This is a genomic window from Xanthomonas hortorum (assembly GCF_040279205.1).
Taxonomy (GTDB): Bacteria; Pseudomonadota; Gammaproteobacteria; order Xanthomonadales; family Xanthomonadaceae; genus Xanthomonas; species Xanthomonas hortorum_F.
This window is the reverse complement of the sequence record NZ_JBEOLS010000021.1, coordinates 1-56,926: the sequence shown is the minus strand read 5'-3', so window position 1 is coordinate 56,926 and position 56,926 is coordinate 1. Positions and strand designations below refer to the sequence as shown.

Annotated in this window: 51 protein-coding genes, 1 other RNA gene and 2 pseudogenes (1 of these 54 cut by a window edge); 35 read left to right on the top strand and 19 right to left on the bottom strand. The window is 62.9% G+C overall.

Annotated features, from left to right (window positions below):
• The 3 genes from ABS769_RS10630 to ABS769_RS10620 form a co-directional block, all read right to left on the bottom strand.
• Positions 1–121, bottom strand: the start of a protein-coding gene (locus ABS769_RS10630) for a UDP-glucose dehydrogenase family protein (protein ID WP_317061632.1). The gene continues 1,229 nt to the left of window position 1, outside the view; only the first 121 of its 1,350 coding nucleotides appear in the window; it begins with the start codon at positions 119–121; its stop codon lies off the left edge, out of view.
• Between the two features lie 24 nt (positions 122–145).
• Positions 146–1,117, bottom strand: a complete 972-nt coding sequence (locus ABS769_RS10625) for an FKBP-type peptidyl-prolyl cis-trans isomerase (RefSeq protein WP_168958518.1) — start codon at positions 1,115–1,117, stop codon at positions 146–148.
• Positions 1,118–1,207: 90 nt separating this feature from the next.
• A complete protein-coding gene (locus ABS769_RS10620; RefSeq protein ID WP_317061633.1) occupies positions 1,208–1,765 on the bottom strand; it encodes a glutathione peroxidase in 558 nt (185 codons plus the stop codon).
• Between the two features lie 134 nt (positions 1,766–1,899).
• Between ABS769_RS10620 and ABS769_RS10615 the strand changes: the two genes are divergently transcribed.
• The 7 genes from ABS769_RS10615 to ABS769_RS10585 all read left to right on the top strand — a co-directional run bounded on the left by ABS769_RS10615 (position 1,900) and on the right by ABS769_RS10585 (position 6,406).
• The gene (locus tag ABS769_RS10615; protein ID WP_043889124.1) at positions 1,900–2,148 is read left to right on the top strand and encodes a hypothetical protein; all 249 of its coding nucleotides are present in this window, start codon (positions 1,900–1,902) and stop codon (positions 2,146–2,148) included.
• Positions 2,149–2,150: 2 nt separating this feature from the next.
• Entirely contained in the window at positions 2,151–2,513 is a 363-nt protein-coding gene (locus tag ABS769_RS10610) for a GntR family transcriptional regulator (RefSeq protein ID WP_003483692.1), read from the top strand.
• Positions 2,510–3,385, top strand: a complete 876-nt coding sequence (locus tag ABS769_RS10605) for an ABC transporter ATP-binding protein (protein WP_317061637.1) — start codon at positions 2,510–2,512, stop codon at positions 3,383–3,385. Before ABS769_RS10610 ends, ABS769_RS10605 begins: the two co-directional genes overlap by 4 nt.
• Positions 3,382–4,368 carry an ABC transporter permease gene (locus tag ABS769_RS10600; protein ID WP_317061638.1) on the top strand — a complete coding sequence of 329 codons (987 nt, stop codon included), beginning with the start codon at positions 3,382–3,384 and terminating at the stop codon, positions 4,366–4,368. Before ABS769_RS10605 ends, ABS769_RS10600 begins: the two co-directional genes overlap by 4 nt.
• Positions 4,369–4,382: 14 nt before the next feature.
• A complete protein-coding gene (locus tag ABS769_RS10595) occupies positions 4,383–5,213 on the top strand; it encodes a GIN domain-containing protein (protein WP_350498152.1) in 831 nt (276 codons plus the stop codon).
• 32 nt (positions 5,214–5,245) lie between these two features.
• Positions 5,246–5,776, top strand: coding sequence for a DUF2884 family protein (locus ABS769_RS10590; RefSeq protein WP_317061642.1), 531 nt, complete (start codon positions 5,246–5,248; stop codon positions 5,774–5,776).
• 207 nt (positions 5,777–5,983) lie between these two features.
• The gene (locus tag ABS769_RS10585; RefSeq protein WP_317061643.1) at positions 5,984–6,406 is read left to right on the top strand and encodes a hypothetical protein; all 423 of its coding nucleotides are present in this window, start codon (positions 5,984–5,986) and stop codon (positions 6,404–6,406) included.
• A gap of 127 nt (positions 6,407–6,533) precedes the next feature.
• Here the strand turns inward: ABS769_RS10585 and ABS769_RS10580 are convergent, their stop codons facing one another.
• Positions 6,534–7,940, bottom strand: a complete 1,407-nt coding sequence (locus ABS769_RS10580) for a class II fumarate hydratase (RefSeq protein WP_317061644.1) — start codon at positions 7,938–7,940, stop codon at positions 6,534–6,536.
• Positions 7,941–8,206: 266 nt separating this feature from the next.
• Here ABS769_RS10580 and ABS769_RS10575 point away from each other — a divergent pair, with 266 nt between their 5' ends.
• The 16 genes from ABS769_RS10575 (at position 8,207) to ABS769_RS10500 (ending at position 29,023) form a co-directional block, all read left to right on the top strand.
• Entirely contained in the window at positions 8,207–9,553 is a 1,347-nt protein-coding gene (locus ABS769_RS10575) for a hemolysin family protein (RefSeq protein ID WP_317061645.1), read from the top strand.
• A gap of 36 nt (positions 9,554–9,589) precedes the next feature.
• On the top strand, positions 9,590–10,957 hold the full coding sequence (gene purB, locus ABS769_RS10570; RefSeq protein WP_317061646.1) for an adenylosuccinate lyase: 1,368 nt from the start codon (positions 9,590–9,592) through the stop codon (positions 10,955–10,957).
• A 78-nt stretch (positions 10,958–11,035) separates the two neighbouring features.
• Positions 11,036–11,641 (top strand): DUF3060 domain-containing protein, encoded by a 606-nt coding sequence (locus ABS769_RS10565; protein WP_317061647.1) that lies wholly within the window; start codon positions 11,036–11,038, stop codon positions 11,639–11,641.
• 172 nt (positions 11,642–11,813) lie between these two features.
• Complete coding sequence (locus ABS769_RS10560; RefSeq protein ID WP_317061648.1) at positions 11,814–13,325, top strand: cupin domain-containing protein; 1,512 nt, start codon at positions 11,814–11,816, stop codon at positions 13,323–13,325.
• Positions 13,322–14,254, top strand: coding sequence for a GNAT family N-acetyltransferase (locus ABS769_RS10555; protein ID WP_317061649.1), 933 nt, complete (start codon positions 13,322–13,324; stop codon positions 14,252–14,254). Before ABS769_RS10560 ends, ABS769_RS10555 begins: the two co-directional genes overlap by 4 nt.
• Before the next feature lie 181 nt (positions 14,255–14,435).
• On the top strand, positions 14,436–17,264 hold the full coding sequence (locus tag ABS769_RS10550; RefSeq protein ID WP_317061650.1) for a 2-oxoglutarate dehydrogenase E1 component: 2,829 nt from the start codon (positions 14,436–14,438) through the stop codon (positions 17,262–17,264).
• Positions 17,265–17,306: 42 nt separating this feature from the next.
• Positions 17,307–18,509 (top strand): dihydrolipoyllysine-residue succinyltransferase, encoded by a 1,203-nt coding sequence (sucB, locus tag ABS769_RS10545; protein ID WP_317061652.1) that lies wholly within the window; start codon positions 17,307–17,309, stop codon positions 18,507–18,509.
• Between the two features lie 150 nt (positions 18,510–18,659).
• Entirely contained in the window at positions 18,660–20,096 is a 1,437-nt protein-coding gene (gene lpdA / locus ABS769_RS10540; RefSeq protein ID WP_317061653.1) for a dihydrolipoyl dehydrogenase, read from the top strand.
• A gap of 215 nt (positions 20,097–20,311) precedes the next feature.
• Positions 20,312–20,905, top strand: a complete 594-nt coding sequence (locus ABS769_RS10535) for a TIGR00730 family Rossman fold protein (protein WP_006449471.1) — start codon at positions 20,312–20,314, stop codon at positions 20,903–20,905.
• A 131-nt stretch (positions 20,906–21,036) separates the two neighbouring features.
• Complete coding sequence (locus tag ABS769_RS10530) at positions 21,037–21,639, top strand: IMPACT family protein (RefSeq protein WP_317061654.1); 603 nt, start codon at positions 21,037–21,039, stop codon at positions 21,637–21,639.
• Positions 21,636–23,405 carry an ABC transporter transmembrane domain-containing protein gene (locus ABS769_RS10525; RefSeq protein ID WP_006449469.1) on the top strand — a complete coding sequence of 590 codons (1,770 nt, stop codon included), beginning with the start codon at positions 21,636–21,638 and terminating at the stop codon, positions 23,403–23,405. The genes ABS769_RS10530 and ABS769_RS10525 overlap by 4 nt, the downstream gene beginning before the upstream one ends.
• A 116-nt stretch (positions 23,406–23,521) precedes the next feature.
• On the top strand, positions 23,522–24,421 hold the full coding sequence (locus ABS769_RS10520; RefSeq protein WP_317061655.1) for a hydrogen peroxide-inducible genes activator: 900 nt from the start codon (positions 23,522–23,524) through the stop codon (positions 24,419–24,421).
• Positions 24,422–24,509: 88 nt separating this feature from the next.
• Entirely contained in the window at positions 24,510–26,198 is a 1,689-nt protein-coding gene (locus ABS769_RS10515) for an ABC transporter ATP-binding protein (RefSeq protein WP_006449467.1), read from the top strand.
• Entirely contained in the window at positions 26,182–27,267 is a 1,086-nt protein-coding gene (locus ABS769_RS10510) for an efflux RND transporter periplasmic adaptor subunit (RefSeq protein ID WP_115036654.1), read from the top strand. The genes ABS769_RS10515 and ABS769_RS10510 overlap by 17 nt, the downstream gene beginning before the upstream one ends.
• Positions 27,264–28,667, top strand: coding sequence for a TolC family protein (locus ABS769_RS10505; RefSeq protein ID WP_317061656.1), 1,404 nt, complete (start codon positions 27,264–27,266; stop codon positions 28,665–28,667). Before ABS769_RS10510 ends, ABS769_RS10505 begins: the two co-directional genes overlap by 4 nt.
• A 143-nt stretch (positions 28,668–28,810) precedes the next feature.
• A complete protein-coding gene (locus tag ABS769_RS10500; RefSeq protein WP_317061657.1) occupies positions 28,811–29,023 on the top strand; it encodes a hypothetical protein in 213 nt (70 codons plus the stop codon).
• A gap of 282 nt (positions 29,024–29,305) precedes the next feature.
• Here the strand turns inward: ABS769_RS10500 and ABS769_RS10495 are convergent, their stop codons facing one another.
• From ABS769_RS10495 to hrcA, 6 genes are all read right to left on the bottom strand, one after another.
• Positions 29,306–30,433, bottom strand: a complete 1,128-nt coding sequence (locus tag ABS769_RS10495; protein WP_317061658.1) for a prephenate dehydrogenase — start codon at positions 30,431–30,433, stop codon at positions 29,306–29,308.
• On the bottom strand, positions 30,430–31,338 hold the full coding sequence (gene pdxY, locus ABS769_RS10490) for a pyridoxal kinase (RefSeq protein WP_317061659.1): 909 nt from the start codon (positions 31,336–31,338) through the stop codon (positions 30,430–30,432). The genes ABS769_RS10495 and pdxY overlap by 4 nt, the downstream gene beginning before the upstream one ends.
• A 334-nt stretch (positions 31,339–31,672) precedes the next feature.
• The gene (gene dnaJ / locus ABS769_RS10485) at positions 31,673–32,803 is read right to left on the bottom strand and encodes a molecular chaperone DnaJ (RefSeq protein ID WP_317061660.1); all 1,131 of its coding nucleotides are present in this window, start codon (positions 32,801–32,803) and stop codon (positions 31,673–31,675) included.
• 160 nt (positions 32,804–32,963) lie between these two features.
• The gene (gene dnaK / locus ABS769_RS10480; RefSeq protein WP_205391882.1) at positions 32,964–34,889 is read right to left on the bottom strand and encodes a molecular chaperone DnaK; all 1,926 of its coding nucleotides are present in this window, start codon (positions 34,887–34,889) and stop codon (positions 32,964–32,966) included.
• Positions 34,890–35,031: 142 nt separating this feature from the next.
• Positions 35,032–35,550 (bottom strand): nucleotide exchange factor GrpE, encoded by a 519-nt coding sequence (gene grpE, locus ABS769_RS10475; RefSeq protein ID WP_010366360.1) that lies wholly within the window; start codon positions 35,548–35,550, stop codon positions 35,032–35,034.
• Between the two features lie 99 nt (positions 35,551–35,649).
• The gene (hrcA, locus tag ABS769_RS10470) at positions 35,650–36,702 is read right to left on the bottom strand and encodes a heat-inducible transcriptional repressor HrcA (protein WP_317061663.1); all 1,053 of its coding nucleotides are present in this window, start codon (positions 36,700–36,702) and stop codon (positions 35,650–35,652) included.
• 116 nt (positions 36,703–36,818) lie between these two features.
• Here hrcA and recN point away from each other — a divergent pair, with 116 nt between their 5' ends.
• The gene (gene recN / locus ABS769_RS10465; protein WP_317061665.1) at positions 36,819–38,483 is read left to right on the top strand and encodes a DNA repair protein RecN; all 1,665 of its coding nucleotides are present in this window, start codon (positions 36,819–36,821) and stop codon (positions 38,481–38,483) included.
• Positions 38,484–38,597: 114 nt separating this feature from the next.
• On the opposite strand, the gene fur is transcribed toward recN, so the two are convergent.
• Entirely contained in the window at positions 38,598–39,008 is a 411-nt protein-coding gene (fur, locus tag ABS769_RS10460; RefSeq protein WP_317061667.1) for a ferric iron uptake transcriptional regulator, read from the bottom strand.
• Between the two features lie 105 nt (positions 39,009–39,113).
• Between fur and ABS769_RS10455 the strand changes: the two genes are divergently transcribed.
• The gene (locus ABS769_RS10455; protein ID WP_006449455.1) at positions 39,114–39,509 is read left to right on the top strand and encodes an outer membrane protein assembly factor BamE; all 396 of its coding nucleotides are present in this window, start codon (positions 39,114–39,116) and stop codon (positions 39,507–39,509) included.
• Positions 39,510–39,785: 276 nt separating this feature from the next.
• Here ABS769_RS10455 and ABS769_RS10450 read toward each other — a convergent pair whose 3' ends face one another.
• Both ABS769_RS10450 and ABS769_RS10445 read right to left on the bottom strand, forming a co-directional pair.
• Entirely contained in the window at positions 39,786–40,061 is a 276-nt protein-coding gene (locus tag ABS769_RS10450; protein WP_317061668.1) for an RnfH family protein, read from the bottom strand.
• Between the two features lie 3 nt (positions 40,062–40,064).
• Positions 40,065–40,496 (bottom strand): type II toxin-antitoxin system RatA family toxin, encoded by a 432-nt coding sequence (locus ABS769_RS10445; protein ID WP_006449453.1) that lies wholly within the window; start codon positions 40,494–40,496, stop codon positions 40,065–40,067.
• Positions 40,497–40,556: 60 nt separating this feature from the next.
• Between ABS769_RS10445 and smpB the strand changes: the two genes are divergently transcribed.
• Complete coding sequence (gene smpB / locus ABS769_RS10440; RefSeq protein ID WP_006449452.1) at positions 40,557–41,060, top strand: SsrA-binding protein SmpB; 504 nt, start codon at positions 40,557–40,559, stop codon at positions 41,058–41,060.
• 145 nt (positions 41,061–41,205) lie between these two features.
• Here smpB and ABS769_RS10435 read toward each other — a convergent pair whose 3' ends face one another.
• The gene (locus ABS769_RS10435) at positions 41,206–43,656 is read right to left on the bottom strand and encodes a S8 family serine peptidase (RefSeq protein WP_317061669.1); all 2,451 of its coding nucleotides are present in this window, start codon (positions 43,654–43,656) and stop codon (positions 41,206–41,208) included.
• Between the two features lie 135 nt (positions 43,657–43,791).
• Here ABS769_RS10435 and ssrA point away from each other — a divergent pair.
• The 3 genes from ssrA to ABS769_RS10420 all read left to right on the top strand — a co-directional run bounded on the left by ssrA (position 43,792) and on the right by ABS769_RS10420 (position 46,806).
• Positions 43,792–44,188, top strand: a transfer-messenger RNA (tmRNA) gene (gene ssrA / locus ABS769_RS10430).
• Positions 44,189–44,295: 107 nt separating this feature from the next.
• Positions 44,296–45,822, top strand: coding sequence for a site-specific integrase (locus ABS769_RS10425; RefSeq protein WP_317061670.1), 1,527 nt, complete (start codon positions 44,296–44,298; stop codon positions 45,820–45,822).
• Positions 45,823–46,083: 261 nt separating this feature from the next.
• Entirely contained in the window at positions 46,084–46,806 is a 723-nt protein-coding gene (locus ABS769_RS10420; protein WP_317061671.1) for an AbiH family protein, read from the top strand.
• A 56-nt stretch (positions 46,807–46,862) separates the two neighbouring features.
• On the opposite strand, the gene ABS769_RS10415 is transcribed toward ABS769_RS10420, so the two are convergent.
• From ABS769_RS10415 to ABS769_RS10405, 3 genes are all read right to left on the bottom strand, one after another.
• Entirely contained in the window at positions 46,863–47,783 is a 921-nt protein-coding gene (locus tag ABS769_RS10415; RefSeq protein ID WP_317061672.1) for a hypothetical protein, read from the bottom strand.
• A gap of 203 nt (positions 47,784–47,986) precedes the next feature.
• The gene (locus ABS769_RS10410; protein ID WP_317061673.1) at positions 47,987–48,859 is read right to left on the bottom strand and encodes an ImmA/IrrE family metallo-endopeptidase; all 873 of its coding nucleotides are present in this window, start codon (positions 48,857–48,859) and stop codon (positions 47,987–47,989) included.
• 12 nt (positions 48,860–48,871) lie between these two features.
• Positions 48,872–49,198, bottom strand: coding sequence for a helix-turn-helix domain-containing protein (locus tag ABS769_RS10405; protein WP_317061674.1), 327 nt, complete (start codon positions 49,196–49,198; stop codon positions 48,872–48,874).
• Between the two features lie 145 nt (positions 49,199–49,343).
• Between ABS769_RS10405 and ABS769_RS10400 the strand changes: the two genes are divergently transcribed.
• From ABS769_RS10400 to ABS769_RS10385, 4 genes are read left to right on the top strand one after another with little or no spacing between them, the layout of a single operon-like run.
• A complete protein-coding gene (locus ABS769_RS10400; RefSeq protein ID WP_317061675.1) occupies positions 49,344–50,039 on the top strand; it encodes a multiubiquitin domain-containing protein in 696 nt (231 codons plus the stop codon).
• Positions 50,014–51,198 (top strand): ThiF family adenylyltransferase, encoded by a 1,185-nt coding sequence (locus ABS769_RS10395; RefSeq protein ID WP_350498151.1) that lies wholly within the window; start codon positions 50,014–50,016, stop codon positions 51,196–51,198. The genes ABS769_RS10400 and ABS769_RS10395 overlap by 26 nt, the downstream gene beginning before the upstream one ends.
• Positions 51,195–51,644, top strand: coding sequence for a DUF6527 family protein (locus ABS769_RS10390; RefSeq protein WP_317061678.1), 450 nt, complete (start codon positions 51,195–51,197; stop codon positions 51,642–51,644). The genes ABS769_RS10395 and ABS769_RS10390 overlap by 4 nt, the downstream gene beginning before the upstream one ends.
• Positions 51,645–51,690: 46 nt before the next feature.
• Positions 51,691–52,425 (top strand): hypothetical protein, encoded by a 735-nt coding sequence (locus ABS769_RS10385; protein ID WP_317061679.1) that lies wholly within the window; start codon positions 51,691–51,693, stop codon positions 52,423–52,425.
• A gap of 104 nt (positions 52,426–52,529) precedes the next feature.
• Here the strand turns inward: ABS769_RS10385 and ABS769_RS10380 are convergent, their stop codons facing one another.
• Positions 52,530–53,219, bottom strand: coding sequence for a hypothetical protein (locus ABS769_RS10380; protein ID WP_317061680.1), 690 nt, complete (start codon positions 53,217–53,219; stop codon positions 52,530–52,532).
• A 1,413-nt stretch (positions 53,220–54,632) separates the two neighbouring features.
• On the opposite strand from ABS769_RS10380, the gene ABS769_RS10375 reads away from it, so the two are divergent.
• On the top strand, positions 54,633–54,857 hold the full coding sequence (locus ABS769_RS10375; protein WP_317061681.1) for a hypothetical protein: 225 nt from the start codon (positions 54,633–54,635) through the stop codon (positions 54,855–54,857).
• Here ABS769_RS10375 and ABS769_RS10370 read toward each other — a convergent pair.
• Positions 54,753–55,211: pseudogene (locus ABS769_RS10370) on the bottom strand (MobA/MobL family protein); the annotation flags it as partial. The gene ABS769_RS10375 and the pseudogene ABS769_RS10370 overlap by 105 nt on opposite strands.
• A 617-nt stretch (positions 55,212–55,828) precedes the next feature.
• On the opposite strand from ABS769_RS10370, the pseudogene ABS769_RS10365 reads away from it, so the two are divergent.
• Positions 55,829–56,803: pseudogene (locus tag ABS769_RS10365) on the top strand (protein adenylyltransferase SelO family protein); the annotation flags it as partial.
• Positions 56,804–56,926: the final 123 nt, after the last annotated feature.

The following is a 56,926-nucleotide window of genomic DNA, read 5'->3' as shown; positions in this document are numbered from 1 at the left end:
GATTGAGACCATCAACTTTCGCCTGGTCGATATCCACGCAGATAACGTGATGACCTACTTCGGCCAGACAGGTACCGGTGACTAGACCAACATAGCCGGTACCAAAGATCGCAACTCGCATGGGGGGGGATACTCCTGTGGGGGATCAGGGAAGGATACCCATCAGTTCGACATCGAACGTCAACGTTGCGTCTGGTCCGATCGGCCCCCCCTGCGTGCCGTTCGGGCCATAGGCCAAGTTGGATGGAATCCAGAAACGATATTTCGAACCGACCGGCATCAGTGCGACGCCCTCGGTCCAACCTGCAATGACTTGATTCAGACCGAACTCGGCCGGCTGGCCGCGCTGGTAGGAACTGTCGAACACCTGCCCGTTGAGCAGCTTGCCTTCGTAGTTCACGCGCACCGTATTGGTGGGCATCGGACGCTCGCCGCTACCCTGGCGCAACACCGTGTACTGCAAGCCCGAGGCCGTGGTGATCACGCCTTTTTCGGTCTTGTTCTTGGCGAGGAACGCATTGCCTTCTTCGCGATTCTTGGCACCGGCAGCGCCCTGCTTGGCAGAGGCGAAGGCCTGCATCGTCGCTGCGGCTTCCTGCTGGGTCAGACGCGTGGTGCCCTTGGCGAACACGGTACGCACGGCTTCCATCAGGATGCTCAGATCGATCTCGTCCTTGATGCCGGCCAACGACGGGCCGACCGCGCGATCGCCCAGCATCAGGCCGACGTTTTCCTTGGACGGCGCTGCAGGCGCGCTACCCGGGGCCATGCCCGGAACCTGCTGGCCGTTACGCGCTGCCAGCGCAGTGCGCAGGGCGGTATCGGTGGCCTGGGTCTGCTCATCGGACAACAACGGCTTGCCGCCCTTGAATGCATTTTCGATGGCGCGTTGCAGTGCGCTTACATCGATGTCCTGGGCAATCGGCTCGAACGAGCGCGCCACATCCATACCGATGGCGTAGCTGACGTTGTCGCGGGTGCTCTTCTCAGACGATGCATTCACAACTGGCTTCTCCTTGGTGGCCGCTGCGGCCGGTTGCTGTGACATCGCCGGCATCGATGCCGACAGTGCCACCATCAGTAGCGACGCCGCCGCGCCGCGCTTTCCCATCTTCATTCGATGCACTTCCCGAAAGTGAAAAGACACGCCGACGCCGGCGCTGAATGCGCATTGTCGCATGTGCGCGCCGCGTTGCGAGAGCCGCGCTCAGCGCGACGGTGCCTTGAGCTCGCGTTCGATTGCCGCCAACACGCTCGGATCGTCCGGTTTGATCTTGCTGGGAAACTGCGCCACCACGCGTCCATCGCGACTAATCAAATACTTGTGGAAGTTCCAACCCGGCGCAACGCCGGTGGCTTGCGTCAAGCGCTGATACAGCGGCGTCGCATCCTTGCCCAGCACATGCACCTTCTCAAACATCGGGAACTTGACGCCATAGGTCAGCGTGCAGAATTCCTGGATCTGCTTCTCAGATCCCGGTTCCTGCCCCTGGAAATCGTTGGACGGAAAGCCCAGCACCGAAAAACCGCGGCTACCGAAGCGCTTGTTCAGCGCTTCCAGTCCTTCGTACTGCGGGGTGTAGCCGCATTTGCTGGCGGTGTTGACCACCATCACCACCTTGCCGCCGTAAGTACGGTTCAGGTTGATTGGCGCCTTGCCGGCCAGCGGCCGGTAGTCCAGATCCAGCACCGGCGCACCTGCGGCCAGCGCCGAGGCGGAAAAAAAGCCAGCAAATACAATGACCAGCAAACGATTGAGCAACATGCGCGATCCCCTTGAATAGGTTCCGGCCCCTCGCAGATGCGGGGTGCCATCAGTTGGGTATGACAGACAGTTGACTGCCTGCGTGTCGGTGTTATAGTTAGATACAACACCAGTCATCCAACGCAGGGGAAAGCATGAACAGCACACGCTTCACGCGACCAGCTCCATTGCTGCTGCTCGGCAGCACCCTGTTCGCCATTGGTTGCCTGGGAGCCGCTTCCAGTCTGGTCACGGAGTCCGGCGCCGATTATGGCGTGTCGGAGGCGGTTACGGAAAACGCGACAACTCCCCCCGAGGAGCGCACCCGGCCCAGCCGGCACCTGCGCGCTTCGCTGTCGATGCCCTATTTCTCCTTCGCGCAGGTTCTGCGCCCACGGAGCTGATCATGAACGACATCCAATGGAGCGACGGCGCTCCCATCTACCGCCAACTCAAGGAACGGGTCATTGCCATGATGCTCGATGGAATCCTCAAACCTGGCGACGCCCTGCCCTCGGTGCGCCAGGTGGCGGCGGACTACCAACTCAATCCCATTACCGTCTCGCGCGCCTACCAGGAGTTGGCCGACGAGAATCTGGTGGAAAAACGCCGCGGCCTGGGCATGTTCATGACCCCGGAAGCCGCACAGAAATTGCGCGGCAGCGAGCGCGAGCGTTTCTTGAATGAAGAATGGCCCGCAGTGCTGGAACGCATCCAGCGCCTGGGACTGTCCATCGACGATCTGTTGCCACAGGGAAAAACACCATGACCGCCGTCTCCTCCGACCATGTGGTCGACGCACGTGGCCTGCGCAAGGCCTACAAGCATCGGCTCGCGCTGGACAACACCAGTTTCACCATTGCCACCGGGCGCATCGTTGGATTGATCGGCCCCAACGGCGCCGGCAAGACCACCGCGCTCAAGGCGGTGCTGGGGCTGACCGATTTCGACGGCGAGTTGAGCGTGCTCGGCATGGATCCGCGCACCCAGCGCAACGCACTGATGAACGAGGTCTGCTTCATCGCCGACGTGGCGGTGCTGCCGCGCTGGCTGCGGGTTGGCGAGGCGATCGATTTCGTTGCCGGCGTGCATCCGCGCTTCGATCGCGCCAAGTGCGAGCGCTTTTTGGCCAATACGCAGCTCAACCGCAAATCGCGGGTGCGCGAATTGTCCAAGGGCATGATCGTGCAGCTGCATCTGGCGCTGGTGATGGCCATCGACGCACGCATCCTGGTGCTGGACGAGCCCACCCTGGGCTTGGACATCCTGTATCGCAAGCAGTTCTACCAGCGCCTGCTGGAAGACTATTTCGATGAGCAAAAAACCATCATCGTCACCACCCACCAGGTGGAAGAGATCGAACACATCCTCACCGATGTGATGTTCATCCGCGACGGCCGCATCGTGCTGACCGCCGACATGGAAAACGTGGCCGAGCGCTACACCGAAGTGCTGGTGGGTGCCGAGCATCTCGAGGCTGCCAGAGCCATGAAGCCGATCGACGAGCGCAGCCTGCCGTTCGGCAAGACCGTGATGCTGTTCGATGGCGTGCCGAAAGAGCAGCTCGCCCGCTTTGGCGAAACCCGCAATCCCGGCCTTGCCGACCTGTTCGTTGCGGTCATGAAGGGGACCTACGCATGAATGCACTCACCCACCAATCCTCTCCCGCCCGCACCTTCGGCTGGCTGCTCAAACGGGAATACTGGGAACACCGTGGCGGCTTCGTCTGGGCGCAGATCATCACTGGCGGCATCGCGGTGTTCTTCGCACTGCTGGGCGCGGTGATCGGGGCGATCAGCGCACGCCGCAACATGATCGGCGACAGCATGACGATGTCGGACATGGCCGAGTACACCCGCACCCTCGGCCAGGTCGGCGACGGCCTGCTGCTGGGCGGTATCGGAATCGCCTCGGTGGTCCTGGCATTCGTGGTGTTCTTCTATGCACTGGGCAGCCTGTACGACGACCGCCGCGACCGCAGCGTGCTGTTCTGGAAATCGCTGCCGGTGTCCGACGTGCAGACGGTGTTGTCCAAGGCCGCCTGGGCGCTGTTGCTGGCGCCGCTGATCGCCATCGCGATCGGCGTACTGGTCGGCCTGGCGCTGTGGTTGATCGCCATCGGCGGCGCGTTGATCGCCGGTGTGCCCAATCCATGGGGCTTGGCCACCCACTCGCATCCGTTCTCGTTGTTGTGGCTGATGCTGCAGACCGTTCCGATGAGCTTGCTGTGGTCGCTGCCGACCGTGGGCTGGCTGATGTTCTGCTCGGCCTGGGCCACCAGCAAGCCGTTCCTGTGGGCGGTGCTGTTTCCGCTGCTGGCCTGCGTGATGCTGAGCATCCTTTCGGCAATGCCGGGCGTATCGCTGCCGATCGGCTGGATCTGGTACATCGTCGGCTACCGCGGCCTGCTCAGCGCCCTGCCCGGCACCTGGTCGCCACTTGCAGTCAGCGGCAACCTGGATAGCAGTGCGATGCAGAACCCTAGCGATCTGGTGCAGTGGGTGCTGCAGCACACCGATAGCAGGCTGGTCTACGGCAACCCCGACATCTGGATCGGCGCCGCCATCGGCGTGGTGCTGATCGCTGCCTCCATCTATCTGCGCCGTCGGCGCTCCGAAGCCTGACTAAAGGACACCCCATGCGTTCGCACCTGCATCTGAGTCTGGCCATCTTGTTCGCGTTGCCCGGCGCTGCGTTTGCCCAGGAGCAATGCAAATTCTCCGAGCCGCGCAACCTGGAGCTGAAACTGAGCGGAGTGAAGTCGGTGTTGTTCGAGGTCGCCTCCAACGACCTGCATCTGGATGCCTCGCCGGGCAGTAGCGGGCGTCTGAGCGGCCGCGCCTGTGCAGCACGCGCCGATCTGCTCAAAGGACTGACCGTCACCCAGAAGCGCGTCGGCGACAAGTTGGTGGTGACGCTGGACGACGACCGCAGCATGCGCATCTCCGTGGGCGACAGCTACGCGTACCTGGATCTGCGCGGCAGCGTGCCCGACACGCTGCTGCTGCAGTTCGACGTGGGTTCCGGCGATGCGGAGATCTCCGGTGCGGCAGCGGTCAGTGCCGACGTCGGCTCTGGCGACATGGCGATTCGTCGCACCAAGGGCCGCGTCACCGCCAAGGTCGGCTCCGGCGACATCGAGCTGGAAGACATGGGCGCGTTGCGTGTCTTGGCAGTGGGCTCGGGCGATCTCAAGGCCACGCACGTGCGTGGCGCAGCAGAGGTCGGCAAGGTCGGCTCGGGCGACGTCAAACTGCGCGGCGTTGCCGGCAACGTCAAGCTCGGCACGATCGGCTCCGGCGATGTCGACATCGACGACGTGCAAGGCGATGTGGGCGTGGACGCGGTCAACTCCGGCACACTGAGCGTGCGCAAGGTGCGCGGCAACGTCAGCGTGGCGCGCAAGGGTAGCGGCGATATCGACGTCAGCGATGTCACCGGCAGCACGCGCGTGCCGACCGACAACTGATCACTCATTGACGATTCGAGGGGGAACTGCTGATGAAACTGTTGATTTCTGTGGTGTTGGCGAGCGCGCTGTTGGTCGGTTGTGGCAAGTCCGAGCCCACGGTCAATGTATCGGGCCAGGCCAGCGGCAGTGGCGTGACCTTCAACGGCAAGAGCGTGACACTCAAGCGTGACGGCTTGCCTGCAGCCACCATCGGTGTGGATGGCGCGCTCAGCATCGATGGCAAGCCGGTAACCTTGAACGATGCGCAGCGGCAGGCGATGCGCAACTTCTACGCGCAGATCCAGGGCGTGGCCGAAAAAGGCATCGACATCGGCACCCAAGGTGCAGCGTTTGGCGCGCATGCGGCGGGCGAAGCGCTCAAGGGCGTGCTCAGCGGCAACACCGACCAGATCGGCGACAAGATCGAAGCACAGGCGGACAGCTTCAAGCACAACGCCATGCAGATCTGCGATCAACTGGCCAAACTGCGCGCCGCGCAGGACGCCGCTGCGCAACTGGTGCCGGCGTTTGCGCCCTACTCCACCCTTACGCAACACGACGTTGACGACTGCCGCAAGTAAGTGCGGCCGTGACAGCCGCTGCGCAAGCGTTGGCAGGCGCAGCGGCTTCCCGAATCGGATGGAGCGCATACCCATGCCGATTCCTGCACGCGAGTTGAGCGCCACCTTGGCCTGCGACATTTTGTCAGCCATGCCATGTAACCCTGGCCCGGATCGCCTGGCCGGGGCGGGATTACACTAGTGCGCTCCCCTCAACCCATCGATCCCATGAACAAGTTCGTGATGCTCTGCATGGCGCTGCTGCTGTGCACTCTCGCCGCCTGCGGCGACCAGTCGTCCCGGCGCGCCGAACGTGGCAAGCCGCGCGTTGCGATCACCACCCAATCGGTGATGATCCGCCGCCCACCGGCTGCCAATGCGGAAATCACCCCGGACGGCACACTGAAGATCGACGATATTGCGCTACCGCAGAAAGAGCCGACGCGCGCCAAGCTGCAGCTGCTGTTCGGGCACCTGCAGATGCTGCGTCAGCAGGCCGTCAACGATGCCGGCGCGGACCCGGAATACAAGTCGATCAAGCTGACGGTCACCCCGGACATCCAGAAGATCAGCGGCGAATTACTCAATGAGATCCCGTCGCTGCAGCCGTATCGCGAGAGCTTCGGCAACGTGCAGGCCGAGCGGCACTGAGTAGCGAAGTTGCGCGAAGGCCGTAGATTGGCAAGAACCTTGCGTAGGAGCGCACTTGTGCGCGATGTGGCTTCATCGGGAAGTCCCCATCGCGCACAAGTGCGCTCCTACACACACGCAGCAGTGATCAGCCACCGCCGCCAGTGCTGCCGGCCTGGATACCGCCACGCGTCAGCGCGGCCGGATCCAGCAAACGCCGCAGATCCGCTTCGCTGAGCCCGCTGTCCTCCAGGGCCACGTCAAGCACCGGGCGCTGCTCCTTGTAGGCACGCTTGGCGATTGCGGCGGCCTTCTCGTAGCCGATGATCGGGTTGAGCGCAGTGACCAGGATCGGATTGCGATCCAGCGCCTCGCGCACGCGCTCCTGACGCACCTTCAGCCCGGCGATTGCGGTATCGGCCAGCAGACGCGACACATTGCCCAGCAGGGTGATCGAATCCAGCAGGTTGTAGGCGATCAGCGGCAGGGTCACATTCAACTGGAAGTTGCCGGTCTGCCCGGCCACGGTGATCGCGGTGTGGTGGCCGATGACCTGCGCGCAGGCCATCACGGTGGCTTCGGGAATCACCGGGTTGACCTTGCCCGGCATGATCGAGCTACCCGGCTGCAGCGCCGGCAATTCGATCTCGCCAAGCCCCGCCAACGGGCCGGCATTCATCCAGCGCAGATCATTGGCGATCTTGATCAAGGCCACCGCCAGCGCATTGAGCTGACCGGACAGTTCCACCGCATCGTCCTGCGCGGCCAGGCCTTCGAACTTGTTGTCCGCACTCTCGAACTTGAACTTGCTCAAATTCGACAAGGCCTTGGCCACCTTGCCGCCGAAACGCGGATCGGCATTGATGCCGGTGCCGATCGCAGTACCGCCCAGCGGCAGACGTCGCAAACGCTTGAGTGCGTCGTCGATGCGCTCCTGCGCCGAACTCAGCTGCGCCGACCATGCACCGAATTCCTGGCCGAAGGTCAGCGGCATCGCATCCATCAGATGCGTGCGCCCGGTCTTGACGATCTTGTCCAGGCCCTTGGCACGCTTGTCGATGGTCTTGCGCAGATGCTTGAGCGCCGGCTGCAGATGCTCTTGCACCGCCAGCAACGCAGAGACGCGGATTGCCGTGGGCACCACATCATTGGAACTCTGCCCGAGATTGACGTGATCGTTGGGATGCACCGCGTCCTTGCCGGCACGCGTGGCCAGCGTCGCAATGACCTCGTTGGCATTCATGTTGGATGAGGTGCCCGAGCCGGTCTGATAGACATCGATCGGAAACTGCGCATCGAAGGTGCCCTCGGCCACCTGCAAGGCGGCGTCCTGCACCGTCTTGGCGATCGACTTGGGCAGCAATCCCAGTTCGGCATTGACACCGGCGGCGGCGGCCTTGATCAAGCCCAGCGCGCGGATGAAACCACGCGGCATCGGCTGACCCGATACCGGAAAATTCTGCACGGCACGCTGGGTCTGCGCGCCCCACAATGCATCGGCAGGTACCTGCAATTCGCCCATGCTGTCGTGTTCGGTTCTGAAACGTTCGCTCATCTGCACTCTCCGCACATCGTTGGATTTGTGGTCAAGGAAGGCTGGCAGCGGGCGTACCCGGGCTGGCGAGGCTGCCTACGATACTCGCTCGCAGCGTTGCGACCATGTCGTCGCAAGCCGTGGGCTAGACTGCCCATCGATCAATACGAGGTACCACGCCGCCATGGGCGACGACCCTGACTGTAGAAACACAGCACCTGCGTCTTTCTCTTCTGAACACCGCAGCATCGCTTACGCGCAGCAGATAGCGCATAGACCTATCGCCGATGCACAGCACGCAGGCGTACGCCATGCTCGGTAATGTGCTGCTGCTGTTGGTCGCCTTGCTGCTGGTGCTGTTGAACGGCTTCTTCGTCGCCGCCGAATTTGCGCTGGTCAAACTACGCCATACCCAGGCGGTGGGCCTGGCGCAAAACAACGGCTGGCGCGGGCGTTTGCTGCTCGGGGTGCATGCGCATCTGGATGCGTATCTGTCGGCCTGCCAGCTGGGTATTACCTTGGCCTCGCTCGGCTTGGGCTGGGTCGGCGAACCTGCGTTTGCGCATCTGCTACAGCCGCTGTTCGACCTGCTCGGTCTGTCGCCGGAAGCGGCGCAATTCACCGCATTGGCCATTGCCTTCAGCCTGATTTCGTTCCTGCACATCGTGCTGGGCGAACTGGCGCCCAAGACCATGGCCATTCGCCGCCCGGAGCTGATGTCGCTGTGGACCGCCGCACCGCTATACGTCTTTTACTGGGCCATGTATCCGGCGATCTGGGTGCTCAATACCAGCGCCAATCGGTTGCTGCGGGTGCTCGGCTGGGGCGAGGTGGAACATCACTCGCATCGCTATTCGCGCGAGGAACTGATGCTCATCGTCGGCCGCCAGGATCCCAACGCTGCCACGCCCGATCACGGGCTGGCCTTGATGAGCCATGCGCTGGAATTGCCCGACCTGGTCGCCGGCGACCTGATGCGCCCGCGCGAGCACATGCGCAGCCTGCGCGAAGGCATGACGCTGGAATCGGTGCTGGCCGAGTTCAGCGAGTCGCGCTATAGCCGCTACCCGTGGTTCGATGCCGAGGGCGAGCAGGTACTGGGTATCCTGCATACCAAGGACCTGCTGGTGGCGATGGCGCGCGGCCAGGCCCTGGACGATCTGCGCCCGCTGCTGCGTCCGGCTACCCTGCTGACCCTGGAAACCCCGATCCCCAGTGCGCTGGAGCAGTTCCGCACCGGCGCCACCCATCTGGCGCTGTGCGTGGAGGACCAGGGCCGCATCCTGGGCTTCTTCACCCTGGAAGACCTGCTGGAAGTGATGGTCGGCGAGATCGAGGACGAGCATCGCCACGTGGTGCGCGATGCGCCGATCCGCAGCCAGGACGGCTCGCTGCTGGTGGCCGGCAGCACCTCGATCTTCCGCCTGGAACGCCTGCTCGGCCGGGATCTGAGCGCGCCGGACCACGTCAATTCGGTCGGCGGGCTGATCGTGCACAGGCTGCAGCGGCTGCCGGAAGAAGGCGAAACCCTGCAGCTGGACGGCCACGCGCTGACCGTGCGGCGTATGGACGGGCACCGGATCCAGGCGATCACCGTCCGCCCGATCGGCGAAGCGAGCGCCGGGGCGGCGTAGAATACCCACCCCCGCCAGCCTCCCAGTGCCCTGCCCATGTCGGATTCCGCCCTGCTCGCCCTGTCCCCGCTCGACGGCCGTTACGCCTCCAAGGTGGATGCGCTGCGCCCGATCTTTTCCGAATACGGCCTGATCAAGGCGCGGGTCAAGGTCGAGATCGAATGGCTGCTGGCACTGGCCGCCGAGCCGGGCATCACCGAACTGGCGCCGTTCTCGGCCGCTGCCACGCAGACCCTGCGCCGCCTGGCCGACGACTTCAGCGTGAGCGATGCCGCACGCGTCAAGCAGATCGAGCGCACCACCAACCATGACGTCAAGGCGGTGGAATACTTCATCAAGGAACAGCTCAAGGACGATGCCGAGCTGGGCCCGGCGCTGGAGTTCGTGCATTTCGCCTGCACCAGCGAGGACATCAACAACCTCAGCTACGGCCTGATGTTGGACCAGGCGCGCCGCGAGGTGCTGCTGCCGACGCTGGACGGCATCACTGCCAGCCTGCGCAGCCTCGCCCATGCCCAGGCCGGCCAGCCGATGCTGTCGCGCACGCATGGCCAGACCGCCTCGCCCACCACGCTGGGCAAGGAAATCGCCAACGTGGTCGCGCGCCTGGAGCGCCAGCGCAAGCAGATCGCCGCGGTAGAACTGACCGGCAAGATCAATGGCGCGGTGGGCAATTACAACGCACACCTGGTGTCGTATCCGGACCTGGATTGGGCCGCATTCGCGCAGCGCTTCGTCGAAAGCCTGGGCCTGGTGTTCAACCCCTACACCACCCAGATCGAGCCGCACGACAACGTGGCCGAAATCGGCGACGCCAGCCGCCGCGTCAACACCATCCTGATCGATCTGTCGCGCGACATCTGGGGCTACATCTCGCTGGGCTACTTCAAGCAGAAACTCAAGGAAGGCGAAGTCGGTTCCTCGACGATGCCGCACAAGGTCAACCCGATCGACTTCGAAAATGCCGAAGGCAATTTCGGTATTGCCAATGCACTGTTCGAGCACTTTTCCGCCAAGCTGCCGATCAGCCGCTGGCAGCGCGACCTCACCGATTCCACCGTGCTGCGCGCACTCGGCACAGCGTTCGGCCACACCCAGGTCGCGCTGGATTCGCTGGCCAAGGGCCTGGGCAAGCTGACCGTCAATCCCGAGCGTTTGAACGCCGATCTGGACGCCGCCTGGGAAGTGCTGGCCGAAGCCGTGCAGACGGTGATGCGCCGCCACGGCCTGCCCAATCCGTACGAACAATTGAAGGCACTGACCCGCGGCCAGGGCATCACCGCCGCCTCGATGCAGGCGTTTGTGGAAAGCCTGCAGTTGCCCGAAGAAGACAAGCAGCGCCTGCGCGCGTTGACCCCGGGCGCCTATACCGGCCTGGCCGAGCAACTGGCGCGCGCCATCTGACCTGACTGCCGCACCCGATCTGGCCGCATTGCGGCGACCCGCATCATTGCGTTGTATCCAGCTGTCAGGAGTATTGCCATGGCATTGCGCTCGCTGCTGTATGTGTCCCTGCTCGCGTTGGTGGCCTGCGGAAAGCAGGCCGCTCCCGAGTCTGCCGCCGCCGCGCCGCAAGCGCCGGCCACCACGTCGACCGCACCGGTGCCATCGGTGCCTTCCGTGCCATCGGTCCCGAGCATGGACGGCGCCACCCAGGTCGCCAGCACGGGCGAGCGGCCGACGCTGATGGTCACCTCGACCAGCGGCACGGTCAGCTGCGACGGGCATAACGTCGACCTGACCGGACAGAACGCCGATCTGACCTTCAAGGGCGATTGCGGCACGATCGCGGTGCTGGGTGAGCATGCGATCGTCCAAATCGAGCGCGCCGAAGCGGTGCGCATCGTTGGCGAGGCTGCCCAGATCACCCTGGCCAGCGATGCCAAGACCGTCGAGCTATTCGGCCGCAAATCCACACTCAAGGCCGGACGCATCGACACGCTGCGGGTGCCTGGCGACGACAATCAGGTACAGGCACAGGCGATCGCTACAGCCACGCTGCACGGCCGTGGCAACCGCATCACCCAGCAGTCCGGCACCGCCGTGGTCAACGACTACGGCAGCGACAACCAGATTTCCACCCGCTAAACCGCCGATACCCGCCAGCAACCAGCACGTTCCGGCGATGCCCCGCGTGGCCGTGACTGCACTGACACCTTAGTGCAACACGCCAGCAAGGCATCGCGTAGCGGGCTGGGCGACAATAGGCCACTTCGCCGGCCGCACAGCGCCGGCTTTTCCCAGTCGGACCCGTCACACCATGAAAAAGACCGCCGCAAAAAAGACCGTCGCCAGAAAGGGCGCGCCGCTGCCTTTCGAGATCCATGCCAACCGCGACCAGCCGCTGGGCATGCCGGTCGAGCGCTTCCTGCGCAACTACTGGCACAAGCACCCGCTGTTGATCCGTAACGCGTTCCCGGACTTCCAGTCGCCGCTGCAGCCCGAAGATCTGGCCGGCCTGGCCTGCGAAGACGGCGTGCTGGCGCGACTGATCAGCCACGACCGCGCCACCGACGACTGGAATGTGCGCACCGGCCCGTTCCAGGAAACCGACTTCCCGGGCCTGCCCGATCACGACTGGACCTTGCTGGTGCAGGACGTGGACAAGTGGGACGCCGATGTGCGCGCCTTGCTGGAGCAGTTCCACTTCCTGCCGCGCTGGCGTATCGACGACATCATGATCAGCTTCGCCGCCACCGGTGGCTCGGTCGGTGCGCATGTCGACCATTACGACGTGTTCCTGCTGCAGGGCCAGGGCCACCGCCGCTGGCAGATCGACGCGCGTGCGCAACTGGGCCGCAAGGCCGCGCCGCTGGCGTTCCGCGACGATGTCGAGCTCAAGCTGCTCAGCACCTTCAAGCCCACCCACGACTGGGTACTGGGCCCGGGCGATATGCTGTACCTGCCGCCGCTGGTGCCGCACCACGGCGTGGCCGAAGACGCCTGCCTGACCTTCTCCATTGGCACCCGCGCGCCGTCCTCGGCCGAGCTGATCGGCGACTATCTGGACACCTTGATCGCCGACGCCGACGAGGCCGTGCGCTATCAGGACGCAGACCTCAAGGTGCCCACCGATCCGTACGAGATCGACGTCACCGCGATGAACCGCGTGGTCGAAGCGCTCAACGCGCTGCGCATGAACGACCCGGATCGCCTGGGCGACTGGTTCGGCCGCTTCATGACCACTTACCGCGCCTCCGGCGACGTGGTGCCGGCGCCAGAACCCATCCCGCGCGAGGCGGTCGAGCAGGCCCTGGAAGAAGGCGTGTTGCTGCATCGCCATCCATGGTCGCGACTGGCCTGGCGGCGTGCCAAGCGTGGCGCCACGCTGTTCTGCAGCGGGCTGGAATTTGCGTTGTCGGCCAAGGACGCCGCGCGCCTGGCTGCCGCCGATGAAATCGACGGCGCGCTGTATGCGCAGTTGTCGGTGCGCGGCCGCGAGGTGGTGCTGGAACTGCTGGCGCAGGGCCATTACCAGCGTGCCCACGAGGAGAACGACGACGACTTCGAGGACATCGACGACGACCAGGCACACGCACTGAGCCTGTCGGCCGACCACGACGATGCCGAGACCGACACGCAGGATGCGGACGAGGAGATCGACGCCGAGGCCGACGTCGAGCAGGTCGCAGACGCCGCGGACGGCCCGGCCGAAGCCGGTGACGCCGGGCAAGGCGAAGACGCCGCTCAGAACGACGACAGCGACGACGCCGACGCATCGGACGCTGGCGACGACGCTGGCGACACCGACGCGTCGCCCAAGCGCGCATGAACCACCACGCCAGGCCGCAGACCGTCTCGCTGGATCCGGCGCTCGACGCCGCGGCCCTGCGTGCGCTGCGCCTGGCGTGCACCACCGGCACCGCTGGCACCACCAGCGATGCCGAATGGGATGCACTCGATCCCCTCAGCCTGCAATTGGCCATGCGCACCGACGACGGCCAGCTGATCGCCGCGGTGCGGCTCACACCCGACCGACGCATCGACCGGCTCGGCGTGCTCCCCGACTGGCGCCGCCGTGGCATTGCCGACCAATTGCTCGCCGCCGCAGTGGACACCGCCCGCCAACGCGGCTGGCCCAGCCTGAGCGCACACGTCAACGCACATGCCGAAGCGGTGTTCGCACGCCTCGGCTTTCTGCCCGAAGCACCCCCCGAATTTCGTCCTGATCGCGCCTTCGATACGGAGGGCGCAGCAGGCACTGCCCTGCACCGCCGCCTCGACGGCCCGATGGCAGTCGAGCATCTGAGCGCGGCCCTGGCTGCCACCACTGGCCTGCTGTGCGCGGCGCGCCGCCAGGTGCTGATCTATACGCGCGCACTGGATCCGCCGCTGTTCGACAACGCTGCCGCACTCGATGCGCTGCGTCGCTTCGCCACCGCCCGGCATGACAAACGCGTGCACGTGCTGGTGCAGGACACCGCAAGCGCCAACGCCAGTGGCAGCGCAATGCTGCGCCTGGCCCAGCGCCTGCCCAGCGTGTTTCGCTTCCGCGCGGTCAGCGATCCGGTCGATGGCAGCTATGCATCGGCCTATGTGGTGGGCGATGACGCCTACTACTTTCGTCCAACAGGCCACCGCTTCGATGACGGCGAAACCTGGCTCTCGGGCGCCGCGCGCAGTCGTCAGCTGGAGCGCGAATTCGCGCAGATATGGGAGCGCAGCGCGCTTTGGAGCGAACCGCGCGCGCTCGGCATCTGACGCCGCAGCGCCCTTCGCACGTAGGTGCGAGGCCGGTCGACCTACCCGTCCGGTCAGCTCGCAGACGCCCTGTCATTAGCGCAAGGGGGTATAATTTTTCGAGATTTGACACCGACCGATAGGGCATCTTGCCCTGCCGCTTCCGCACAATCATCCCTCACAGCAGACCCGACTTACCATCGTGGATAATCTCCTAAAGCAGTTCGCACAGTCATCGCAGCTCGCCGGCGGCAACGCCGCCTATATCGAGGATCTGTACGAGCAGTACCTCGTCGCCCCGGACAGTGTCGATCCGAAGTGGAAGAGCTATTTCGACGACTTCAAAGGTCGCGATGCCGGGGATGTGCCGCACTCGGCCGCCATCGCCCACATCCTCACTGCCTCCAAGCAGGCAGCCAATGCCGGAACCGGCGTGGGTGCCAGTGACGAGCGCGAGCGCAACGTCGGCCGCCTGATCACTGCCTACCGTGCGCGTGGTCACCTCGGCGCGCAGCTCGACCCGCTTGGCCTCACCCCGCCGGTCAATCCGCCCGATCTGGATCTGCCGTTCCACAGCCTGTCGCAGGCCGATATGGACAGCGAGTTCAGCACCGGCGGTGTCGGTGGTCAGCCGCGGATGAAGCTGAAGGACCTGCTGGCCCGCCTGAAGGCGACCTACGCCAGCACCATTGGCGCGGAATTCATGCACATCCAGGAATTCGACCAGCGCCAGTGGATCTACAAGCGCCTGGAAGATGCCGGCGGCAAGATCGCCGGCGACGCGGCCAGCCGCAAGCGCACGCTGGAGCGGCTCACCGCCGCCGAAGGCCTGGAGCGCTACCTGCACACCAAGTACGTCGGTCAGAAGCGCTTCTCGCTGGAAGGCGGCGATGCGCTGATCCCGATGATGGACGAGATCATTCGCCAGTCCGGCAACGATCAGGTCAAGGACATCGTGATCGGCATGGCCCACCGCGGCCGCCTCAACGTGCTGGTCAATACGCTGGGCAAGAACCCGCGCAAGCTGTTCGACGAGTTCGAAGGCAAGTTCGAGCACGCCCACGACGACCGCGCGCACACCGGCGACGTCAAGTACCACATGGGCTTTTCGGCCGACATCGCCGTTGGCACCGACAAGCAGGTGCATCTGGCGCTGGCGTTCAACCCCTCGCATCTGGAAATCGTCGACCCGGTCGTGGTCGGTAGCGTGCGTTCGCGTCAGGAGCGCTTCGGCGATGCCGAGCGCAAGACCGTGCTGCCGATCCTGATCCACGGCGATGCCGCATTCGCCGGCCAGGGCGTGGTGATGGAGTTGTTCCAGATGTCGCAGGCGCGCGGTTTCGCCGTTGGCGGCACCGTGCACATCGTCATCAACAACCAGATCGGCTTCACCACCAGCGCCCGCGACGACGCCCGTTCCACGCTGTACTGCACCGACGTGGCCAAGATGATCGGCGCGCCGGTCTTCCATGTAAATGGCGACGACCCGGACGCGGTGATGTTCGTGTCCAAGCTGGCCTATGAGTTCCGCCAGCAGTTCAAGAAGGACGTGGTCATCGACCTGGTCTGCTACCGCCGCTGGGGCCATAACGAGGCCGACGAACCGGCAGCGACCCAGCCGGTGATGTACCAGACCATCCGCAAGCACAAGACCACCCGCGAGCTATATGCCAACAAGCTGGAAAGCGATGGCGTGCTGAGCGCCGACGAGGCCAAGGCGCTGGTCGACGGCTACCGCAACAAGCTCGATTCGGGCGAATACACCACCGAACTGGCGACGCGCAAGCCGGACGAATTCGCCATCGACTGGTCCAAGTATCTGGTTGGCACCGCTGCCGATCCGGTCGACACCCGCGTCAAGCGCGAGCAGCTGGACCGTCTGGCCAAGCTGATCACCACGATTCCGGAAGGCGTCGAGCTGCATGCGCGCGTCGGCAAGATCTACGACGACCGCGTCAAGATGGCGGCCGGCGAGCAGGCCGGCGACTGGGGCTTTGCCGAAAACCTGGCCTATGCCACCTTGCTGGCCGAAGGCCACAAGCTGCGCCTGGTCGGCCAGGACGCCGGTCGCGGCACGTTCTTCCACCGTCACGCGATCCTGCATGACCAGAAGACCGACAGTTATTACCTGCCGCTGCGCCAGCTGGTGCAGAACCCCGAAGACGCCACCATCATCGACTCGCTGCTCAGCGAAGAAGCGGTGATGGGCTTCGAATACGGCTACTCCACCACCGACCCGAATGCGCTGTGCATCTGGGAAGCCCAGTTCGGTGACTTCGCCAACGGCGCGCAGGTGGTGATCGACCAGTTCATCGCTGCTGGCGAAGCAAAGTGGGGCCGCATCGCGGGCCTGTCGCTGTTCCTGCCGCACGGCTATGAAGGCCAGGGTCCGGAGCACAGCTCCGCGCGTCTGGAGCGCTTCCTGCAGTTGTGCGCGCTGGAGAACATGCTGGTCTGCGTGCCGACCACGCCAGCGCAGTGCTTCCACATGATCCGCCGCCAGATGCGCATGACCACCCGCAAGCCGCTGGTGGTGATGACGCCCAAGTCGTTGCTGCGCCACAAGCTGGCGGTATCGAGCCTGGAAGAACTGGCCGAGGGCAAATTCCAGCATCTGATCCCCGATGCCAAGGCCGATGCCGGCAAGGTCAAGCGCGTGGTGCTGTGCTCGGGCAAGGTCTATTACGACCTGCTCGAAGACCAGACCAAGCGCGGCCAGGACGACGTCGCCATCCTGCGCGTGGAGCAGTTGTATCCGTTCCCGCGTGCGCAGCTGGCCGCCGAGCTCAAGGCCTATGCCAACGCCACCGATGTGGTGTGGTGTCAGGAAGAACCGCAGAACCAGGGTGCGTGGTACCAGATTCGCCACCATCTGAACTTCTGCCTGACCGGCGCTCAGAGCCTGCATTACGCCGGCCGTGCCCGCTCGCCCTCGCCTGCCGCCGGCCACATGGCCGACCACATCGTCGAACAGCAGAAGCTGGTCGCCGATGCGCTCCTCAATCCGTTCAACGACCAAGTCGCTGAATAACTCCTCTTCCCCAAAGAACGCACACACTAGGACGCTCCCCGAATGGCCACCGAAGTCAAAGTTCCGGTACTGCCCGAATCCGTTTCCGACGCCACCATCGCCAGCTGGCACAAGAAGGCCGGCGAAGCGGTCAAGCGCGACGAGAATCTGGTCGACCTGGAAACCGACAAGGTCGTGTTGGAAGTTCCTTCGCCCGTCGACGGCGTGCTGAAGGAAATCAAGTTCGAAGCCGGCAGCACGGTCACCAGCAACCAGATCCTGGCGATCATCGAAGAAGGCGCTGTGGCTGCGGCCGCACCGGCCGACGAGAAGAAGGCCGAGGCACCTGCCGCTGCTGCGCCGGCCGCCGCTCCGGCAGCTGCCGCCGCACCCGCGCCTGCTTCCAAGTCGTCTGCCGACGCACTGCCGCCGGGTGCGCGTTTTGCTGCGATCACCCAGGGCGTGGACCCGGCGCAGGTCGACGGCACCGGCCGTCGCGGCGCGGTGACCAAGGAAGACATCGTCAACTTTGCCAAGGCCGGCGGCGTGGGCAAGGCCTCTGGCGCCCGTCCGGAAGAGCGCGTGGCGATGACCCGCGTGCGCAAGACCATCGCCAAGCGCCTGATGGAGTCCAAGAACTCCACCGCGATGCTGACCACCTTCAACGAGGTCAATCTCGCCAAGGTGTCGGCCGCGCGCAAGGAACTGCAGGACGAATTCCAGAAGGCGCACGGCATCAAGCTCGGTTTCATGAGCTTCTTCGTCAAGGCCGCTGCCAACGCGCTGCAGCGCTTCCCGCTGGTCAATGCCTCGATCGACGGCGACGACATCATCTATCACGGCTACAGCGACATCTCGATCGCGGTATCGACCGAAAAGGGCCTGGTCACGCCGGTGCTGCGTAACGTCGAGCGCCAGTCGTTCGCTGAAGTCGAACAGGGCATCGCCGACTACGCCGCCAAGGCGCGCGCGGGCAAGCTGGGCCTGGACGACCTGCAGGGCGGTACCTTCACCATCACCAACGGCGGCACCTTCGGCTCGCTGCTGTCCACCCCGATCATCAACCCGCCGCAGAGCGCCATCCTGGGCATGCACGCGATCAAGGAACGTCCGATCGCCGAGAACGGCCAGGTCGTGATCGCGCCGATGATGTATCTGGCGCTGTCCTACGACCACCGCATCATCGACGGCAAGGATTCGGTGCAGTTCCTGGTGGACATCAAGAACCAGCTGGAAAACCCGGGCCGGATGTTGTTCGGCCTGTAAGAGCCGGGAATCGGGAATGGAGATTCGGGAATGGGACAAGCGCCCATAGACCGCTCCATTCCCGCCTGGACCTGGATGGGACGCGGCAGGCGCACGCATGCGCTCTTGCGATTCCCCATTCCCTATTCCCCATTCCCGTGAGCAAATGAAATGAGCGAACAATTCGACGTCGTCGTCATCGGTGCCGGTCCGGCCGGTTATCACGCCGCCATCCGCGCGGCCCAGCTGGGCATGAAGGTCGCCTGCATCGACGCGGCACTCGGCAAGGACGGCAAGCCCGCCCTGGGCGGGACCTGCCTGCGCGTGGGCTGCATTCCGTCCAAGGCGCTGCTGGATTCCTCGCGCCAGTTCTGGAACATGGGCCATCTGTTCGGCGACCACGGTATCAGCTTCAACGACGCCAAGATGGACGTGCCCACCATGATCGGCCGCAAGGACAAGATCGTGAAGCAGTTCACCGGCGGCATCGCGATGCTGTTCAAGGCGAACAAGATCACCCCGTACTACGGCTTCGGCCAGCTGCTGCCGGGCAACATCGTCAAGGTCGCCCAGCACGAAGGCGGCGAGATCGAGCTCAAGGGCACCAATGTGATCCTGGCGCCGGGCTCGGAGTCGATCGAGCTGCCGTTCGCCAAGTTCGAAGGCGACACCATCGTCGACAACGTCGGCGGCCTGGATTTCACCGCCGTGCCCAAGCGCATGGCCGTGATCGGCGCCGGCGTGATCGGCCTGGAACTGGGCAGCGTGTGGAAGCGTCTGGGCGCCGAGGTCACCATCCTCGAAGCGCTGCCGGACTTCCTTGCCCTGGCCGATGCCGAAGTGGCAAAGACCGCGCTGAAGGAATTCAAGAAGCAGGGCCTGGACATCAAGCTCGGTGCCAAGGTCAGCAAGACCGAGATCACAGGCAGCGGCGATGCCAAGCAGGTGGTGGTCAGCTACACCGACGGCGCTGGCGAACAGACCCTCACCGTGGACAAGTTGCTGGTGGCCGTGGGCCGCAAGGCCGCAACCAAGAACCTGCTGGCCGACGGTACCGGCGTCAAGCTCAACGAGCGTGGCCAGATCGAAGTGGACGGGCATTGCCACACCGGTGTGGATGGCGTGTGGGCGGTCGGCGACTGCGTGCGCGGCCCGATGCTGGCGCACAAGGGCTTCGAGGAAGGCATTGCGGTGGCCGAACTGATCGCTGGCCTGCCGGGCCACGTCAACTTCGACACCATTCCGTGGGTCATCTACACCGAGCCGGAGATTGCCTGGGTCGGCAAGACCGAGCAGCAGTTGAAGGCCGAAGGCGTCGCCTATAAGGCCGGCAGCTTCCCGTTCGCGGCGATCGGCCGTGCGGTGGCCATGGGCGAGCCGGCCGGCTTCGTCAAGGTGATCGCCGATGCCGAAACCGACCGCGTGCTGGGCATGCACCTGGTGGGCGTGGGCGTGTCCGAACTGGTGCACGAAGGTGTGCTGACGATGGAATTCAACGGCTCGGCCGACGATCTGGCCCGCATCTGCCACGCGCATCCGACGCTGTCCGAAGCGATCCACGATGCCGCAATGGCAGTGAGCAAGCGCGCGATTCATAAGGCGAACTGATCGGGAGTGGTGGATTCGGGATTGGGGATTCGCAACGGCGGCTCCCGGTCCTGACACCCTTCCGGCAATGACATGGCGCCGGGTGAAAACCCGGCGTTATGTTTTTCAAGCCTGGCAAGAACTTCAGACACATCAGCGCGGGCTCTGCCGACAGCACCATGTGCAATCAGCACCGCCTGCGTTTTACCAATCCCCAATCCCAACTCCCGAATCCCATGAAATCCATCTGCGTCTACTGCGGTTCCAATGCGGGCAACAAACCCGCCTACGCCGAGCGTGCCACCGCGCTGGGTCAGCGCATCGCCGAGCAGGGCTTGCGGCTGGTCTATGGCGGCGGCAACGTCGGCTTGATGGGCACGGTGGCCAATGCGGTGCTGGCGGCGGGCGGCGAAGTCACCGGGGTGATTCCGCAGCAGCTGGCCGACTGGGAAGTGGCCCATCGCGGGCTGACCACGCTGGAAATCGTCGGCTCCATGCATGAGCGCAAGATGCGCATGTTCGAGCTGTCCGATGCCTTCGTCGCCCTGCCCGGCGGCTTCGGCACCATGGAAGAGATCTTCGAGATGCTGACCTGGCGCCAGTTGGGCATCGGCAACAAACCCTGCGCATTCCTGGATATCGAGGGCTTTTACGCACCGCTGATCGGCATGATCGATCGCATGGTCGAAGAGCGCTTCCTGCATCCGGACCAGCGCACCGACCTGTGGTACGGCAACGATCTGGCGCAGATGCTGGAGTGGATGCAGCACTACACGCCGGCGCAGGCATCCAAGTGGATCGACGAGAAGCGCCGCTCCACACTGGTATAATCGACTGCTGTCCTTGACCGATGTGATCGGGTTGCACGAGGTGCGCCGTGCAACCGCATGTGCGCGCAAGCTGCCAGCTTGCAACCGTAGTCACACTGGCCGCAGCGATAGGCATCACCGGCTCGCATAGAATGGCGACGATGCTCGATACCCTCGCCGCTGACGCGCACCACAGCCTGGACATCAAGCACAGTCGCTTTCTGGCCAACGCTGCTGCATTGGACGCTCCCGCGCATGCGCTGGAGATCGTGCAGCGCGTGTCTGTTGCAGATGCCACCCACAACTGCTGGGCGTACCGGTTTGGGCAGGAGTACCGCTCCAGCGACGACGGCGAGCCCAGCGGCACTGCCGGGCGGCCGATCCTGGCCGCCATTGATGGCCAGGGCTTTGATCGCGTGGTGGTGGTGGTCACGCGTTGGTACGGCGGCATCAAGTTGGGCGCCGGTGGGCTGGTACGTGCCTACGGCGGCGCGGCGGCCGAATGCCTGCGGCTGGCGACACGACAGCCATTGATCGCGTTGTCGCTGCTCGACCTGCAGTGCCAGTTCGACGACCTGGGCCTGGTGCATGCCGCACTCAGCGCGTTCCGTGCCGACAAGCTGGATGAACATTTCGACGCCAATGGCGCCGCGCTACGCGTGCAATTGCCTGCCGATCAACTGGCCGGCTTGAAAACCCGTCTGTGCGACGCCACTCGCAACCGTGTCCACCTCTCAACACCGGAAGCCGCATGAATCAGCCAGCCGCCGCCAGGCCCAACCCATTGCGGAAGCTCGGCAGCCTGCGCACCTTGTGGCCGTTCGTACAACGCCAGCGCGGGTTGTTCGCCGCCTGGTTGATCGCGCTGGCAGTGTCTTCGGCCGCCACGCTGAGCCTGCCGGCAGCGGTCAAGCAGATGATCGACCACGGTTTCTCCGGCGGTTCGCAGATCAATCAGGCCTTCGCGCTGTTGTTTGCAGTGGCGGTGGTGCTGGCACTGGCCACGGCCGCGCGCTTTTACTTCGTTGCGTTGCTGGGCGAAAAAGTCGTCGCCGATCTGCGTGGCCGGTTGTACGCGCATCTGATCGGGCTGGACGCCGGCTTTCACGATCGCAGCCGCAGCGGCGAGCTGGTCTCGCGCCTGTCGGCCGACAGCGAGCTGCTGCGCGGGGTGATCGGCACCACCATGTCGGTGGCATTGCGCAGCTCGGTGACGGTGATCGGCAGCATGGTGATGCTGTTCGTCACCAGCCCGCGGCTGGCCGGGTTCACGCTGATCGGCATCCCGCTGGCGGTGCTGCCGATCGTGCTGGGCGCACGCCGCCTGCAGAAGATCTCGCGCGCGAGCCAGGACCGTGTGGCCGACGCCAACACGCTGGCCGCCGAAACGCTGGGCGCGGTGCGCACCGTGCAGGCACATGCGCGCGAGGGCTACGAAAGCCACCGTTTCAGCCAGGCCTTGTTGGCGGCAATCGAAACCGCGCGGCTGCGCATCCGTACCCAGGCCACCGTCACTGCGGTGGCGATCATGCTGATCTTCGGCGCGATCGTCGGGGTGCTGTGGCTGGGTGCGCACGATGTGATCGGCGGGCGCATGACGCCCGGCACGCTGGGCCAATTCGTGTTGTACGCGTTGATCGGCGGTGGTTCGGTCGGCGCATTGGCCGAGGTCTGGAACGAATTGCAGCGTGCGGCCGGCGGCATGGGCCGCGTTGGCGAATTGCTCGACGAGCAACCGGCCATCGTCGCGCCGGCCACGCCGCAGCCATTGCCGCAGCCGCTGCGCGGTGCGATCCATTTCGATCAGGTGGTGTTTCATTATCCGCAGCGCCCCGATGCGCCTGCCCTGGATCACTTCGATCTGCATGTCCTTCCGGGCGAAACCGTGGCGCTGGTCGGGCCCTCCGGCGCCGGCAAGAGCACGGTGCTGTCGATGTTGCTGCGTTTCCACGACCCGGTCAGCGGCAAGCTGCGCATCGACGATGTGGATCTGCGCGACACCGATCCAGTGCTGCTGCGCGAACGCATTGCCTTGGTGCCGCAGCAACCCACGTTGTTTGCCGCCAGCGCCGCCGACAACATCCGTTATGGGCGCCTGGAAGCGAGCGATGCGCAAGTGGAAGCCGCTGCCGTTGCCGCCGAAGCCGATGTCTTCATCCGCGCCCTGCCCCAGGGCTATGCCAGCGAACTGGGCGAACGCGGCGCACGCCTGTCCGGCGGCCAGCAGCAGCGTGTGGCGATCGCGCGTGCATTGCTCAAGGACGCGCCGATTCTGCTGCTGGACGAGGCCACCAGTGCACTGGACGCGCAGAGCGAGCGTGCCGTGCAGCAGGCGCTGGACCGGCTGATGGAAGGCCGCACCACGCTGGTCATCGCCCATCGCCTGGCCACCGTGCTCAAGGCCGACCGCATCGTGGTGATGGATGCCGGCCGCATCGTTGCGCAGGGCACGCATGCGCAATTGATTGCCGAAGGCGGCCTGTATGCAGAGCTGGCGCGGCTGCAGTTCATCGATCAGTGACGCCTGGATGCGCTGTTGCCTGAGTGACATGGCGGTACGTTTCGCTCACCGGCGCATTGCCGGTGATGCGCTCCGAGCACTCCCGAAGTAACGCTGTGACGGTAACGAAGTGACGCATGCCCCGCCCTAGAACCACCATTCGCCAGCTCAGTTATTTCGTCGCGCTCGCCGACACCGGAAGCTTCACCCGCGCCGCCGAGCAGATGGGCGTGTCGCAACCCTCGCTGTCGCAGCAGATTCGCGCCTTCGAAACCATCATCGGTGCAGCGCTGTTCGAACGCGGCGTGCCGGCGATCCTGACGCCGCTGGGACGCGATCTGCTCGACCGCGCGCGCAGCATCCTGCTCGACATCACCGACCTGGAAGAAGTGCGCGCCACCTCGGCCGACACGCTGATCGGCACCATCCGGCTCGGCGTGTCGCCCACGCTCGGCGCGTACCTGATGCCGAGCCTGGTCGCGCGCCTGCACCGCGAGCACCCGGCGCTGCGCGTGCATGTGCGCGAAGGCTTGCCGACAGTGCTGGCCGCAGGCCTGGCCAGCGGTCTGCATGACGTGATCCTTGCGCAATTGCCGGTCGCCGGGCGCGGCCTGCATAGCGAGCGGCTGTTCCGCGAACCGCTGCACGTGACCATGGCCACAGATCACCCGTTGCGTGCCAAGACCTTCATCACACCGGCCGATCTGCGCGGCGCCAACCTGCTGACCCTGATGCCGGAGTACCGCCTGGCCGAACAGATTGCCGCGATCGCCATGGACGTCGGCGCCACTGTCCTGCGCGATTACGAAGGCACCAGCCTGGATGCGATCCGCCAGATGGCCGGGATGGGCATGGGTCTTGCACTATTGCCAGACCTGTATGTGCGTCAGGAAATCCGCGAGGGCGACGACGTCGTCGTTCGGCCGATCAAAGGCGGACGCTACTATAGGGAGATCGGGCTGTTGTGGCGGCAAGGCGCAGGACGCGCGCCGGCCTTCGGATTGATCGCCGATCTGCTGCGTGCGGTGGCCGCATAGGAAAATCCTATGCGTCGAATAAGCGCTGCGGCCTTGTTCGTTACCTGCAACTCGTCAATGCTTCATTGAACTCATCAACGGAAATCGAATGGCGGGCAAGCAGATCGGATGGCGGGAAGCGGGAGCCTGGCTGGCGGAGATCGTCGGGCCGGACATGCCGTATGTGCGTCTGGCCATGGTGTACGGCGTGGCGATCAGCCTGCTGTCGCTGGCCACGCCGATCTCGGTGCAATTGCTGATCAACAGCGTGGCCAACACCGCGCTGCCCGCGCCGCTGTGGACGCTGTCGAGCCTGCTGCTGGGGCTGTTGCTGCTGGTGGCAGGCCTGAGCGCGATGCGGGTGTGGGTCATGGCGCTGTTCGAGCGCCGCCTGTTCGCACGCGTGGTGTCGGAAATCACGGTGCGCGCGGTGCATGCGCAGAATCCGTTCTTCGCCGATCAGAACCGCGGCGACATGTTCAATCGTTACTTCGATCTGGTGGTGGTGCAGAAAGCCGTGCCGAGCCTGGCGATCGGCGCCTTCACCATCGTGCTGCAATCGGCGGTCGGGCTGATACTCACCAGTTTCTACCATCCGTTTTTCCTTGGCTTCAACGCATTGTTGCTGCTGGTCATCTTCGGCATCTGGATGATCTGGTCGCGCGGTTCGATCCGCACTGCGGTCGATCTGAGCCATGCCAAGCACGAGGCCGCACGCTGGCTGGAAAGCGTCGGCGGCTCGAACGGTTTCTATAAATCCAGCCGCCATCTCAATTTCGCGATGGACCGCTCCGAAGCCGTCACTGCAGCGTATGTCGACCGGCACCGGCGCCATTTCCGCTACAGCTTCACCCAGACGGTGGCGTTTTTGCTGGTCTACGCGGTAGCCAGCGCAGCGTTGCTGGCGCTGGGCGGCAACCTGATCCTGCGCGGCGAGCTGTCGATCGGCCAGTTGGTCGCCGCCGAACTAATCCTCAGCGCGGTCTTCTACGGCATCTCGCAACTCGGTGGTTATCTGGACGCGTTTTACGACCTGGTAGCGAGCTCGGAAGAGCTGTCGCTGCTGTTTGCGATCCCGCAGGAACGCGCCGTGGTTGCGCGTGGCAAAACGCCCGGCAACAGCGCGGTGCGCCTGGATGGCGTGGTGATCGACGGCGCCCGTTTCGATTTTTCGCTGGCTGCTGGCGAGCAGCTGGTGACGATCGCCGATGGCGGTGCGGAGCGGCTGCTGGCGATGATCCTCAAGCGCCACGTGGTGCCCGATCGCGGGCTGGTGATGGTGGGCGGCGCAGACATGGCCACCTTCGACATGTATCTGCTGCGCTCGGAAGTGACGGTGCTCGACCGGCCGACCATTGTCGAGGTCACCATTCGCGAGTATCTGGCGCTGGCGTCTGCCGATGTGACTTCGGAAGCGATGCTGGAAGCGATCGATGCGGTGGGGTTACGCAGCCGCATCGCCGCACTTCCGCACGGTCTGGATACGCGCCTGGCCGCATCGGGCTACCCGTTGTGGATCGGCGAAGTGATGGCGTTGAAGCTGGCCAATGCGCTGCTCGTGCGCCCGCGCGTGCTGATGCTGGCACAGTTGTACGATCTGATTCCCGCCGATCGGCTGACCGATGTCTTGCGTCGCCTGAAAGAGGCCGGCACCACGGTGCTGCTGTGCACCGGCCGGCCGGAAGACATCACCCTGGATGGCTGGTTCCACCTGCAACCCGAGCGGCAGCAGCGCTTTGCCACGCGCGCCGAATTGATCGCATCGACGCAGGAGGCGAACGATGCAGCACGCTCCTGATCGCAACACGCACTTCCCCACCCTGGCGGCGATGCGCCCACCCAGCATCGCCAAGGCGCTGGCGTGGATGCTGCTGATCGGCATTGCCATTGCCAGCGCGATCCTGGCGCTGGCGCCGTGGGTGCAGACCGCCAGCGGCAAGGGTCAGGTGGTGGCGCTGGATCCGGGCGACCGCCAGCAACAGGTCACCGCCTTCGTGCCCGGCCGGGTCGAGCGTTGGTATGTGCACGACGGCCAGCATGTCTCGCGCGGCGATCCGATCGCGCGCGTCGGCGATCTGGATCCGGACCTGCTCACTCGCCTGGCCAGCGAACGTGCGCAGGTGCAGGCCGAAATCGCCGCGATCCAGCAATCGCGCGCGGTTGCCAGCATCGACGTGGCACGTAGCAGGCAATTGCTCGCCGAAGGGCTGGCCGGCCGCCGCGACTTTGAGCTGACCCAGATCAAGGTCGCCGAGGCCGACGCCAAGCTGGCCGAATCGCGCGCCAAGCTGACCCGCATCGATATCCAGTTGAATCGTCAGTCCGCGCAATTGGTGCGCGCACCGCGCGACGGCCGCGTGCAGCAGCTCAACGCCGCCAGCGGCAGCGCGATGGTCTCGCCCGGCACGGTGCTGGCGGTGATCGCGCCGGAGCGGGTGGAGCGCGCGGTCGAGCTGTACATCGACGGCCGCGACGTGCCGTTGATCCGCCCCGGTCGCCCGGTGCGGCTGGAGTTCGAAGGCTGGCCGGCGATCCAGTTCAGCGGCTGGCCGTCGGTGGCGCATGGCATGTTCGACGGCCGCGTGCGCGCGATCGACCCCAACGCCGCGCCCGATGGCTTGTTCCGCATCCTGGTCGAACCGCAGCCGGGCAAGCCGGCCTGGCCGGCGCGCGAGTTCGCCCGCCAGGGCGGCAAGGTGCGCGGCTGGGTGCAGGGCGAAACGGTGAAGGTCGGCTACGAACTGTGGCGCCAGCTCAACAACTTCCCGCTGGAATTCGGCCGGCGCCCGGCAGCGGCGACGCAGGATGAGGGCAAAGCCAAACCGGCAGCGTCCAAGGCCGAAGACGACGAGACCGGCAAAAAATGATCCGCCGTCTTGTCTTTTTGCTGATCGCGCTCGCGCCGGGCGCGGCGGCGGCCCAAACCACTGCGCTGACCCTGGACGAAGTACTGCAGTCCTCGGCCCGCTCCGCGCCGCAGATTGTCGAATCGCTGGCCAAGGTCCGTCAGGCCGAAGGCAAGGGCATCTCGGCCGATGGCGCATTTGACACCGTGTTCGACATCGACGGCCGTTCGCGCGAGGCCGGCTACTACGACGGCAGCGCGGTCGAAAGCACGGTCAAGCGGCCGTTCGATAACAACGGCGGCTATTACTACGGCGGTTACCGCTCCTCGCGTGGTTCGTTCCCAGTCTACGAAGACAAGTCCTACACCGACCGCGGCGGCGAAGTGAAAGTGGGCGCGCTGTATGCGCTGTTGCGCGACCGCGTGGTCGACGAGCGCCGCACCAAGCGCAGCGTCGCCAGCGCCGACATCAATGTCGCCCAGTACGAAGCCGAAATGGTGGCCATTGGCGTGCAGCGACGCGCGGTGGATGCTTACCAGAGCTGGGTCGCGGCCGGTCTGAAACTGCGCGCGTACAACGACCTGCTGCAACTGGCCGAGCAACGCCGCAACGCGATTTCGCGGCAGGTGACGCTGGGCGCGCGGCCGACCATCCTGCTGACCGAAAACGACCAGAACCTGGTACGCCGACGTGCGCTGGTGGTGCGCTCGGAGCAGGACTTCGCAAACGCGGCCAATGCCTTGTCGCTGTATCTGCGCGACGATACCGGCATGCCGATGATCGTCTCCAGCGAACGCCTGCCGGCCGATACGTCCGCACTGGAAGGCCTGGCCGGCGCCAGCAAGATCACCGCACCGGTGGAGCGTCCCGATTACCGCGCGGTGCTGACCCGCATCGACCAGGCCACCGCGCGGTTGATGCTGGCGCAGAACGATCTCAAACCCCGCCTGGATGTGAGCCTGGAAGTCAGCAAGGATCTGGGCGAACCCGGTGTGGGCGGCCCGAACCGCTCGCCCACCGATGCCATCATCGGCTTCCGTTTCAGCGTGCCGCTGGAAAACCGTGCCGCCAAGGGCCGCGTTGCCGAAGCACGCGCCGAGATCGAAGCGCTGGATCAACGCAGCCGTTACCTGCGCGACCAGATCTCGGTGGAAGTCGAGTCGGTGGTCATCTCGCTCAACGCCGCCGAGCGCCTGGCCAAGATCGCCGACGAAGAACGCAGCCTGGCCGACCGTCTCGCCGCGGCGGAGCGGCGCCGCTTCGAGCTTGGGTCGGGCGACTTCTTCCTGGTCAATCAGCGCGAAGAAACCGCCAACGATGCCCGTGTGCGTTTGATCGATGCACAGGCACGGATTGCCTCGGCCCGCGCTGAGCTGGCAGCGGCCACGGCTGATCGGGATGCGTTGCAGCTGAGTCGTTGAGCAGGCGTCGTTCGAACTTTTCCGCATCGCGCAATGACGCCCGGGTAACACGTGCCTGCGCATGCTCGCATCCACCGGCCCGGCGCCGGTCGTGCGGTCCCTGGCGGTTCGCACTGCGACCTTGGAATCTTTCGGAGGTGCGTATGTCTTTTCGGCAATTTCCCGCAGTCGGTGCAGATGGCGAGTCTTACGTAATCATCGAATTCCGCGACGAGCTCGCATCCCCCAACGCGCAGCAATCCCGCACAAACGCGCACGCTGCGCCACGTTACGAACTTCCCGATGGCCGCCACCTGCAACGGCACGGCCAGCGCTTCGTCACCCAGGGTGGCGAGTTGCGGCTTTCGACGTCCTGAGATGGCACTGGTCATTTTTTGACCACCCAAGCCGCAGCCGTTGCAGCGCAATGGCTGCGCGCAGTTATCCACATGCTTGTGCAGATTTCATCCACACCCTGTGTGGATGAAATGTATGTTGTGAGTGCGCGGCATTACGCCAAGCGACCATCAGCCAAGCGACAATCACTGCGACGTCGACTCCTCGCCTACGGCTGCAGTCAAACCACCCATGGTTGCTGCTCACATCCCGGCAGCCCGATACCAACATCGACGTCGACCAACCGCACGCCTGCCCTACCGTTACCCAGCGCGATCGGAGCGCTCCAGCACCCGCCCGATCCCGCTGCGGTCGATCTCGCTGGCAGCTTGCGCCAACGCTGCGCGATCGCTGTTCGGCTCGAACCCAATCCGGAAATGCAGCTCGCCCACCGGCGTGCGCGAGGAATGGATCGACGACAGATTCACCCCATGCTGCTCGAACACATGCAGCAGCGCGCGCAGCGAGCCGGGTTGATCCTCCGGCAGATACACGCTCAGCGTCAGCGGTTCGGTGAGATCGGCCAACAGGTAGCCAACACGCTCGTAGGTGTAGTTGCCCGCCGCAAGTGACTCGCGTTGCAGTGCCTGTGCGTTGTCGTCCAGAAATCGACTGCGGAATTGCGCACGCGCCGCGTCGTCGCCTTGCGCGACCAGGGCGCGCAATTCCTGTAGTTGCAGCAGCAGGCGATCGAGCATCTCGCCCACGTACGGATTACCGAACTGGATGTCTTCGTAGATCGACGGATTGAGCGAGAGAATGCGCGCGATCACTGCAGTATCCAGCTCGAACGAGGCCGAGCGATACGGCATCAGCGCGCGCAGCTCGCCCAACAGCGGCGCGTAATCGCGCAAGGTGCCGGCCTGCGCCAGATGGGTGGCGTGCACCATTGCCTGCACCAAGGCCATCACGCGGTCGTGGTGCTCGGGCGTGGCGTACACGCACTCGGCCTGCAGCGCGCTGTAGAGCGTCTGCACCCACGCCGACCAATGCTGCAGACGCGCCTCGCAAACCACCATCACCCGCCCCTTCAAGGTCGGCGACTTGGGCGGTGCGGTCATCGGATGCAGCCCCACCACCTCGGCCTGCGATGCCAGCATCGCGGCAACCGGTGCCTGCTTGATCGAGGTGACATCCATCCACAACTGCGACGCCGCGCGCGGCCCGGCAAGTTCGACATAGCGCTCGATCAATGCGGCGGTGTGGCGAATCGGCGCAGAAAAAATCAGCACATCCGCACGCTGCGCCAGGCTCGCCTCGTCCATGCCGCCGACCTCGGCCGGATCGAAGCCGATCACCTCCAGCCCCATGCGCACGCGCAGAAACTGCGCCAGCCATCGACCGTAAGCGCCGGCAATACCGACGATGCCGATCACCGGCTGCGCGATCATGCCAAGCGCTCGACGGCAAAGCGCGGTGCACCCGCCAGCGCGGCCGGAGCGGCGGCCAACACATCGAACTCTTCGAAACCTGCAGACAATGTCGCTTCCAATGCGCTATGCACACCGCTGAGCGCATGCCCCACCGCCTGCTCGAACGCCACATCGCGCAGCAGGAAACCGATCAGCAACGCCATCAATACATCGCCGGTGCCGGCCACATCCACCGGCAAATGCGGCGTGGCCCAGCGATACACCGCCTCGTTGCTGACCGCCAACGTCACCAGCTCGCCGGCCGCGCCGGCCACGCTGTGCGCAAGCACCCATTGCGGGCCGCGGGCCAGCAATGCACGCGCGGCAGCGATGGCATCGTCCTGTTCCAGACTCGGCAAGCCGGTCAACCGCCCCAGCTCGAAGGCATTCGGCGTCACCAGCCAGGCATGCGGCAACAGCCGCTCGGCGAACACGCGTTCCAATCCGGGTTCGACATACGGGCCGGTGTGCGTGTCGCCGATGACCGGATCCAGGCAATAACGCAGCTGCGGCGCCTGCGGCAAGGTCTGCTCCAGCCAGTCGGCAAAGACTTCGCCATTGGCCAGACTGCCGAAATAGCCCGATACCAGAATGCGCGCGCGTTGCGGCAGTCCACGTTCGCTAGCACCCAGCAACAGATCGGCCAGCCAATCGGCCGGCAGAATGCGCCCGCGCAAGGTGGCATAGAAAGGCGCATTGCTCAGCAGCGTGGTGGGCACTTCCGCCACCCGCAGCCCGAGCGCACGCAACGGCGGTACCGCCGCGCTGTTGCCGGCATGCCCATAGACCAGTTGCGATTGCACCGAGATCACATCGATCGGCGAAGGACCATCCGGGCGCTGGCGGCGACCGTGGACGAGGTGACTGTCGGGGGCATTGTTCATCGCCGCATTTTACGCCAGCGCCACCGCGCGCCCAGCGTCGATCGATGCGACCGTCGTCCGCTCGCCACTGCGCGCACCGCCGCCAGATCGGTCTGTGCGCTGGCAGCAGTCGCTATCGCCCTTACCTCTGTGGGCTCCCGCCGCACAAACGTAAATGCCGGCCCCTAGGGCCGGCATTCATAGGGAGAACCTCGCTCAGCCGTGCAAGTCTCCGGGCATTCGGAAGCGGGCGTCCGCTCCCGCGAGTCCCGAATCGCCACGATGGCGCACCATCCCGGCAGGCGCGGCCAAGCCGCCCTTACGATTCCCCAATCCCGATTCCCGACTCCCGGCCTCAGGACGTCATCCGATCCCAGAAGCCCTTGACGCCATCGATGAACGTGGCCGACTTGGGCGAATGCTTGCGTGCATCCTCACCGGTGAAGGTGGACTCGAACTGCTGCAGCAACTCGCGCTGATCGGCGGTCAGATTGACCGGCGTTTCGACCACCACGCGGCAGTACAGATCGCCTTCGGTGCGACTACGCACCGAACGCACGCCCTTGCCGCGCAAACGGAACAGCTTGCCGGTCTGGGTCTCGGCCGGAATGCGGATTTCTGCCTCGCCCCCCAGCGTTGCCACACGCACGGTGTCACCGAGCGCGGCCTGCGAAATGCGGATCGGCACTTCGCAATGCAGGTCGTCGCCATCGCGCTGGAAGATCGCATGCTCGCGTACGCGCACTTCCACATACAGATCGCCGGGGGGTGTACCGGCGGGGCCGGCTTCGCCCTCGCCTGCCAGACGGATGCGGTCGCCGGTATCCATACCGGCAGGCACCTTAATCGACAGCACCTTGTCTTCTTCCACACGGCCAGCGCCGTGGCAGACCTTGCACGGATTCTGGATCAGCGTGCCGCGCCCATCGCAATGCGGGCAGCTCTGCTGCATCGCAAAGATGCCGCGCTGGATGCGCACCTGGCCACGTCCGTGACAGGTACCGCACACCTCCACCTTGCCGTCTTCCGACCCGCTGCCGTGGCAGGGATCGCATTCGATCAGGGTCGGAATCTCGATGCGTCGCTCGATCCCGGCGACGGCTTCTTCCAGATCCAGTTCCAGCACGTAACCGACGTCGGCGCCACGTCGCGCAGCGCGCGGACCGGCGGCGCCACCGCCGAAAATATTGCCGAAGATATCGCCAAAGATATCTCCCATGTCCGGGCCACCCGGCCCACCGCCACCACCGCCCATGCCGTGCTCGAACGCAGCGTGGCCATGCGCATCGTAGGCGCGGCGCTTGTTGCCGTCCGACAACACTTCATAGGCTTCCTTGCACTCCTTGAACATCGCCTCGGCAGCAGCGTCGCCCGGATTGCGGTCCGGATGGTGCTTCATCGCACAGCGCCGATACGCCTTCTTCAGCTCCTCGTCGCTGGCGCCACGGGCCACGCCCAGCACTTCGTAGTAATCGCGTTTGCTCATAAGCCAGTATTGGGGATTCGTGATTTGAGATTCGTTGAAACGCGAAAGCGGACAGCGTGTGCTGGTCCGCCTTGGCGACGCGACGCGTAGAGGATATCGGGGTGGGGACTCACACGCACGGCGGCGTGCGACTCCCCACTCCCGACTCCCAAATCACGGCTTACTTCTTGTCGTCCTTGACCTCGGTGAACTCGGCGTCCACCACGTCATCGGCCGCCTTAGACGCCTGCGCGTTGCCGCTGGCTGCATCGGCGTTGCCGCCCTGCTCTGCCGCGGCGGCTGCCGCGTACAGCGACTGGCCGGCTTCTTCCAGGGTCTTGCTGCGCGCTTCGATCTGCGCCTTGTCGTCGCCCTTCATGGCCTTTTCCAGATCCGACAGCGCCGCTTCCACCTTGCCGATCACATCGCCGCCGACCTTGCTGCCATGCTCGGTGATCGCGGTGCGGGTGGCGTGGATCAGGCCATCTGCTTGGTTGCGGGTCTGCACCAGCTCCTGGAACTTCTTGTCTTCTTCGCGGTTGGCTTCCGCGTCGGCGACCATGCGCTGGATCTCTTCGTCCGACAGGCCCGAACCGGCCTTGATCTCGACCTTCTGTTCCTTGTTGGTCTTCTTGTCCTTAGCCGACACGTGCAGGATGCCGTTGGCGTCGATGTCGAAGGACACCTCCACCTGCGGCATGCCGCGCGGCGCCGGCTCGATGCCGGACAGGTCGAACTTGGCCAGCGACTTGTTGAAGCGGGCCTGCTCGCGCTCACCCTGCAACACGTGCACGGTCACGGCCGATTGGTTGTCTTCGGCGGTGGAGAAAGTCTGCGAGGCCTTGGTCGGGATGGTGGTGTTCTTTTCGATGATCTTGGTGAACACGCCGCCCATGGTCTCGATGCCCAGCGACAGCGGGGTCACGTCCAGCAGCAGCACGTCCTTGACGTCGCCGGCCAGCACGCCGCCCTGGATCGCAGCGCCCACGGCCACGGCTTCGTCCGGGTTGACGTCCTTACGCGGTTCCTTGCCGAAGAAATCGGCAACCGCCTGCTGCACCTTCGGCATGCGGGTCTGACCGCCGACCAGGATCACTTCGTTGATGTCGCTGGCGCGCAGGCCGGCGTCGTTCAACGCCGTGCGGCACGGCTCGATCGACTTCTTGACCAGGTCTTCCACCAGCGCTTCGAGCTTGGCACGGGTCAACTTGATGTTGAGGTGCTTCGGGCCCGAGGCATCGGCGGTGACGTACGGCAGGTTCACTTCGGTCTGCTGGCTGGTCGACAACTCGATCTTGGCGCGCTCTGCGGCGTCCTTCAGGCGCTGCAGCGCCAACGGATCCTTGCGCAGATCGATGCCCTGATCCTTGTTGAATTCGTCGACCAGGTACTCGATGACGCGGTTGTCGAAGTCTTCGCCGCCGAGGAAGGTGTCGCCGTTGGTGGCCAGCACTTCGAACTGCTTCTCACCATCGACTTCGGCGATTTCGATGATCGACACGTCGAAGGTGCCGCCGCCCAGGTCGTACACGGCGATCTTGCGGTCGCCGCCGTTCTTGTCCAGGCCATAGGCCAGGGCTGCAGCGGTCGGCTCGTTGATGATGCGCTTGACGTCCAGACCGGCGATGCGGCCGGCGTCCTTGGTGGCCTGACGCTGGCTGTCGTTGAAGTACGCCGGCACCGTGATCACCGCCTCGGTGACCTTCTCGCCGAGGAAGTCTTCGGCGGTCTTCTTCATCTTTTCCAGCACGCGCGCGGAGATTTCCTGCGGCGCCATGCGCTTGGCATCGCTGGTCTGCACCCAGGCGTCGCCATTGTCGTGCGCCAGGATGCCGTACGGCACGTGCGAGATGTCCTTCTGCACTTCGGCGTCGGTGAACTTGCGGCCGATCAGGCGCTTCACCGCGTAGAACGTGTTCTTCGGGTTGGTCACCGCCTGGCGCTTGGCCGAGGCGCCGACCAGCACTTCGCCGTCCTTGGTGTAGGCGACGATCGAGGGCGTGGTGCGATCGCCCTCGGAATTTTCGATGACGCGGGCCTTGCCGCCGTCCATGATCGACACGCACGAGTTCGTGGTGCCGAGGTCAATACCAATGATCTTGCCCATGGATACGCTCCTGATGATTCTGTAGCTGTGTCCGGCGACGCCGGGTCTGGCTGAGATGTGGGGGTGGCGCGCAGGTGTTCAAGCCATCCGTGCGCATCTGTGTTCTAACCGCGCGCCCGGCAGTTCAGCCGGGCGCCGGCAATCAGTCGTGCTTGGCTACGACCACCAAGGCCGGGCGCAGCAGACGCTCGTTGAGCAGATAGCCTTTCTGGAACACCTGCACCACGTGGCCCGGGGCGATTCCCTCGGCCTCGCCCTGGCTGATGGCCTGGTGCTGGTCCGGGTTGAACGGCTGGCCGACCGGGTCGAGCAGGGTCAGGCCGTTGTCGGCCGCGACCTTGAGCAACTGCTTGTAGGTCATGTCCAGGCCATCGCGCAGCGGGCTGGGCTCGGTGCCGGCCGCAGTCAGGCCGGCGTCCAGGCTGTCGAACACCGGCAGCAGCTCGCCCAGCAGCTTCTCGTTGGCGAACTTGCGCGCGTTCTCGACATCGCGGGCGATGCGCTTGCGCTGGTTTTCCAGATCGGCCCGCTCGCGCAGGGCATCGGCCTTGACCAGCGCGATCTCGCTGCGCAGCGACTCGATCTCGGCCTTGAGCGGATCGGTCTCGGGTGGGTTCTGGGACAGGTCTTCGGAGTCGAATTCGGGGTGGTCTTGGTTCATGTGCAGTTCCCGGGCAAGCGGAACGCCCGCCCCAACGTCACCCCGTATGAGGGCGCGCGCGCGCGTTTCAAGCAAAACGATCGTATCGATCGCTGCCGCTTATCGCGTGCCGGGCGGTTCCATGGCCGCGCCCAGCACCTGGGCGGCGGTCTGCACCAGCGGAATCAGGCGGTCGTAGGCCATGCGTTTGGGCCCGATCACCCCCAGCACGCCCAGCACCTGGCCATTGGCGGCATACGGCGCGGTGACTAACGAGACGTCTTCCAGCGACACCATGCCGGTCTCCTCGCCGATGAAGATGCGCACGCCAGGCGCCTGGATGGTGCGCTCGAGCAGTTGCAGGATCTCGCGCTTGCTGGCGAAGGCCTCGAACAGCTCGCGCAGCCGGTCCAGGTCGGACAGGTCCTGCACGCCCATCAGGCGGGTCTGCCCGGCCATCACCATGTCGTCGGCCTCGGCCGGCACCAGCGCCTCGCTGGCCAGATCCACGCTGTGCGCCAGCAGCTGCTCCATCTCGTTCTTGGCCACGCGCAGCTCGCGCAGCAGCGAGGCGCGAATATCCGATAGCGCGCGCCCGGCAAACTGCGCATTGAGGTAATTGGCCACCCGCTCCAGCTCGGCCGGCTCGTAGGCGCGGCGCGGCTCGATCACCCGGTTCTGCACCTCGTTATCGGCAAACACCAGAATCGCCAGCACCCGCCGCGCATCCAGCGCCACGAAATCGATATGCCGGAAGGCGAACTGCTCGCGCCGCGGCGCGCTGACCACGCCGACGAAGTGGCTCATCGCCGACAGCATCTGCGAGGCACTGCCCAGCAACGATTGAGTCCCGTTGCCGCTGGCAAGCTCGGCGCGCAGGCGGCGCACTTCTTCCTCGCCCGGCGGCTGCATCTGCACCAGGCTATCGACGAACACGCGGTAGCCGTGTGCGGTAGGAATACGCCCGGCCGAGGTGTGCGGAGAGCTGAGCAGCCCCACATCTTCCAGGTCGGCCAGAATATTGCGGATGGTGGCCGGGCTGACATCCAGCCCCGCATGCTGGGCCAGCGTCTTGGAGCCCACCGGCTCGCCGTCGCGGATGTAACGGGCAATCAGCGTCCGTAGCAACTGGCGTGCGCGGGGGTCGAGCGTTGGGGACTGTGACGCACGCATGGGATCATCCGGTGAGACTGGGCATAGATAATCTCTGGCCCCGTGATTGGCAAGGGTCTCATTCCCTCGCCGCCCCTCCCACCCTAAGCTTGCCCAAAGCGTTCACACTCGATCCCATGCTCAGACACCTCTCCATCAAGGATTTCGCCGTCGTCCGCGCCACCGAACTGGAATTCGGGCCGGGCATGACCGTGGTCTCTGGCGAAACCGGCGCCGGCAAGTCGCTGATGGTGGACGCGCTGGGCTTTCTGTCTGGCCTGCGTGCCGATAGCGGCGTGGTCCGCCACGGCGCCGACCGCGCCGAGCTCTCGGCCGAATTCCAGCTGCCCAGCGAACACCCCGGCCTGACCTGGCTGGCCGACAACGAACTGGACGACGACGCGCAATGCCAGCTGCGCCGCATCATCCGCGCCGATGGCGGCTCGCGCGCCTGGATCAACGGCCGCCCGGTCACCTCTTCGCAGCTGTCCGAGCTGGCGTCACGCCTGGTGGAAATCCACGGCCAGCACGAGCACCAGGCCTTGATGGCCCGCCACAGCCAGCTCACCCTGCTCGACGCCTATGCGCGCAACAGCGCGCAGCGCGAACAGGTGCGCCAGGCCAGCCGGCAGTGGCAGGCGCTGCTGGACGAGCGCGATGCGCTCTCGGCGCAGGGCGATGTCTCCGACCGTATCGGCTTCCTCGAACACCAGTTGGGCGAACTCGAACGCGAAGACCTGGACCCGGCCGCAATTGCCGCGCTGGACGTCAATCATCGTCGTCAGGCGCATGCCACCGCGCTGATCGGCGCCTGTGAAAGCGTCGTCCAGCAGCTCAACGGCGACGATGGCGCATCGGCGCTGGGCCTGCTGCAGGGCAGCCGCCACGACCTGGCCCGCGTCGCCGAACACGAGCCGCGCCTTGCGGAGGTGGACGCACTGCTGGACAGCGCTGCAATCCAGATCGATGAAGCGCTGGCACTGCTCGACCGCGTACGCGACGACCTGGACGCCGACCCGGCCCAGTTCGAAGCGATGGAACGCCGGCTCGGCCGTCTGCACGATCTGGCGCGCAAGCACCGCGTGACCCCAGACGAACTGGCCGCGCAGCGCGACCGCATGAGCCAGGAAGTGGAAAGCCTGCGCGGCGCAGACGAACGCCTGCAGCAGCTGGACAAGCACATCGCCAGCGCAACCGACGTCTGGCGCAACGCCGCCGCCGCCCTCAGCGCCAGCCGTACCACCGCGGCAGACTCCTTGTCGGCCGCCACCACCACGCTGATCGGCGAACTGGGCATGGGCGGCGGGCAGTTCCTGATCCAGTTGCAGCCGCAGGACACCTTGCGCCCGGATCCGAACGGTGCCGAGCGGGTGGAATTCCTGGTCGCCGCCAACGCCGGGCAACCACCGCGCGCGTTGCGCAAGGTCGCCTCCGGCGGCGAGCTGTCGCGGATTTCGCTGGCGATCGAAGTGGCTGCACTGGGGCTGGACAGCGTGCCGACCATGGTCTTCGACGAAGTGGATTCCGGCATCGGCGGCGCGGTGGCCGACATCGTCGGGCAGAAGCTGCGCGCCCTGGGCGAAGAGCGCCAGGTGCTGTGCGTCACCCACTTGCCGCAGGTCGCCGCCAAGGGCCACGCGCATTACCGGGTCAGCAAGGCGCCGGTGGACGGCATGACCCAGAGCGCGGTCGAACTGCTCGGCCCGCAGGCCCGTCAGGAAGAACTGGCGCGCATGCTGGGCGGCGTGGAAGTGAGCAAAGAGGCTCGCGCGGCCGCACGCAAGCTGCTGCAGAGCGCGTAATCGGCTGGGCTGGGTGCCGGGCGACACGCTCGGCGTTGTCGAGGCGGCTACCGTCTGCAAACGCACAAGGCGGCCGAAGCCGCCTTGTCGTTGCCGCCGTGCTGCGCGCCGCGTTTAGCGCAGACGCTTCTTGCGCACGTACAGCACCAGCGAATGCTCTTCCAGCTCGTAACCGTGCTGGGCGGCGATCTGGCGCTGCAACGCCTCGATCTCTTCGCTTTCGAACTCGATCACGTGGCCGGTGTCCACATCGACCATATGGTCGTGGTGGCCACCACGATCCAGCTCATAGACGGCCTGGCCGCCTTCGAAATTGTGCTTCAGCACCAGGCCGGCAGCCTCGAACTGGGTCAGCACCCGATACACCGTGGCCAGACCGATTTCGTCGCCGTGGTCGAGTAGCTGGCGATAGATGTCTTCTGCGCTGAGGTGATGGTGATTGCTCTTTTGTTCGAGCAATTCCAGTATCCGCATCCGCGGATGGGTCACCTTGAGCCCGACTTTGCGCAGGTCGTGGGTTTCCATACGTTCTCCGTTCATTGGCGATTTAGCGCCAGCTGCCTTCAAACGGGTCGCGGCGACCGGGGGGAGTGTATCATCGGCGTGATTTCCTCAGCACTTATATCCCCGATGCGCAATCTCCTGCTGGTCGCCGCCGTTGCTCTTTCCACCGCTGGCTGCGGCATCATCTACAAGCAGCCGATCTACCAGGGCAATCTGATCAAACAGAATGCCGTGGAGCAACTCCAGGTCGGCCAGAGCAAGCAGCAGGTCAGCGCGTTGCTGGGCACCCCCTCGATCCCCGACCCGTTCCATGCGCAGCGTTGGGACTACACGTCCACCCAGCGCGTAGACCGTCTGGCGCACACCGAGGTCAAGAACTTCGTCGTGTACTTCGAAAACGAGCAGGTTACCCGTTGGGAGGGCGATTATTTCCCGGCCCAGGACGAGCAGCTCGCCAAGTCGGCACCCAAGCAGTTCGGCCGCAATCTGGCGCGCGACAAGAAGAAGCAGCGCGGCCGTTGATGCGGGTGCTCGGCGATTTTGCGATCGTCTGAGTGTTGGCAGGACCAGAGAACGCATCCCTTTAAAAGGATGCGTTTTTTAGTTTTGGCTGGTCGGAAAGACGTGTTCGATCAAGGACTGCAGCGCGGGCCCTGACACCGACTGCGCGTTTTTGTCGGCTGCGTCGTGTCCACAGACGCTTGTCCGAACCAACGGCTACGTTCGGCTTCTCAGGACAGTTATCGGAAGAGTTCGCTGTGCCGCACCGCGCACGTGCGTCGCAGCGCTGGCAAACGACTAGGCGTTGGGACCGGCTTTTTTGCTGGGTCCGGCACGGCGGCGACGCGCCTCTTTCGGATCCAGCAACAGCGGCCTGAGCAATTCGACCCGGTCGCCATCGCGCAGCACCTGATCCGGTCGCGCAATTACCCCGTGAATCGCCTGTGCTGCGATTGACTGATCCACCGCCAGACCAGAAGCGGCAATCGCCTCGGCTACCGTGGCGCCGTCAGCCAGATCCAGTTGCATCGAGCTGTAGCGATCCGGCCAGGCCAGCACCACTTCGACCTGCATGGCTTACACGTCGCCGCGATCGGCGACCCGCACGAAATCGTTGACCATGCGATCGGCCAGCCCCTGAAAGCCCAGCGCCAGCGCCGGACCCAGCAGCCGCGAGCTGGTCTCCACTTCCATCGTCAAACTGACCTTGCAGGCGTTTTCGCCCAGCGACTGAAATTCCCACAGGCCTTCCAGACGCTTGAACGGGCCGTCGCGCAGATGCATGACGATGCGTTCCGGGCGCTCAAGCCGATTTTCGGTAGTGAACCAGGTGCGGAACGACCCCAGCCCCAGATCCAGGCGCGCCACGATATGCGCCTGGTCCTGCTCAAGCACATGGGCAGCATCGCACCAGCCGAAACGGCGCGGATAGGCGGCGACATCATTGACCAGATCGAACATGCGGGTGGCGCTGTGTTCGACCAGTGCGCTGCGACGGATGGTAGGCATTCTCTAACTTGTGAAAGACAGAAGATCGTTTGAAGACACCGAATCGGCGACAATAGCGGCATGAGCAAGAAACCAGCCAAGGATAAAGCAAACGGCGCGACGGCCACGAAAACCATCGCGTTGAACAAGCGTGCGCGCCACGAATACCACCTGGAAGAGCGCTACGAAGCCGGCCTGGCCCTGCAGGGCTGGGAGGTCAAGGCGATTCGCGCCGGCCGCGCCAATATCATCGACGGCTACGCGTATGTGCGCTCCGGCGAGATTTTCCTGATCGGCGCGCAGATCACACCGCTGATCCAGGCCTCCAGCCACACCGTGCCGGTGGAACGCCGCGACCGCAAGCTGCTGCTGCATCGTCGGGAAATCGACAAGGTGCTGAGCAGCGTAGAACGCGACGGCTACACCCTGGTGCCCACTGCGCTTTACTGGAGCAACAACAAGGTCAAGCTGGAAATCGCACTGGCCAAGGGCAAGCAGAATCACGACAAGCGCGACGCCGCCAAGGACCGCGACTGGCAGCGCGACAAGCAGCGCGTGATGCGGCGGCATAACCGGGATGCGTGAGTAGCCGGGATTGGGGATTCGGCATTGGGGATTGGTAACGGCAAAGCCATTCGCAGCCGGCGCTGGGCTGTCTCCAAGCCCTGGTGAGCAACAAGGCGACGCGTAGAGCTCGTGCTTTTGCGAATCCCCAATCCCGACTCCCGAATCACGTCGCTCCAAGCATCCGCATCAGATTCGGCACCCCCCTGCCCTGCACATAGCGATCGCGTTGCAGGTCGGTACTGGTCTCCAGCATCAGCTGCTTGACCCGATCCGGAAAGCCGATGAACTCGCGGCGCGCCGAGAGAAAGCCGGCCAGCACGCCGGAGACATGCGGTGCGGCCATGCTGGTGCCGCTCATCTCCACCATCAGGCTGGCCGGATCTTTCGGGTCGAAATCGTAATAGGCCGACAGGATCTTTTCGCCCGGCGCGACCACATCGGGCTTGCCGCGGCCATCGGCGGTCGGGCCGCGCGAAGAGAAGTACGACACGCCGTAGTTATGCGGGCTGCTCTTGTGCACCGAGCCGACCACGATGGCGTCTTCCAGATTGCCCGGATCGCTGATCGACAGATCCATATTGGCCGGATACGCATCGCCATCGTTGCGCATCAACCAAGCCAGGCCCTCATTGCCGGCCGCGATCACCACCAGCACGCCTTGTCGCCACAGCCGGCGCAACTCGTTGCACAACGGCGTAAAACCGCAGCCATAACTCTCCGGATCGAAGTAACCGCCCAGGCTCAGATTGACCCCGTGGATGACCAACTCGCCTGCGCGCTCGTTGATCGCCGCCACTTGTTGCACCGCCTTGATCATCCACGAATCGCGGCCGTTTCCAGCGTCGTCCAGCACCTTGAATCCATATAACTGCGTATCCGGCGCCATGCCGGCGAACTCCTGTGGTCTACCCGGATTGCCCTCCACGTCCGGAATCGCTGCGCGAGATTGGCCGGCGATGATGCCGGCGATGTGCGTGCCGTGCCCATGCCGATCGAGCCTGGCGAATGCGTCGCCATCTGCGCGCGTCAGTCGCTTGGCCGCGCCACGCCGCGTGCAATCCCACTGCGCCACCACGTTGTCGCGCTCGCCCGGCACGAAAAAATGCGGATGACTGGCCGCGATGCCGGTATCCAGCACCGCCCAGCCGATCTGCTGACCCCGCGCGCGATACGCCGTGCGCGCAGCATCGGCATGCAGGACGTTGCCGGAGACGTTGATCAGCGCGCGTTTGCCGCCATCGCGCCACACGCGCCGGAACCCGAGTGCACGGTAGCGATCCTGCAATGACTCGATCTCGAAGCGCGTCAGCCGCGCCGAGACGAAACGCTGCAAGCCGTCTTCCAGTTCGATCGCCTCATCCAACGCGTCGCCGCTCAAGCCAGTGCTGCGTGCAGCGGTTTCGCGCAGCTGCGCCAACAACAGCGCACGCATGTCCGCCGGGTCGTTGCCGAGTAGACGCCGATCCAGCTCGATCAACACTTCGTGCCGATGGTCCGAGCCATGCGCTTCCAGTTGCTCGCTGAGGTCCTTGATCAGCACCACATTGGACACCGGCTGATCGAAGCCCACGCCGACCGCCTCGCGCACCGCCGCACGCACCTGCGGAATCGAGAGATAGCCCGAGCCCGAGTGTGGGTTGTGCTGCCAATCCGGATTCAAGCGTGCGTCCGAGAGGTTTTCGAAACGCCCCCTGGCATTGGCGATGTCGTCGGTTAGATCCGGGTCCAGCGCGATCGGGTCGCGCGTTTCGGCGACGTTGACCCAGCGCCGCACGCACTCGGGAAACGGCAGCTTGCGCGTGCCGGTCCAACGTTTGAACATGCTGCGCACCTGCGGCAAGCCCAGCGGCGAGCCCAGGGTCAGAAACAATGTGACCTCGCAGTCTGCGGCCTGCAGCTGGCGCAGCACATCCAAGGCGATCATCGAGCCCTGGCTGTGCGCGACCACCACGAACGGCCCGCCGCCAGAGCGCAACCGCTGTGCCAGGCTTTCGCGCATCAACGCCGCACGCTCGGGCACGAAGAACAAATCGTGCACGTCCTGCAGCAGCGCGGCAGAAATCAAGCGCAGCAGCACGCGGTTGATCGCATCGATCGGGCCTTTCGCCTGTACGTCACCAACGGCAGGCGTGGCGGACGCCGTGTCCAGCTCGTCCAGCAAGCGATGCAGATCGCTGCGTTCCTGCTCGCTCTGCGCCAACGCATCGGCGAGCAGATGCAGATCCTGCTCGCCCGGCACCAACCCAAGCGTACTCAAGGCGCGCTGCACACTCTGATTGAGCGCAGGGCCGACATCGCGCGCATCGCAACTGCCGGGCTCGGCGACCGGATACCGCTCGCGATTGACCCAGTACGCCAGGCGCGTGCGCTCGCCCATCGGCCGCCCGAACAAGGCCTTGTCCCATTGGCAGCGCAACACCTCGGCCGGCGGCTTGTTGCCGATGCCATGGATGTAGATCACCGTGCGCGCCTTGTCCTGCACGCGGCTCTTCGCCGTGGTCTGCGGCTGCGCGCTGCGCGCTGCACGTTTGCGCGCGGGTTGATCGGCAGTGGCCGCTGGTTTGCGGGGCGCTGCACGCGCCGGCCGTGGACGTGGGGGCTTGCTGGTCGCCATCGCTTCGCTCCTTCGTTTACAGATTGTTCCGTTCGGTACGGGACTGAAGCCACTGTAAGCGCTGCGTATCTCACCACTTGTGACAGGGCGCGCCGATCCCTACACTGGGCAGGTCAGCGTTTTGATGCTTTCCCCGGGGGTGCACTGGTTTCGACGGGGGTCGCGAAGTCGCTTGGCGCATGCCGAGGGGGCAGCTTTCCTCGTTAATCCAGCAGCAAACTTTTAGTTGCCAACGATGACAACTACGGTTCGGACTACGCTATCGCCGCTTAACTGGCTTTAGTTTTAGTTCTACAGCCGCCTAAGGCGAACCCCCGAACCTACTTGTGCCCGTGCTCGTAGATGTAGGGTCATTATCACGGAACCGTCGGTAGTGGCTGCCTGTCAGCTACCGGTTAGATAAAGCAGGCTGGTTTCCAGGTGCGCTTTGCCAACCGTGCTGCCTGGAAATGAGATCTAACGGAGGGCTAAGCATGTAGTGCTGGGGATGGAGTGCTTCCGGACGGCGGTTCGATTCCGCCCACCTCCACCATCTGATCGCGGAAGAGAGCAGTAAGTGCTTGATTCTGCGAAGGTTAGGCCCGGGGTTTGATGTTCAGTTTGAGCCTGCGTTAGGTATCAAACGAGGTATCAAACCCCGTGCCGAAGCCTTATTTTCTGCGCCGCCCTGCTGGGCTCTATGTGCGCTTCTTCGTCCCGACTGACCTGCAAGCCCTCATTGGCTCGCGTTACCTTGTCCGTCCCGTTCGCTTGTCTCTGGGTGATGCTGCCCGACTGGCCGTAGCTCGAACTGCTGTGGCACTCTCGGAAGCATTCGATCAGATGCGGCAAGGAGCGGGCATGCAGGACGATTTGCTGAGCCAGGCTCTGGCCGCGTTGCAAGGGAACGAAGCACGCCCCTACACCATTAAGGTCGGTGGCGTGGAGCTCTCTGCCAACGGAGCAGACGATCACGCCCGGCTGCTGGACGCACTGAAACATCTCCCCCTTCAGCAACTGGCTTCTGTGAAAATCGCCGGACCGCTGCTTTCAGAGCGCGCGGCCATCCACATCAGTGAAATGCGGCGTGTGGGGCGAAGCGCGAAAAACGTGCTCGACACCGAACACAGCCTGGGTCTGTTTGTGGCGCTTGTCGGCGACAAACCGGTCGAAGACTACAAGCCCGATGATGTCCGCCAGTTCCTGGATGCGCTTGAGCACTATCCAAGCAACGCTACCAAGAAGGCGGTGTTCGCCGGCCTCACCCCTGTCGAAATCCTGAGCAAGGCGCGGCAAGGTGGTCATGAACTGCTGAGCATGCGCACCAAAGAAAAGCATCGGGATCGTATTGCGTCCTTCTTCAACGCCTTGGCGAACGAAGACCTGATTAGCAAGGCGCCTCACAAAGCCATCCTCAATCGTGCCAAGTCGCTCACCGATGAGCCGAGTCGTGATCCGTTTAGCCAAGCCGAGCTTGAAGCCCTGCTTGAACTGAATGCGTTCACTTCCTGGGCCCGCAAGTATCCGCACCGATGGTTTGGCACGCTGTTGGGATTTGCCACCGGTGCTCGGGTCAACGAGGTCGCTCAGCTCTATGTTGACGACATCGGCAAGGTCGGCGATTTCTGGGGCGTGCATTTCCGGGGAGCCAAGCCGGATCAACGCTTGAAGAACCCCCACTCCTCCCGCTTTGTGCCCCTACCCACATCCCTGATCGAGGCTGGGTTCTTGGTCTATGTGGATGAGGTCAAGCACGCAGGCTTTGAGCGACTGTTCCCGCACTTGCCCTACAACGCCGAAAACGGCTACGGCGACGCGCTAGGGGATCAGTTCCGGGCCTATGCGATCAAGCAAGGACTGACCCAACGGCTCAAAAGCTTTCATTGCTTCCGGCACACCTTGTCCAACTCGCTGGTCAATGAGCACGGCGTGTCGCTTCCGATTTCCCAGCAAATCACCGGCCATGAGTTGACGCTTCCGCCGGGCTTGAAGCATTACGTTGATCCGCCTTCTGTTCCCGCTCGCTTTTCGGCCATTGAACAGTTTGGCCCGCCGCTTCCCCTTCCCGCTTATACGCCTGGGCAATTTGATCGTGCGTTCAAGCAGGTTCGCCACATGGAACGGCGACGCGAGCAGGCTGCAAAGAAAAAGATGAACAAGACGCGGACGACGGGGTGGAGGAATTAAAAAGCTTTGGGAGATTGCCGCGACCCTTTTTTATTCAGTTACTCGCGGAACTTGAATACGATGCAACCCACCAAACTCTTTGTTATCGGCAATGACTTCGACTTGCACCATGCATCCCCTCCCGATTTCGCGACTTCCGAAGCTTCGTAAGGACCGAAGACCGCCATATCTTCGAGGCGGTCTAGCAATACCTCCCCGTCGAGGACGGGTAAGCGGATCTTGAAACCGCCTTGGCTGAGGTCGACCCTGACCAAATCACGGATGACCTTGGGCACTTCGCGCCGAACTACTCCTCTGACGATTGGAGTGACTCGGGGCCATCACGACTTCCAATACGAAGTTGGCAACTTGGTCGAACGGCTGTCGACCAATCTGCGCGTGTTATTCGGCAAATGGATCAGACAGTTGCAAATGCCGACCCAGAACCAAGTCGCGAAGTCGGTTGAAGTGTTGGACCCGGCCGGGGCCTTTCTGTGCTTCAACTACACCACGGCCCTGATCCACACCTATAACATCCCACAACAGCAGATCCTTTACATTCACGGTTGCGCGGAGTTGCCCGAAGAAAACCTAACCCTGGGCCACGCGTGGCGAAGCGAAGATCGCCGCTCGCTTAACGACCGCCTAGATGTAGCCGAGCTGGATCCACGCCTAGCGGAAGTTCACGACATCTTGAACGACTATTTCTCCAAGACCTTTAATCCATCAGACCAGCTCATCCAGAAGCGTGCTTGGTTTTTCGAGCAGCTCTCGGACATCCAAGAAGTCCGTTTGTTAGGCCACTCCCTATCCGAAGTCGACGCCCTTTACTTCGAAGCGATGCTTCGCACCACTGCGGTTCGAAAAGCGCGCTTCCACTTGGCCATCTCCAAATTCGACGACACAGATGTCATGTCGGGAAGACTGGCTGCGCTGGGTGTGCCGGCGCAGCAGATCAGCACTTGCAGTTGGGCAGCGCTTTGTTCGCTTCGGCCATCCAAGTGAAAGGGACGAACGCAAACGCGTGCAGCTTTTACCTTCCCCCATTCAACAGATCAGCGTTAGTTGAAGGGATAGAGCACCATCGCTTTTCCCTTCCGGCCTCGCCGAATTGAGACCAACGCATTCTTGTCCAGGGAAAACTTAACCGCCGCAGCGAAATTTCTCCCTGAACGAACGATCTGATCCTTGGTGCCAAGTTGAAAACGACGCAGCTCCAACGCCGAACAAGCTCGCTCGGCATCACCGATCAATCCCGTCAGACGCATCAAGCTTGCCTGCTCTGGATTAATTAAGGCCATGAGCTCCATGACCTGACCGAGCTTGCTGTGAAGATGAGAGATCGCATCGTTTTCAGTGACCACACCCGCCCGCTTCCAAGCCGGCTCGTGATGCGATAAGCGATTACGAAACGCCCTGACGATTTTGACCAACTCGCGCGCATGATTGAGCAAGACACTCGGTTTGCGATTGCCCCAGTCACCCGTGAATACTTTTGACAAGTGCCCTGGCCATATCAATTGACGCCCCATGAATTCATTATCGAGGATGAACTCCCATGTGGAGAACTCTGTTTTTGCAATGATTTCATGATGCGTGGGGTTGATGTGCCCCTTGATCTGATAGCGCTCCCGCTTGTCCCGGATCACTTGGCGAGAGGCTTTTGAGAAATTCTCTCGGATCATCATGACAGCATGTGGCTCAATGTGACTGTGACCACGCGACTTCCATTGAAGCTTGCTACCACTCCACCAGAAGCGTTGAAGCGAGCTTTGCGACAAAGCAAGATCCACAGCATTGCGGAGTGACACCTCTGTTGACGCCACCAACGGATACAGCGCTGAGCACACCCGCGTATTCCAAAGGTATGCCCCTAAGAGTTCTGAATTATTTGAGGGTGCAAACACATTGGCATAGCTGTTGAGGCGACTTTGCGACATCAAATCCAGCAGTGCGGGGTTCAGCGGATCAGGGTGTTGCATGCACAATCCTTTGTTTGGTTCTGCCATCTTGACACGACGCAAAGCGTTTGTTAATCTACGTGCAAGGGTTGGCGGGAGCTTCCACTGGATTTCGATCTACGTCCTTCCGCACTAGGCCCAGAACACCAGCCCCGGACACTTGTTCCGGGGTTTTTTTTGACCTCATGATTACTAAAGATGGGGCAAAGACAAGGACGCGGCGCTCAGATGTCATCTTCGCTTTCTTCCTTGCGCTCCCAGCGCGGGATGGCATCTGGAAGCAGCAGCAACCCAAGCGTGTAAGGCCAGCCTTTCTCCACCACATGGATATGCTCAACAAGCTGCATGCCCTGCGGCTCTTTGGGGAACCAAAGCCTGGCACTTTGCATTTGGATTAGCCCTGAGGCCGACTCATCGGACCGGGCGAGCAGAGAGCCATCCGGGACTTCAATCAGGTTCTTCTTTGCCGCAAGAACCAAGCCGGACTTGCGCGCCGCAGTGTTCGATCTCGCCCAATGCACAAAGCCATCACGCGCCACGACCACAACGGCACGTTTAGGCGCAATTTCGATCCATTTTAAGGCTGCTGCCATGATCGATACGCCATAGCGATCAGCGCAATGTCGCAGCATTTCGATCTGTCCCGCATGCCCCTGAACCTGCTGGCGAAAGTCGTTCAACGGCATCAACAGATACGACGCAAATAGATCGGCGTCTGTCTCTATCCTGCGCTCCGTCGACTCCCAATCGTAGACATCTTCGGATGTGCACTGGAAAGCACTTTGGAGCTGTCGATGCAAGATGTAGTGCCCGAACTCATGAGCCAAGGTGAAACGAACGCGCCCAGGCGACTGCTGGCTGTTGTAGCCAATCGCCCACTGACCGTCACTTCTGGCTTTGAGGACACCTTCGAAGCCCGGGATATCCATTGGCATGATTCTAGCGATGCGCTCTGAGGCAAAGCACTGATTCGAATACTCGAACGCCAGCTCTTGGACATCCACTGGAAAGCGGTCTTGTCCTCTGACCAGATCAAGCATCTGCGTCAATCGATTGGCCTCAGCCATTGGGCGTTTAACCGTAGCTGGCTTGTCCATGCCTATCTCTCCTTAGTTGCCGTCGAGGATCTCCATCATCTTCCGGAGCTTTTCTTTCGCCCCAGGACTCATCGCCTGATAGTTACGAAAGAAAGCCTGATCTGCCACATCCATAGACGCTTCCACACTCTCGTCCTTAGTGCCCAAGAGGAACTCGGTCGTCAGGCCCAAAGCTACCGCGATCTTGTTCAGCTTATCGATCGACGGGTTGGGCTTGTCACGATTCTCAAGCTCCCAGATGTAACCCTTACTGGTGTCAGTTCGCTTGGCCAATTCATCAAGACTAAGACCCATCGCGGTCCTCTTGGCACGAATTTTTTCACCTAGTAACGAGGACATAAGAACTCCCGGCGTGGCTAACCACACATTATAGCGAAATAACGAACAAAAATCTACCGATTGACAGGACGGATGGGAAGAGGCAGCCTGTGCTCGTCGTTTTTTTTATTGAACGATTCCATCCTTCCATACAGGACACAGCAACATGAACACTGAAGCCACGCATCGCCAACCTCCGGACCTCTCCACCGTTGTCGTCAACGGCCAAGCCTTTCCGATTGCCGATTTTACCCCCACAGGACGCCAAATCTTGGCTGCCGCGCGCCTGCGCCCCGAAACTGAACATGCGTTGGTGCTCTGGCCGGAAGACGGCCCGACTACTGTCATTGAACTGGACGAACTCCGTCCCCTCCCCCCTTCGGGCTCCCCCTCGCAATTTTTCGCAGCCAAGACCGATGGCGTGAAGTATTTCATTCTCGATGACACCCGCTACGCCTGGCCTGGCCCCCTCATGCTGACCACCCTGCGCCAAGTGGGTCGCGTCCCGGAAGAGCTGGATGTCTGGATTGAACATCGGGGTGAAAAGCCTGACGAGCAGATCGCCGAGAACGCCGTCATCGATCTGGACCAACCCGGCATTGAGCGCTTCTTCACGGCTCCGCTGAGCATCAAGTTGTTCGTCAACACCCGGGAAGCAGTCGTTCACAAGCGCACTCTGTCCTACTGGGATGTGGTCCGTTTGGAACACCCCGGTGCAAGCCCCCAAGACACCAACACCACTTATACCGTGTCGTATGCGCAAGGCCCGGCTGAAAACCCGGCAGGCAACTTGCTCGACCATCAGACCGTCCACATCAAGCAGGAGATGGAATTTTATGTCGTCCTCACTGATAAGTCGTAGTCCGGAACTCCAACGCCTGCGCGACGAAGGATATGACTTGGAAATCCGGGACAACCACCTGCTCGTCAAGGGCATCGCCTACGCCACGGTCGATAAGACCGTGGCAGTCGGAACGCTGGTCATTGCACTTCACCTCACAGCGGATGCTGCTCAAACGGCACCTGACCACACCGCATGGTTTGCCGGCCAAGTGCCGTGCGACTCGTTCGGCCAGCCTCTGAACAAGATCATCAACAGCAGCAGCCGGATGGAGCGCGCGCCCGGGCTTTGGGTTGATCACTATTTCTCGTCCAAGCCCAAGAGTGGTCTTTACTCCGGCTATTACGAGCAGGTGTCGACCTACGCCAAGATGCTTTTGATCCACGCACAAGCCATCGATCCCCGTGCCACGGCAACACCTGGAGCGATTTCAGTTGTTGATCAGTCCCAGTCGGTCTTTGCCTACGAGGACAGCGCTTCACCCCGAGCGGGGCTCTCAGTGCCAACCGCCAAGCTCCGAGGCCAGCGCATTGCGATCGTCGGGCTGGGTGGAACGGGCGCACACCTTCTAGATCTAATCTGCAAAACGCCTGTGGCTTGCCTTGATCTCTTTGATGGTGACCGAATCGAGCAGCACAATGCTTTTCGCTATCCGGGCGCGGTCCCTTTCTCGGTCCTGAAAGAAGCCCCCTACAAGGTCAACTATCTGGCTCAGGTCTACGGCGAAATCCATACGCGCATCCAAGCTCATGCGGTCATGGTCACCGAGGTCAATGTCCGAGCGCTGCTGAACTACGACACCGTCTTCGTCTGCGTGGATCGCGGAGCGGTTCGTGAGCTGATTGCCAACACGCTAGGCGGTTCACAGGTGATCGTGATCGATGTTGGCATGGGCGTGAAGTTGAATGCGGCTAACGAGGTCTACGCCGTCGTTCGCACCACGGTGCTCGATGGGGACAACTGGGATGCCGCCAAAGCCACGCTACCGCTTGGCGAAGGCGGTGAGGATGACCTTTACAACACCAATGCCCAGATTGGCGAACTCAATGCCCTCAACGCCATCCTGGCTATTGAGGCTTGGAAGAAACGCTGCGGCTACTACTCCGCGCGGAAAGGCGGCTACCTCACGACCTACACCACGCATTCGAGTTCAATGGCCTCGACATTGGGTGCCGTATGAAGGTTGACCACTATCAGCACCGTTTCATTGAAAGCTTCCCTCGTCCATTGGACGAGGGAGTGCTCTATGTCTCAACGCGCTTCCCCTGCACTGCACATGCCTGCGCGTGCGGCTGCGGCAAGGAAGTCATTTCCAATCTTTCGCCAACCGATTGGAAGCTGATCTATGACGGCGTCGGCGTCTCGCTGCGCCCATCGATTGGCAATTGGCAGTTCCCCTGCCGATCTCACTACTGGATCACCGAAGGTCGCGTGGAGTGGTCTTCCGATATGACCCAGGAAGAAATACAAGCAGGGCGCGACCGTGATCGTCGCGCCAAACAGCGCTACTACGGCTCCGAGTCTGTATCAGCACCCCAGCAGAGCCCCGGGACCAATCAAACGCCTCAGCCGAACGGGAAATTGTCGGGCTGGAAATCCCGACTCAAACGCTGGTTTGGCGATTGAGGATACGTATGGCTCAGTCACCACTCATACCGGAGTTATACAAGCAATGACCGCAACTTCTTCTCAGCCCCCCTCTCGGCTTGTAAAGTGGGCGACTCTCGTCGGCGGCCTTGCTGCGCTAGCCACTATGGTGGGCTTTGTGCTGCACGGCTGTGGCCACGTGGCCGATACCACTAACCTCCGTCAATGGGGCATTGATGATGGCCTCTTTGAGCGAAACGCCGATTGGAAGGTGGTCAACGGCTATTACGCGGTGGTCTTTCAAGGGTTTGGGGTGCTCAACGCCATTCCTTGGTATGCAGCGCTTGCCGCTTTTTTGATGCTTGCCCTCGGCTTTTTCATGATGCACATCCCGAGTCGCAAACCTCCCAACTGGATATTTAGTCTACAACGGCTGCCACTTTGGCTGCGCATGGTTGGCACGGCCCTAGGTCAGTCAGTTTTCGCTGTTTATATGGCGGGCATGCTCTTCATTTTCGGGCTCCTTCTGGTCTCAATGCCAGGCTTGGTTGGTGAGAAGGCAGGCAAAGAACAGGCCGCCGAAGAACGCGTAAAGATTGAAACGATGCATGAGAATCAGTGGCAAGAGCTTTGGCGCCAAGGCCAACGTATCGCACGCGGCAAGATCGTCACAAGCAGTCCAACGCGCTATGCCATTTACGATCGCGACTTCAATGAGGTCCGCATCTTGCCTAGTGACAACATCGAAATAAGGGTGCCTCAGCAGACGGCCACACCGGTCCAACACGAAAAGAAGCCCCCAGCGGCAGGGAGGGAATGACCAGCTCTCCACTTCCAATAGGAGGAGGCAGGAAGACAAGATTGACAGCTTCGTGCAAGCGCCTATGTTCCGGGCTAGGGATGGTCTGATCAATGAGACCATCCCTAGGCGTCATCCTTGACTGCAAGTGCGGCCCCCACCTCAATCAGCGCGAAATCTAGCGTCTGATAAACCACTCGAACGGCAGTGGCATAGCCCACTGCCGCAGTGAAAGAAACAGAGAAGAACACAAAAGCTACTATGAGCGGGAAAACGCTCGACTCAACCACCTCAGGCGGCACTGTTGGAGAAAAAACGCGAGCACCGGCAAACCAAAACAGTGCACCCCACACAATACCCGTGAACACATTGAAGCGTGCCAAGCGCTCCGTAGTTTGAACTTTGACTAGCTGCACGCCGGAGGACAGTCTTTCCAGCTCGTCCTTGCTGCGGACCTGCTCACCGATAGCTCCTGCAAGCGCATCGATGGCCCTACCGTTGACCCCGGCCAGAACCGTCCGACTTGGGAGTCCAAAATAGACGCTGAGAGTCGCAAGCATCAGCGCGGCGAACGCTGCCGAAGCACTGAAAGCATGGTCGAACAAGCGGAGATAAGCCGCGATGATGATTGTCAAACCCAAGACCCACACAAAACGCTTCCAGAGAATTCCAAGCCCGCTGAGGATCAGCCAAGGACCAACCAGAAGCTCATCAGAAAGCGCCCGTAGCAAATCATCCCGTTTTGCAAAGGGTCGGCTCTGGACGACTACATGTTCGGCCAGCCGAACAACTGACTTGATCTTGTCAAACTTCATCACGCCAGCCGACACCAACCGTCCCATCCACGAAACAGCTCATAAAATCCCCTACCCTCACCTCGCATCATCCACACTCGCTCCATCTCCACGCCTCTTCCCACCGCCAACCCGAGCAACAATTATGACGGGCCCATCGACGGGAGGCACGCGTTAACTGGCAGATGCAGTTCTACCAAAGCAAAGGTCATGGCCTAGATCTGTATAGCACCGCTCCTGACCCCATCCAGACACGCGAAGTAGAATCTGGGTCACGAAAAAAGAGCCCCGTATGCGGGGCTCCTGCATCGCTGGCGTTGAAGCCTCAGTCTCGGCGCCGAGTGCCAATGGCGGGCGGCGTTGTTCCGATCATTTGGCGAACCTTTTTCGACAACCCTAGCTTCAGGCTCGCCGCCTCGACGTGCCATCAGTCTGTTGCGCGGCCAACGGTCAGAGTTATCTGAGCCGTCATAGACCTGGCTTGGGCGGACGGAATTTCAACTCCCAATGCCCTGCCTCACCCTCGGCCTGCGATGGATGTGCATCCTCTCCAGATGCCTCAGGCGTCAGCACCTCAATCGGCTGCGGAGAGAAATTCTTCTCCAAGGCCTCAGCCGCATCCACCATCGCTTTTCGAGCCCGCTTGATCCGCCCCTGCTGGATCGCTTGGATGCGCGGGGAGACATGCCTCTTCGTTCGCGCCAAGCGCCGCTGTGCTCTGGCCACCACTTTCGTATCGGGATCGTATTCTTGCTCATAGAGCTTGGCGTGCGCATCCAGCACGGCCATGCGCGCCTTGTAGGGTCGCACCAGCGTATGGGCATACTTGCTGATTGAGCGAGCAAGCATCTCGGTGTCTTCAAAGAAAAATGGCTTGGTGGCGTAGCTGTCGACTCGCCGACAAACCAATGTCGAGTGAGCGCGCTGGAACTCGGGTTCAATCTGTATACCCGGGATCTGCCGCAAGACTTCGAGAGACTGCTGAGCCACCTCTCGCTGGGCTTCGAGCCAATCTTCGATCAGCTGCGCCTGCGCATTGAGCAACTCAGCGTCTTGTCGGCCCGAGGACCGAGCCAGACGCGTCACGCGACTAAGATGTCGGGTCTGACCGCTGTAAGGCGTGTAGAGACCCGGGCGAGGCGCTGGCGCACGCGCCAAGCGCTCTTTGATCTGCCGCACCCGCTCTGCGCCTGACAATCGTGTCTGCCCAACCGCTGTGCGCCCGTCCAATCCAGAAGCCTGTGCGTTGGCCCGATCCCGAAGTGCTGTCGCATGGCTATGAGACGGTGGCACCTCGTGCACGAGACCACCGCTTTTTTTCATGTGCTCAGCGACAAGCTTTGAAAGCGCCAGTGCTGCTTCTCGCCCACCTGCTCCTCTCACTTCTGCTGTGAACTTCGTTTTGCGCATCACCGCCACTTTGGCTTTGCCCAAGTGCTTGCCAGGCCGGCGCGTGAGTTCGCGGGCGCGTTCAAACTCTCCATTACGCGCGGCTTCGTGTGCTTGTGCTCGGAGACTGCGATGATCTACCCGAGCCGGAGCGCCCGCATTTTTCAAGTGCGCATTGATGACCATTGCAATGTCTTTGCGGATTTGCCGCAGCGCTCGTGTGCCGCCGCCTTGGCGTGCATCAAACTCAGCGCAGGCGCGCTCCCCTAGTCCTCCCGGTCCGACTTGTCGCGCTGACATCAGCAAATGCACATGATGATTGCGCTGATCACCATATTTGCTTGGTGTGTGCACAGCGACCAATACGGCGACTTTGAATCGATTGACGAGCAATTGGCCAAGCGCCAAAGCGAGCGCTCTCCGTTGGTGTGGATCGAGTTGATGCGGAAGCGACACCTCGACTTCTCGGCAAACGCGTGCGTTCTTGCGCGTCTCGGCCGCTTCGTTCGCGTTCCAAAAATACTGCGCATCGAAACACCACTCGGGCGCTCCTTTCGGCGCAAGCATCTGATGGAAATCGACACCGCCTCGGTGGGAATAATTGTGGCCAAGCCCTGTGCTCATATCGAGCAGATCAAACCCTGCGCGGTAAGCAGCTGCTGCGACCGAAGAGTCGCCGTTGCCTCGGCTGAAAGACTTCATTGTTGCGTGATAAATCGCCATTTGTGAAACTCCTGTTTGTGGAGCACACAAAGAAGCGGCAGAACATCTGCCCGTCGAGAGAAAAGCGAACTCGACAGCACAGAGACCTCGGTCACGAGGTTTTGAAGTGGCTGTGTTGCCTAGCGAAGCATAGGCAACGAGGTGGCGAAAGCCACCGCACCGACGCGCAGCGTTGGCGCACGGTTTCTGCAAAGCAGAAACCATAAGTGCGCTCTTGCTCTTTAATTTTTCTTTGAATTTGTTTTCGCCACAGTTGGATCAACCATGGCTCTTTTTACATATAAATATTAGTTATACCAAAGAATGAATAAGACCTGTACGAATCTGATTACGCCCTCACGCCATGTGTTGTTTTTATGCTGACTGTCCATGCAGAAGTGATGTCCCGTGGCCTCGGGAAATCCAAGCAGCAGCAGGACGAATTGCCGTCAGGTTGGTAGCATCACCAACGCCGATCGAACGCTAAGTCGCAACAGCTGCGGAAACAAGGAAGCGAAACGCCCAATGACTACTGGGACATGGATGACAAGAACGGCCCCAACCTGTTGAACCTTGCTAGCGTGAGCACCTCGATGCTCGTGCCCTTTCCAGTGGGAAAACTGCCGGATGCTTCTTTGCTCTGGCTCAATGAGCGCTGGTTTCATGACTTAGGCATGGCCATCCACGACGCGCCAACTCGGGCCAGCATCTCAGCGTCCTTGCTTGAGCTCTTTGCCGTGACCTCTATCGAAGCTCACTGCGTTGCCGGCAGCTTCGGCGGACAGACACTGGGCGCTGATCGCTATGGTGGGAGCGGTGGGGCAATCCACGGAGGGAGTGGCCGCTGTGGCTCCGATGGCATGCTCATCGCCAAAGGAACCGGCCCCACACCACTGGTCTCCGAGGCCCATGATTGGTCACACTCCCATGGCTGTCTCTATCTTTACGACGCCATTCGCGAGGCAGTCGCCAGCGAGATCCTCAACGCAGAACTCCCCCACGGGACAGTCCCCATCGTTGCCATCATCGATGCCGGCTTCTCCCTGGCGCGCACCGATGCCGACGAGCCGGAGCGGTGCGCCATTCTGATCAGGTCTGCTTTCCTGCGCTTGGCGCATTTCGAGCGCAGCCTGTATTTCGGGACATCAGGCAGTGCAAACAGCGATCAATTTCAAGATAGCCTGCGAGTCAAACATGCCATCCACTTTGCCGACGAACACACGCAGCGCGATGCCGGCAATCCCAATGACCTAGGCGTTGACTTGTCTGCGCTCTACCTCCGCCTTGCCGAGCAGATTGCCGCAAGTCGCGCCCATCGCCTCTGGACCGGACGCCCGACAAGCGACAACATCACATTGAACGCGCAGTTCCTGGATTTCGGCGGCTTCCGCGCAGTTCCCAGCTGGAAGCGTGGCACCGATGGACATCGTCACTTCTTCGGCGATGAGATGCGTGATGTTCGCCACTCGCTTCCCTCGCTTGCCTATTTCTTCAAGAAGTATTCCCGCTTCGACGTCCACCCAATTTTGAGTAGCGCCTCAGTTTGGAGTCCAATTCCCTACCCCGAGGAGATTGGACGTGAAGAAACGTTTTACTGACGAGCAGGTCATCGGCTTTCTGCGCGAAGCCGAAAGCGG

Excerpts from the sequence above, each read along its gene's own strand:
- ABS769_RS10625 (WP_168958518.1), bottom strand. The coding sequence starts at position 1,117 with ATGAAGATGGGAAAGCGCGGCGCGGCGGCGTCGCTACTGATGGTGGCA.
- ABS769_RS10620 (WP_317061633.1), bottom strand. The coding sequence starts at position 1,765 with ATGTTGCTCAATCGTTTGCTGGTCATTGTATTTGCTGGCTTTTTTTCC.
- ABS769_RS10615 (WP_043889124.1), top strand. The coding sequence starts at position 1,900 with ATGAACAGCACACGCTTCACGCGACCAGCTCCATTGCTGCTGCTCGGC.
- ABS769_RS10610 (WP_003483692.1), top strand. The coding sequence starts at position 2,151 with ATGAACGACATCCAATGGAGCGACGGCGCTCCCATCTACCGCCAACTC.
- ABS769_RS10605 (WP_317061637.1), top strand. The coding sequence starts at position 2,510 with ATGACCGCCGTCTCCTCCGACCATGTGGTCGACGCACGTGGCCTGCGC.
- ABS769_RS10600 (WP_317061638.1), top strand. The coding sequence starts at position 3,382 with ATGAATGCACTCACCCACCAATCCTCTCCCGCCCGCACCTTCGGCTGG.
- ABS769_RS10595 (WP_350498152.1), top strand. The coding sequence starts at position 4,383 with ATGCGTTCGCACCTGCATCTGAGTCTGGCCATCTTGTTCGCGTTGCCC.
- ABS769_RS10590 (WP_317061642.1), top strand. The coding sequence starts at position 5,246 with ATGAAACTGTTGATTTCTGTGGTGTTGGCGAGCGCGCTGTTGGTCGGT.
- ABS769_RS10585 (WP_317061643.1), top strand. The coding sequence starts at position 5,984 with ATGAACAAGTTCGTGATGCTCTGCATGGCGCTGCTGCTGTGCACTCTC.
- ABS769_RS10580 (WP_317061644.1), bottom strand. The coding sequence starts at position 7,940 with ATGAGCGAACGTTTCAGAACCGAACACGACAGCATGGGCGAATTGCAG.
- ABS769_RS10575 (WP_317061645.1), top strand. The coding sequence starts at position 8,207 with ATGCACAGCACGCAGGCGTACGCCATGCTCGGTAATGTGCTGCTGCTG.
- purB (WP_317061646.1), top strand. The coding sequence starts at position 9,590 with ATGTCGGATTCCGCCCTGCTCGCCCTGTCCCCGCTCGACGGCCGTTAC.
- ABS769_RS10565 (WP_317061647.1), top strand. The coding sequence starts at position 11,036 with ATGGCATTGCGCTCGCTGCTGTATGTGTCCCTGCTCGCGTTGGTGGCC.
- ABS769_RS10560 (WP_317061648.1), top strand. The coding sequence starts at position 11,814 with ATGAAAAAGACCGCCGCAAAAAAGACCGTCGCCAGAAAGGGCGCGCCG.
- ABS769_RS10555 (WP_317061649.1), top strand. The coding sequence starts at position 13,322 with ATGAACCACCACGCCAGGCCGCAGACCGTCTCGCTGGATCCGGCGCTC.
- sucB (WP_317061652.1), top strand. The coding sequence starts at position 17,307 with ATGGCCACCGAAGTCAAAGTTCCGGTACTGCCCGAATCCGTTTCCGAC.
- lpdA (WP_317061653.1), top strand. The coding sequence starts at position 18,660 with ATGAGCGAACAATTCGACGTCGTCGTCATCGGTGCCGGTCCGGCCGGT.
- ABS769_RS10535 (WP_006449471.1), top strand. The coding sequence starts at position 20,312 with ATGAAATCCATCTGCGTCTACTGCGGTTCCAATGCGGGCAACAAACCC.
- ABS769_RS10530 (WP_317061654.1), top strand. The coding sequence starts at position 21,037 with ATGGCGACGATGCTCGATACCCTCGCCGCTGACGCGCACCACAGCCTG.
- ABS769_RS10525 (WP_006449469.1), top strand. The coding sequence starts at position 21,636 with ATGAATCAGCCAGCCGCCGCCAGGCCCAACCCATTGCGGAAGCTCGGC.
- ABS769_RS10520 (WP_317061655.1), top strand. The coding sequence starts at position 23,522 with ATGCCCCGCCCTAGAACCACCATTCGCCAGCTCAGTTATTTCGTCGCG.
- ABS769_RS10515 (WP_006449467.1), top strand. The coding sequence starts at position 24,510 with ATGGCGGGCAAGCAGATCGGATGGCGGGAAGCGGGAGCCTGGCTGGCG.
- ABS769_RS10510 (WP_115036654.1), top strand. The coding sequence starts at position 26,182 with ATGCAGCACGCTCCTGATCGCAACACGCACTTCCCCACCCTGGCGGCG.
- ABS769_RS10505 (WP_317061656.1), top strand. The coding sequence starts at position 27,264 with ATGATCCGCCGTCTTGTCTTTTTGCTGATCGCGCTCGCGCCGGGCGCG.
- ABS769_RS10500 (WP_317061657.1), top strand. The coding sequence starts at position 28,811 with ATGTCTTTTCGGCAATTTCCCGCAGTCGGTGCAGATGGCGAGTCTTAC.
- ABS769_RS10495 (WP_317061658.1), bottom strand. The coding sequence starts at position 30,433 with ATGATCGCGCAGCCGGTGATCGGCATCGTCGGTATTGCCGGCGCTTAC.
- pdxY (WP_317061659.1), bottom strand. The coding sequence starts at position 31,338 with ATGAACAATGCCCCCGACAGTCACCTCGTCCACGGTCGCCGCCAGCGC.
- dnaJ (WP_317061660.1), bottom strand. The coding sequence starts at position 32,803 with ATGAGCAAACGCGATTACTACGAAGTGCTGGGCGTGGCCCGTGGCGCC.
- dnaK (WP_205391882.1), bottom strand. The coding sequence starts at position 34,889 with ATGGGCAAGATCATTGGTATTGACCTCGGCACCACGAACTCGTGCGTG.
- grpE (WP_010366360.1), bottom strand. The coding sequence starts at position 35,550 with ATGAACCAAGACCACCCCGAATTCGACTCCGAAGACCTGTCCCAGAAC.
- hrcA (WP_317061663.1), bottom strand. The coding sequence starts at position 36,702 with ATGCGTGCGTCACAGTCCCCAACGCTCGACCCCCGCGCACGCCAGTTG.
- recN (WP_317061665.1), top strand. The coding sequence starts at position 36,819 with ATGCTCAGACACCTCTCCATCAAGGATTTCGCCGTCGTCCGCGCCACC.
- fur (WP_317061667.1), bottom strand. The coding sequence starts at position 39,008 with ATGGAAACCCACGACCTGCGCAAAGTCGGGCTCAAGGTGACCCATCCG.
- ABS769_RS10455 (WP_006449455.1), top strand. The coding sequence starts at position 39,114 with ATGCGCAATCTCCTGCTGGTCGCCGCCGTTGCTCTTTCCACCGCTGGC.
- ABS769_RS10450 (WP_317061668.1), bottom strand. The coding sequence starts at position 40,061 with ATGCAGGTCGAAGTGGTGCTGGCCTGGCCGGATCGCTACAGCTCGATG.
- ABS769_RS10445 (WP_006449453.1), bottom strand. The coding sequence starts at position 40,496 with ATGCCTACCATCCGTCGCAGCGCACTGGTCGAACACAGCGCCACCCGC.
- smpB (WP_006449452.1), top strand. The coding sequence starts at position 40,557 with ATGAGCAAGAAACCAGCCAAGGATAAAGCAAACGGCGCGACGGCCACG.
- ABS769_RS10435 (WP_317061669.1), bottom strand. The coding sequence starts at position 43,656 with ATGGCGACCAGCAAGCCCCCACGTCCACGGCCGGCGCGTGCAGCGCCC.
- ABS769_RS10420 (WP_317061671.1), top strand. The coding sequence starts at position 46,084 with ATGACCTTGGGCACTTCGCGCCGAACTACTCCTCTGACGATTGGAGTG.
- ABS769_RS10415 (WP_317061672.1), bottom strand. The coding sequence starts at position 47,783 with ATGCAACACCCTGATCCGCTGAACCCCGCACTGCTGGATTTGATGTCG.
- ABS769_RS10410 (WP_317061673.1), bottom strand. The coding sequence starts at position 48,859 with ATGGACAAGCCAGCTACGGTTAAACGCCCAATGGCTGAGGCCAATCGA.
- ABS769_RS10405 (WP_317061674.1), bottom strand. The coding sequence starts at position 49,198 with ATGTCCTCGTTACTAGGTGAAAAAATTCGTGCCAAGAGGACCGCGATG.
- ABS769_RS10400 (WP_317061675.1), top strand. The coding sequence starts at position 49,344 with ATGAACACTGAAGCCACGCATCGCCAACCTCCGGACCTCTCCACCGTT.
- ABS769_RS10395 (WP_350498151.1), top strand. The coding sequence starts at position 50,014 with ATGTCGTCCTCACTGATAAGTCGTAGTCCGGAACTCCAACGCCTGCGC.
- ABS769_RS10390 (WP_317061678.1), top strand. The coding sequence starts at position 51,195 with ATGAAGGTTGACCACTATCAGCACCGTTTCATTGAAAGCTTCCCTCGT.
- ABS769_RS10385 (WP_317061679.1), top strand. The coding sequence starts at position 51,691 with ATGACCGCAACTTCTTCTCAGCCCCCCTCTCGGCTTGTAAAGTGGGCG.
- ABS769_RS10380 (WP_317061680.1), bottom strand. The coding sequence starts at position 53,219 with ATGAAGTTTGACAAGATCAAGTCAGTTGTTCGGCTGGCCGAACATGTA.